Annotated in this window: 47 protein-coding genes (1 of these 47 running past the window's edge); 31 read left to right on the plus strand and 16 right to left on the minus strand. The window is 56.0% G+C overall.

What is annotated here, in order from left to right; all coding sequences use genetic code 11:
- Window positions 1-398: hypothetical protein (locus VNX88_24140; protein HWY71779.1), on the plus strand; the 398-nt coding region annotated here is incomplete at its 5' end.
- Between the two features lie 228 nt (window positions 399-626).
- Here the strand turns inward: VNX88_24140 and VNX88_24145 are convergent.
- Both VNX88_24145 and VNX88_24150 read right to left on the minus strand, forming a co-directional pair.
- Entirely contained in the window at window positions 627-1,448 is an 822-nt protein-coding gene (locus tag VNX88_24145) for a rhomboid family intramembrane serine protease (GenBank protein ID HWY71780.1), read from the minus strand.
- A 4-nt stretch (window positions 1,449-1,452) separates the two neighbouring features.
- Window positions 1,453-2,931, minus strand: coding sequence for a M28 family peptidase (locus tag VNX88_24150; protein HWY71781.1), 1,479 nt, complete (start codon window positions 2,929-2,931; stop codon window positions 1,453-1,455).
- Window positions 2,932-3,068: 137 nt separating this feature from the next.
- Between VNX88_24150 and VNX88_24155 the strand changes: the two genes are divergently transcribed.
- Window positions 3,069-3,266, plus strand: a complete 198-nt coding sequence (locus tag VNX88_24155; GenBank protein HWY71782.1) for a hypothetical protein — start codon at window positions 3,069-3,071, stop codon at window positions 3,264-3,266.
- A complete protein-coding gene (locus VNX88_24160) occupies window positions 3,263-3,649 on the plus strand; it encodes a hypothetical protein (GenBank protein HWY71783.1) in 387 nt (128 codons plus the stop codon). Before VNX88_24155 ends, VNX88_24160 begins: the two co-directional genes overlap by 4 nt.
- A 90-nt stretch (window positions 3,650-3,739) precedes the next feature.
- On the opposite strand, the gene VNX88_24165 is transcribed toward VNX88_24160, so the two are convergent.
- Both VNX88_24165 and VNX88_24170 read right to left on the minus strand, forming a co-directional pair.
- The gene (locus VNX88_24165) at window positions 3,740-3,892 is read right to left on the minus strand and encodes a hypothetical protein (protein ID HWY71784.1); all 153 of its coding nucleotides are present in this window, start codon (window positions 3,890-3,892) and stop codon (window positions 3,740-3,742) included.
- 277 nt (window positions 3,893-4,169) lie between these two features.
- Entirely contained in the window at window positions 4,170-6,893 is a 2,724-nt protein-coding gene (locus tag VNX88_24170; GenBank protein HWY71785.1) for a UvrD-helicase domain-containing protein, read from the minus strand.
- A gap of 245 nt (window positions 6,894-7,138) precedes the next feature.
- Between VNX88_24170 and VNX88_24175 the strand changes: the two genes are divergently transcribed.
- Window positions 7,139-7,672 (plus strand): GNAT family N-acetyltransferase, encoded by a 534-nt coding sequence (locus tag VNX88_24175; protein ID HWY71786.1) that lies wholly within the window; start codon window positions 7,139-7,141, stop codon window positions 7,670-7,672.
- 79 nt (window positions 7,673-7,751) lie between these two features.
- On the opposite strand, the gene VNX88_24180 is transcribed toward VNX88_24175, so the two are convergent.
- Complete coding sequence (locus tag VNX88_24180) at window positions 7,752-10,931, minus strand: hypothetical protein (GenBank protein ID HWY71787.1); 3,180 nt, start codon at window positions 10,929-10,931, stop codon at window positions 7,752-7,754.
- 193 nt (window positions 10,932-11,124) lie between these two features.
- On the opposite strand from VNX88_24180, the gene VNX88_24185 reads away from it, so the two are divergent.
- The 3 genes from VNX88_24185 to VNX88_24195 all read left to right on the plus strand — a co-directional run bounded on the left by VNX88_24185 (window position 11,125) and on the right by VNX88_24195 (window position 16,601).
- Complete coding sequence (locus VNX88_24185; protein ID HWY71788.1) at window positions 11,125-11,649, plus strand: hypothetical protein; 525 nt, start codon at window positions 11,125-11,127, stop codon at window positions 11,647-11,649.
- Window positions 11,650-11,961: 312 nt separating this feature from the next.
- Window positions 11,962-14,571 (plus strand): serine/threonine-protein kinase, encoded by a 2,610-nt coding sequence (locus VNX88_24190; GenBank protein HWY71789.1) that lies wholly within the window; start codon window positions 11,962-11,964, stop codon window positions 14,569-14,571.
- A 179-nt stretch (window positions 14,572-14,750) separates the two neighbouring features.
- Window positions 14,751-16,601 carry an ABC transporter ATP-binding protein gene (locus VNX88_24195; GenBank protein HWY71790.1) on the plus strand — a complete coding sequence of 617 codons (1,851 nt, stop codon included), beginning with the start codon at window positions 14,751-14,753 and terminating at the stop codon, window positions 16,599-16,601.
- Window positions 16,602-16,682: 81 nt separating this feature from the next.
- Here VNX88_24195 and VNX88_24200 read toward each other — a convergent pair whose 3' ends face one another.
- Entirely contained in the window at window positions 16,683-16,976 is a 294-nt protein-coding gene (locus VNX88_24200) for a hypothetical protein (protein HWY71791.1), read from the minus strand.
- Between the two features lie 201 nt (window positions 16,977-17,177).
- Between VNX88_24200 and VNX88_24205 the strand changes: the two genes are divergently transcribed.
- From VNX88_24205 to VNX88_24215, 3 genes are all read left to right on the plus strand, one after another.
- Window positions 17,178-17,591, plus strand: a complete 414-nt coding sequence (locus VNX88_24205) for a hypothetical protein (protein HWY71792.1) — start codon at window positions 17,178-17,180, stop codon at window positions 17,589-17,591.
- A gap of 109 nt (window positions 17,592-17,700) precedes the next feature.
- Complete coding sequence (locus VNX88_24210) at window positions 17,701-18,441, plus strand: PEGA domain-containing protein (GenBank protein ID HWY71793.1); 741 nt, start codon at window positions 17,701-17,703, stop codon at window positions 18,439-18,441.
- A 9-nt stretch (window positions 18,442-18,450) separates the two neighbouring features.
- Window positions 18,451-19,248 (plus strand): helix-turn-helix domain-containing protein, encoded by a 798-nt coding sequence (locus tag VNX88_24215; protein HWY71794.1) that lies wholly within the window; start codon window positions 18,451-18,453, stop codon window positions 19,246-19,248.
- 79 nt (window positions 19,249-19,327) lie between these two features.
- Here the strand turns inward: VNX88_24215 and VNX88_24220 are convergent, their stop codons facing one another.
- Window positions 19,328-20,080: a DUF3891 family protein gene (locus VNX88_24220; GenBank protein HWY71795.1), complete on the minus strand. Its 753-nt coding sequence runs from the start codon at window positions 20,078-20,080 to the stop codon at window positions 19,328-19,330.
- A 378-nt stretch (window positions 20,081-20,458) separates the two neighbouring features.
- Between VNX88_24220 and VNX88_24225 the strand changes: the two genes are divergently transcribed.
- From VNX88_24225 to VNX88_24245, 5 genes are all read left to right on the plus strand, one after another.
- Window positions 20,459-20,719, plus strand: a complete 261-nt coding sequence (locus tag VNX88_24225; protein HWY71796.1) for a cytochrome c — start codon at window positions 20,459-20,461, stop codon at window positions 20,717-20,719.
- A 290-nt stretch (window positions 20,720-21,009) separates the two neighbouring features.
- Window positions 21,010-21,939: a lipoyl synthase gene (lipA, locus tag VNX88_24230; protein ID HWY71797.1), complete on the plus strand. Its 930-nt coding sequence runs from the start codon at window positions 21,010-21,012 to the stop codon at window positions 21,937-21,939.
- A gap of 179 nt (window positions 21,940-22,118) precedes the next feature.
- On the plus strand, window positions 22,119-22,679 hold the full coding sequence (gene efp, locus VNX88_24235; GenBank protein ID HWY71798.1) for an elongation factor P: 561 nt from the start codon (window positions 22,119-22,121) through the stop codon (window positions 22,677-22,679).
- Between the two features lie 177 nt (window positions 22,680-22,856).
- Window positions 22,857-23,132 carry an acylphosphatase gene (locus VNX88_24240; GenBank protein HWY71799.1) on the plus strand — a complete coding sequence of 92 codons (276 nt, stop codon included), beginning with the start codon at window positions 22,857-22,859 and terminating at the stop codon, window positions 23,130-23,132.
- Window positions 23,132-23,701 carry an adenine phosphoribosyltransferase gene (locus VNX88_24245; GenBank protein ID HWY71800.1) on the plus strand — a complete coding sequence of 190 codons (570 nt, stop codon included), beginning with the start codon at window positions 23,132-23,134 and terminating at the stop codon, window positions 23,699-23,701. The genes VNX88_24240 and VNX88_24245 overlap by 1 nt, the downstream gene beginning before the upstream one ends.
- A gap of 154 nt (window positions 23,702-23,855) precedes the next feature.
- On the opposite strand, the gene VNX88_24250 is transcribed toward VNX88_24245, so the two are convergent.
- Window positions 23,856-25,916, minus strand: a complete 2,061-nt coding sequence (locus VNX88_24250; GenBank protein HWY71801.1) for a M13 family metallopeptidase — start codon at window positions 25,914-25,916, stop codon at window positions 23,856-23,858.
- 171 nt (window positions 25,917-26,087) lie between these two features.
- Between VNX88_24250 and VNX88_24255 the strand changes: the two genes are divergently transcribed.
- The 4 genes from VNX88_24255 (at window position 26,088) to VNX88_24270 (ending at window position 30,408) form a co-directional block, all read left to right on the plus strand.
- The gene (locus VNX88_24255) at window positions 26,088-26,312 is read left to right on the plus strand and encodes a DUF2905 domain-containing protein (protein HWY71802.1); all 225 of its coding nucleotides are present in this window, start codon (window positions 26,088-26,090) and stop codon (window positions 26,310-26,312) included.
- A 251-nt stretch (window positions 26,313-26,563) separates the two neighbouring features.
- Window positions 26,564-27,931, plus strand: coding sequence for an exodeoxyribonuclease VII large subunit (gene xseA / locus VNX88_24260; GenBank protein HWY71803.1), 1,368 nt, complete (start codon window positions 26,564-26,566; stop codon window positions 27,929-27,931).
- 213 nt (window positions 27,932-28,144) lie between these two features.
- Entirely contained in the window at window positions 28,145-29,311 is a 1,167-nt protein-coding gene (locus VNX88_24265) for an ABC transporter permease (protein HWY71804.1), read from the plus strand.
- A gap of 98 nt (window positions 29,312-29,409) precedes the next feature.
- Entirely contained in the window at window positions 29,410-30,408 is a 999-nt protein-coding gene (locus VNX88_24270) for a substrate-binding domain-containing protein (protein ID HWY71805.1), read from the plus strand.
- A gap of 13 nt (window positions 30,409-30,421) precedes the next feature.
- On the opposite strand, the gene VNX88_24275 is transcribed toward VNX88_24270, so the two are convergent.
- The 5 genes from VNX88_24275 to mfd all read right to left on the minus strand — a co-directional run bounded on the left by VNX88_24275 (window position 30,422) and on the right by mfd (window position 38,195).
- On the minus strand, window positions 30,422-30,799 hold the full coding sequence (locus tag VNX88_24275; protein ID HWY71806.1) for a PilZ domain-containing protein: 378 nt from the start codon (window positions 30,797-30,799) through the stop codon (window positions 30,422-30,424).
- A gap of 150 nt (window positions 30,800-30,949) precedes the next feature.
- Entirely contained in the window at window positions 30,950-32,299 is a 1,350-nt protein-coding gene (trmFO, locus tag VNX88_24280; protein HWY71807.1) for a methylenetetrahydrofolate--tRNA-(uracil(54)-C(5))-methyltransferase (FADH(2)-oxidizing) TrmFO, read from the minus strand.
- Window positions 32,300-32,644: 345 nt separating this feature from the next.
- Complete coding sequence (gene nadC / locus VNX88_24285; protein ID HWY71808.1) at window positions 32,645-33,529, minus strand: carboxylating nicotinate-nucleotide diphosphorylase; 885 nt, start codon at window positions 33,527-33,529, stop codon at window positions 32,645-32,647.
- A 111-nt stretch (window positions 33,530-33,640) separates the two neighbouring features.
- A complete protein-coding gene (gene galU / locus VNX88_24290) occupies window positions 33,641-34,516 on the minus strand; it encodes a UTP--glucose-1-phosphate uridylyltransferase GalU (protein HWY71809.1) in 876 nt (291 codons plus the stop codon).
- A gap of 115 nt (window positions 34,517-34,631) precedes the next feature.
- On the minus strand, window positions 34,632-38,195 hold the full coding sequence (gene mfd / locus VNX88_24295) for a transcription-repair coupling factor (GenBank protein ID HWY71810.1): 3,564 nt from the start codon (window positions 38,193-38,195) through the stop codon (window positions 34,632-34,634).
- A 71-nt stretch (window positions 38,196-38,266) separates the two neighbouring features.
- On the opposite strand from mfd, the gene nadD reads away from it, so the two are divergent.
- The 10 genes from nadD to VNX88_24345 all read left to right on the plus strand — a co-directional run bounded on the left by nadD (window position 38,267) and on the right by VNX88_24345 (window position 45,002).
- A complete protein-coding gene (gene nadD, locus VNX88_24300) occupies window positions 38,267-39,028 on the plus strand; it encodes a nicotinate-nucleotide adenylyltransferase (protein HWY71811.1) in 762 nt (253 codons plus the stop codon).
- A gap of 66 nt (window positions 39,029-39,094) precedes the next feature.
- Complete coding sequence (rsfS, locus tag VNX88_24305) at window positions 39,095-39,583, plus strand: ribosome silencing factor (GenBank protein ID HWY71812.1); 489 nt, start codon at window positions 39,095-39,097, stop codon at window positions 39,581-39,583.
- A complete protein-coding gene (locus VNX88_24310) occupies window positions 39,583-40,350 on the plus strand; it encodes a class I SAM-dependent methyltransferase (GenBank protein HWY71813.1) in 768 nt (255 codons plus the stop codon). The genes rsfS and VNX88_24310 overlap by 1 nt, the downstream gene beginning before the upstream one ends.
- Window positions 40,347-40,799, plus strand: coding sequence for a 23S rRNA (pseudouridine(1915)-N(3))-methyltransferase RlmH (locus tag VNX88_24315; GenBank protein ID HWY71814.1), 453 nt, complete (start codon window positions 40,347-40,349; stop codon window positions 40,797-40,799). Before VNX88_24310 ends, VNX88_24315 begins: the two co-directional genes overlap by 4 nt.
- On the plus strand, window positions 40,799-41,131 hold the full coding sequence (locus VNX88_24320) for a nucleotidyltransferase domain-containing protein (protein HWY71815.1): 333 nt from the start codon (window positions 40,799-40,801) through the stop codon (window positions 41,129-41,131). Before VNX88_24315 ends, VNX88_24320 begins: the two co-directional genes overlap by 1 nt.
- Window positions 41,118-41,510, plus strand: coding sequence for a HEPN domain-containing protein (locus VNX88_24325; GenBank protein ID HWY71816.1), 393 nt, complete (start codon window positions 41,118-41,120; stop codon window positions 41,508-41,510). The genes VNX88_24320 and VNX88_24325 overlap by 14 nt, the downstream gene beginning before the upstream one ends.
- Complete coding sequence (cobO, locus tag VNX88_24330) at window positions 41,507-42,043, plus strand: cob(I)yrinic acid a,c-diamide adenosyltransferase (protein ID HWY71817.1); 537 nt, start codon at window positions 41,507-41,509, stop codon at window positions 42,041-42,043. Before VNX88_24325 ends, cobO begins: the two co-directional genes overlap by 4 nt.
- Entirely contained in the window at window positions 42,043-42,885 is an 843-nt protein-coding gene (accD, locus tag VNX88_24335; GenBank protein ID HWY71818.1) for an acetyl-CoA carboxylase, carboxyltransferase subunit beta, read from the plus strand. The genes cobO and accD overlap by 1 nt, the downstream gene beginning before the upstream one ends.
- 179 nt (window positions 42,886-43,064) lie before the next feature.
- Complete coding sequence (locus VNX88_24340) at window positions 43,065-43,526, plus strand: response regulator (protein HWY71819.1); 462 nt, start codon at window positions 43,065-43,067, stop codon at window positions 43,524-43,526.
- A gap of 6 nt (window positions 43,527-43,532) precedes the next feature.
- Complete coding sequence (locus VNX88_24345) at window positions 43,533-45,002, plus strand: PAS domain S-box protein (GenBank protein ID HWY71820.1); 1,470 nt, start codon at window positions 43,533-43,535, stop codon at window positions 45,000-45,002.
- A gap of 103 nt (window positions 45,003-45,105) precedes the next feature.
- On the opposite strand, the gene VNX88_24350 is transcribed toward VNX88_24345, so the two are convergent.
- Entirely contained in the window at window positions 45,106-47,742 is a 2,637-nt protein-coding gene (locus VNX88_24350) for an ABC transporter permease (GenBank protein HWY71821.1), read from the minus strand.
- A 364-nt stretch (window positions 47,743-48,106) separates the two neighbouring features.
- Here VNX88_24350 and VNX88_24355 point away from each other — a divergent pair, with 364 nt between their 5' ends.
- Entirely contained in the window at window positions 48,107-51,709 is a 3,603-nt protein-coding gene (locus VNX88_24355; protein HWY71822.1) for a TonB-dependent receptor, read from the plus strand.
- A 222-nt stretch (window positions 51,710-51,931) separates the two neighbouring features.
- Window positions 51,932-54,460 carry a tetratricopeptide repeat protein gene (locus VNX88_24360; protein ID HWY71823.1) on the plus strand — a complete coding sequence of 843 codons (2,529 nt, stop codon included), beginning with the start codon at window positions 51,932-51,934 and terminating at the stop codon, window positions 54,458-54,460.
- A 29-nt stretch (window positions 54,461-54,489) separates the two neighbouring features.
- Here VNX88_24360 and VNX88_24365 read toward each other — a convergent pair whose 3' ends face one another.
- Window positions 54,490-56,202: a CRTAC1 family protein gene (locus VNX88_24365; protein HWY71824.1), complete on the minus strand. Its 1,713-nt coding sequence runs from the start codon at window positions 56,200-56,202 to the stop codon at window positions 54,490-54,492.
- Window positions 56,199-57,671, minus strand: the 3' portion of a protein-coding gene (locus VNX88_24370; protein ID HWY71825.1) for a hypothetical protein. The gene runs 642 nt beyond the window's last position; 1,473 of the gene's 2,115 nt are visible here — the last part of the coding sequence; its start codon lies off the right edge, out of view; it ends in the stop codon at window positions 56,199-56,201. The genes VNX88_24365 and VNX88_24370 overlap by 4 nt, the downstream gene beginning before the upstream one ends.

Here is a 57,671-nt window from a genome sequence, read left to right on the forward strand (position 1 = left end):
TTACGACCAAGAGCTCGGGCGAAAGGAGCCAACGTATGTTGATTATAGGTTGTGATTTTCATCCGAGTGGGCAACAGGTCTTTGGCATGGACAATGAGACCGGTGAAGTGTTTGCCGAGCAATGGCTGGACCACAGTGGGAAGGCGGTAGCGGAGTTTTATTCGTCGCTTCCGGCCGGAGCCGAGGTGGGAGTAGAGAGCACGGGCAATCTGTTGTGGTTCGAGCGGGTATTGGCCAAGTACGGACATCGGCTGCGGATCGGGGATGCGCTGCAGATCCAGAAGCAGGAGACGCGCAAGCAGAAGCACGATCGGCGGGCGGCGGAGCTGATCGCGCGGCGGCTGTACGAGAAGCGTTTTCCCGAGCTGCGCTGGGTGTATTGCACACTTCACAGATAGCCGACTAGCGGAAGCTGAAAACTGTCATCCTGAGCCCAGTCGTTGGGCGAAGGATCTCCCGCGATGCATGCTCCTGGAATGCACCATCCTGGCTCTTTGGCGAAAATCTTGGGCCGAAGAGCCGGGACGCGACGGTTTCACTTGAAGTATTCCGGGAGATCCTTCGCGCAAAACCGCGCTCAGGATGACAGGACTTAAGACAAATCACGAATCGATCGGATGCCGCCTTTAATTCACCCACCCACCACGCTCATCGTCGCGCTTGTCGTCGGGCGGCTTGTAGTTGCCGTACTCGTCGAAGTAGACGTTTCGGTCGTGCTTGCGCATGTACACCTGAAACTTCTTCGCTGCGCGACGACGTTTCCAACGGTAATAGGCATTGCGCAGTCCGTAGATGCGCTCGCTAAGCCCCACAGAGACTCCTCGCCTTAGAAACATCGTGTACCACAGATATCCGGCACCCAGCCCCAGTAAGACAACGCAGAACTGTAGGGCAAAGTGGTAGAGCAACAGATAAGCCGTCTCAATTGCGGCGATGCCGACTACAACCCACTTGATCGGGATCTGGAGAGGAATCGGAAACAGCATGATCGGCGCGCCGCGATTCATCAGATAAAAGACCATGAGGATCGCGTTCGCTGCAGCGCCCGAGCCTGCAGCAGGGCCCTGCGCGATGACGCCGGTCAACGACAGGCCGACGCCGACGGCGCCCGAAAGAATCAAGCTGCCGAAAAACAGTCCATAGAACCGCTGTGATCCAATTTGTCCCTCCACTGCGCTGCCGATGAAATAAATTCCAACCAGGGACAAGAGGAACTGGATGGGATCGGCATACATGAACGGATATGTGACTAGCTGCCACAGCCATCCATGCAACGCCTTGTCCGGCTGTAATGTGCCGATTGCGAACGCCGCCTGGCCGAGTGAAGGCGCGAACGCGACCATTAACAGCAGCGCGATGTAAACAGCGGTGCTAAAGAGAATGATCTGCCGAACTGCCCCGCGGAACGGCGGCAGTCCCATTTCAAATGATTGGTAACGAGGAGACATACGTTCACATCCCGGACGAAGAGGCTGCGGCTCTGCCGGGTACGTCGATTCTACCGCTCGGACGCGGCACAACGGGCAAGCTGGCGTGTCCTTTCGCATCGAGCGCGCGTATGGCGAAAATCACGTTGTCTTTCGAGATCGGCAGTGTGATCGACATCCCTCCGGCCGGAGCATTCATTGCGTGCTGCCAGTAAGGCTGATCGGCATCGCGCCACAGAATTTGATACTGCGTCGCCAGTCCCCCAGGAGAGGCCTCCCAGGTGAGAGTCGTGTCGTTCGTGAGTCCACGCGTATCGATGCGGACATTGGCTGGGGGAGCCGGCGCCAGGGCCAGCGATGCCAACGTGGCCGCGTTCATGCGAGCGACATTGCCTACGTAGGCGAAATCGACGAATTTCAGCATGTCGCCATATTCGATGCCATTCTCCGTGCGGACGTTTTGATGCTGATGATTAAAGTCCTCGCGATACTCAGTGAAGCGCACTCCGGCGAATCCTTCTTCATTGAATGCCGTGTGATCTCCACCGCGCAGGAAGCGGTCACGACGAAAGATCAGCGTGGGCTGAAATTTGGGAAGATACTCCTTTGCCGTGCTGCGGATGTAGCGAGCCAGTTCGCGCGACGGGGAATCGTTCTCCCCGCCGAGGTTGCGCATGCGCGTCACATCCTCCGGCTTCTCCGAGGCAGGTATGCCCTCCGAAAAAACGCGGACTGTGTCCTTACGCTGCAGTGTGTCAGCCGGCGTAGTGTTGCCGCCAACGATGTCGTTGTTGAGAACGCCTTGAATATCCCACCCTTCCTGGCGTGCCATTTGCGCGAAGTGCTTCGCGCCGTCGAGTCCTTGCTCCTCACCAGCCACGCTCAGAAAAATCAGTGTTGCGGGAAATTTGTATTTGCTAAGCACGCGGGCGCATTCCAGGCTTACAGCCGTTCCGCTGGCGTCGTCGTTAGCACCGGGAGCGGCGTCTTTCGTGTTCAGAGTGTCGGAGTTGCGGGAGTCGTAGTGCCCGGTGACGAGGTAGATGCGTTTCGCGCTCTCCGGATCGGAGCCTTGCAGTGCCGCATAGACATTCGTCAGAGGTGTAGGAGTGGGTATCCGCGCAGCCACCGGTTGGGTGAAAGAGTCGGTCTTCACCTGCAGACATCCCCCACACGCCTGCGCGTAGCGCTCGAACTCCTCTTGGATCCATTTGGCCGCGGCGGTCACGCCCAATCCTTGAGAGATCATTTCCTGATCGTTCGATGAGAGGGTGTTCCGGTTGTTGAATGTCACGAGCTTCTCGATGGTGGCTTGGACGCGCTCCGGGGAGATCTGCTTGAGAGCCTCGGCGATCTGCGGATCGGGATGAGAAGCATTCAGGTCTATTTCAGTTACCTTGACTGAAGCTGGCCTGGGCGGTTGAGGAGTCTGTTGAGCAACACTGAATGTGAGAGGGGACAGCAAAAACGCGAACCGCAAGGTTCGCAGTATGGAATTGGCCACCTGAATGTTCCTTTTCGTATCTGGCAGAGACTTGACGGCGAAAACTGTTAGATTCTAAAACTACGGAAGTGGCTATCACCACCCGGCACTCATTAAATCTTGTAATGTAGAAGCCCGCGACTAACGGAGGCAATGCAATGGTCCTGTGTCCCGAATGCGAGACCGATCTGGACATTGAAGAAGATGATGTGGAAGAAGGCGACGTAGTCTCCTGCGCTGAATGCGGCAGCGACTTCGAAGTCATTACCGCGAATCCGCTGGAACTCAAGAAAGTGGACGAAGAAGACGACGAAGAAGAAGAAGGGGACGAAGAGGAGGAGGAAGACGAAGAGTGATTAGGGATCGTCGCCACGCGGCAGCGTCCCTCGCTGTTGCCTTCATGCTCGCCACATCATGCCTGGCCATCGCGGGCGACCCACAAAAACGCGAACTCGAGCCTTATGCCTTGCTCTTCGGCACTCTGTACGGTCCCGACCAGCGTCCCGCATACGGCGTGAAAATCAAAATCCGCCGCGCCGATCAGAAGAAAGCAAAATGGGAACTCTACTCGAACCACCAGGGCGAATTCGCGCAGCGCGTGCCAGCGGGCAAAGCCGATTACATCATCACCGCCGACGTGAAAGGCAATCCCAAGCCTGAATTAACTGTGCATGTCGATAACGACGAGCGCAAGGATTTCGTTTTGCATATGAAAGGCAGCGAAAAACACAGCAATTAGCGATCAGCGATTAGCTAAAACCGAAGACAAACTAGAGGTCTAGGTCGGGTTTAGCTAATTGCTAATCGCTAATTGCTTACCGCTGCTCTTCTACCTCTTTGCAGTACCGCGCACCATCTTCTTCATCTTGCGTTTCGCGGAGCCGCGCGGAACTGTGCGCTTGGCCTTGGGAGTTGCTTTTTTGCGGGCTGTCCGCTTTGCCTTCTTACGATCTTCCTCACTGAGAGACTTTGTATTTGCCATTGAGTTCCTATCTGAATGATGTGTTCGTAAAAGTTGCCACTAGGATTGTAATGGCTTCAAGCAAGAATCACGTAAGCCCCTCACTCATGCGAGACCTACGACTCTCGAATGAACATTCGCACTATGATGGCCGCGACAATCATGACCAAACCAATCCACACTAGCACTCGGCCTGCCTGAAATGTGGCTGCACTCTGAGCGGCTCGGCCCAGAACGAAACCGATTAGGGCAATGCCCAGCCCGCCCCACCGCAGCAGATTTCTAAGCGCTTGCTTGCTCACACTCTCTCGAGTTGCGCGAACTTTTCGACCAACTTCTTGAGTCCGAACTGCGGGAATTGTACCGTAAGCTTGGCCTCGTCTCCGTCACCCTCGCGCTTGTAGACTGTGCCTTCTCCATACTTCGGATGACGAACGCGCTGGCCGGGACGAAATCCGCGTTTGCCCGTCGGCTCAGCGACTTCGACTTTCGGGCGCGAGAACTTCTTGCCACGTGAAGCAAAGAATTCGGCGATGTTGTCGATCGACTGATACGGCGAACTTCTGTCCCCGTTGCGCTTGGTCGAATAGGCTCTCTCCGATGCGAGCGAGCGTCCTATGCGTGCTCGGGCCGCGGCGCTCTGATCTTCGTCCTCATAGCTGTAATGGCGGCCTTCGTCGACTTCGCTAAAGGCCGCGGCGCTGAATGCTGCTTCTCGCGCGCTGCTGCGACGCGAGCCACCGATCTCCTCCATCAACTGAGGCGGAATTTCTTCGAGAAACCGCGAGGGCACGCTGGCCTCGGGCAGATCACTGCCGTAGCGGCGGCGATACCGCGCACGACTCACTACTAACGTATCCATCGCGCGCGTCATTCCGACATAACAGAGACGGCGTTCCTCCTCCATCTCTTCAGGATTAAGGAACGTGCGCGAATGAGGGAAAAGGCCTTCTTCCATTCCGACGAGGAATACGAGCGGGAACTCAAGGCCCTTGGCCGAGTGCAGTGTCATCAGCGTAATGCGCGAGCCTTCTTCATATTGATCCGTGTCGCTCACCAGTGCGGCATGATCGAGGAACTCGCCCAGAGTTTCACCGCGATCGGCCGAATCGCGCGCGGCATTTACGAGTTCCTGAAGGTTTTCAATTCGGGAAAACGACTCAGGCGAGGCTTCTTCTTCGAGGGCCTTCACATAGCCGGTGCGATCAATAAGGAACTTAATGACCTCTGGCAATGTTGCCGCGCTGCCCGGCGCACGGAAGCCCTCGACGGCCGTCTCGTCCGCCCATGCGGATGGCTCGCCCTGACCTTCAGGTAAAGATCCGTCTGAGGCGGACTGCGTCTCTACGATTCTGCGTGGGGCCTCAACAGGTTCTGGCTGTTCCCACGATCCAAACAACTCATGTTGATTGTTGGAACCAAAATCAAAGCTGATGCTTTCATCTTCGTTTGCCGCTTCGTCACCCATGACATCTTCGCCCACAGGTGAGGGCGCCGGTACCACAGGGTTCAGCTTGTTGCTCACTGCTAATTGCTTATCGCTCTGCGAAGCAGCGTCTGCGGCGAGGCGCTCCACAAAACTCCCGCCCAGCATCGCCCGCGCATCCTCGATGATCTGCTTGAAATCGGCGAGCGCCTGAACGGCGCGCCCGGGGAGCAGCTTCTCCTGAATCGTCTGCTCCATGGCGCTCCACATGCTCACTCCGGTTTCGAGTGAGAGTCTTTCCAGCGTCTCTAGTGTCGTCTTGCCGATACCACGCGGTGGCGTGTTGACCACACGCAGTAACGCAATCGAGTCGTCGGGGTTCTGCAGGAGCTTCAGGTACGAGATCATGTCCTTGATCTCGGCGCGCTCGTAGAAGGAAAAGCCGCCTACGACGTTATACGTCAGCCCATAACGACGCAGAGCCTCTTCGAACAACCGCGACTGTGAGTTGGTGCGATAGAGAATTGCGGCACGGCGAGGCTCATCGGTCTCGCTCGGTTCTTTCAAGAAGCGTGACATGTAATCAGCAGCGAAGAGCGCTTCATTCTCGCCATCGGGTGCTTCGTAGTAGTAAATCGGAGTCCCGCCGGTGCGATCGGTCCACAGCGTCTTGCCCTTGCGCTGCTTGTTGTTGCTCACCACCGCCGATGCGCCTTCGAGGATGTTCTGCGTCGAGCGGTAGTTCTGCTCGAGGCGAATGATTTTCACTTCGGGAAAGTCGCGCTCGAACTCGAGAATGTTGCGAATGTCGGCGCCACGCCAGGAATAGATCGACTGATCTTCATCCCCGACTACACAGATGTTGTGGTGTTCCCCCGCAAGCAGCTTCATCAGCTCATATTGCGGGCGGTTCGTGTCCTGATATTCGTCGATGAGGATGTATTCGTAGCGCTGGTTATAGCGGCGGCGCACCTCGCCCGAACTCTTCAGCAGACGCACGGCCTCGAGCAGGAGATCGTCGAAGTCCAAGGCATTGGCCTTGCGCAGCTCCTGGCGATAGATCTCGTAAACATGCGCGACGCGTTCGGTATTCGGATCGGCAGAGTTGAGATACACCTCCTGTGGATCGAGCATGTGATTCTTCGCCCAAGAGATGCGCCCAAGAACACTGCGCGGGGTGAGCTGCTTGTCGTCAATGCCGAGGCGACGAATAGCCGCTTTCACCAGCGACTGCTGATCCGCTTCGTCGTAGATGGCAAAAGATTTAGTCAGTCCCTGATCGCCAATGCGCAGCGCTTCGATGTCGCGCCGCAGCAAGCGTACGCAAAAGGAATGGAAGGTCGAGATTCGCGGCTGGGCGACGGAGAAGTGCCCGACGAGCCGGCTCACGCGTTCGCCCATCTCGGCCGCGGCCTTGTTGGTGAACGTGACCGCTAAGATCGAGTCGGGCGCTACGCCGTGGTCCTCGATCAGATGTGCGATCCGATGCGTAATGACGCGAGTCTTGCCCGATCCCGCTCCGGCCAGGATCAGCACCGGCCCGTTCACAGTCTCGGCGGCCTCCCGCTGTTGCGGATTGAGGGTACTGAGGTCCAAGTTCTCAGTTTAAAAGAAGACGCTAAGAATTGCCCTCTGCTCGGCCGCTCTGAGGGAAAGCGTTTCGAGTTTCAAGTTTCGAGGTTCGGCAAGACCCCGTTGTGTGCGTTCAGGCGAACCTAATCGATGAAGCCAGAGCCGCCGGCAGTTCAAACCTGCCCACAACACATCCATATTCAATAAGTACTAATTGCAACTAACAAGATATTGGACGTATTAATGGCGTAGAGCATAGATTTTTGTGTATGGAAACCTCAGCCCATTCACCGGTTCTGAACATGTTGATCTCAGACGCAATGACCGGGCACATGCCTGCGATCCATTTACGACCGTTCAAGCCCGGCGACGAAGCTGCATTCCGCAGTCTCAACGAAGCCTGGATCGCGAAGTATTTTGTGATCGAGCCGGCAGATCGCGTTGTCTTGGAGAACCCCGTGGCCAATATTCTTCGGCCAGGCGGACATATTTTCATGGCGCTCGCCGAGAACCGGCCGGTGGGCTGCTGTGCGTTGCTCCCCATGGGACCTGGAGAGTTCGAACTCGCCAAGATGGCTGTGTTGGAACAAGAGCGTGGTCGCGGCATTGGGCGGAAGGTACTCGAGTATGCGATCACGCAAGCAAAGAAGCTGGGTGCAGAGCGGCTATACCTCGAAACAAATCGCAAGCTCGCGAATGCGATTCATCTTTACGAATCAGTTGGCTTTCAGCACGTCTCTCCAGAGCAGGTAATCCCTTCGCCATACGCGCGCGCCAACGTGTTCATGGAGATGCAGATTTGACGTATTTCGGCGTGAGTGACGCCAACGAATGCCCTTGAGTCCCCCCAGTGGGCGGGACTGTACCTGCACCTGCCTCTCTTTACGGCTCGTCTCCGCCACCCTCGTCTTCAGGCTGCGCAGGTGCGATTTTTTTCAGATCGATGGCAGGCAAACCGCCGCTCTTCAACTGTTGATTAAGCGAAGTGACTCCAGCCTTGACTTCGTTCCAACGCGAGATCGCTGCAGTGAGTGCCTTCTCGAGATGATCGGCGGCAGCGACTGCTTGCGTTGTGGGAGCGGCATCGGCAAGACTTACAACCTCGTAGATGTGGGCCAGCGAGCCATTCAAGCGCGCCAAACTCTGGGCTTCTGGACCGCTTCGGTTCGCGCCGAATCCACTTCCGCTACCTTCGAGCGCTCCAGCCTGTTGATCGAGTTTGCTGATCGCGTCGGCCAGCCCGCCCTTCGCACGAGGCTTCAAGGTGCTCAACTGAGCGCGAAGACTGCGCAGCTCCTGCAGGTTGCTGTAATCCTCATGCAGCGCGTTGATCATTCTTTGCTCAAGGGCGTACTGCTCCTGAAGATCAGCATCAGACGCTTTCACCCGCGGATCGCCTTTTACGACGAGCGGCTGCATGAACTCGTGTCCGTTAACCGTCAAGCGCAAGACGTACTCGCCAGGTGGAGCAAGGATTCCCTGTGGGGCTAGCGGGGTGTCTTGATAGATGGCCGAAATGGGATAGTCGCGGCTGAGCACATCGGGCGGCGTGAAATGCAAGTCCCACACGAAGCGGTGCATACCTGCCTGCTTCGACAGCTCTTGCGGCGGCCGCACCCAGTATGTCGGTACATGCAGTTCTTTCGCGCTTGGCGCGGGCCGATCGTTGTTCGGAAAAGCACGGAGCACTTGGAAGGCGCCGTCAAGAACTTCAAGTTTCAAATCGTTCGCGCCAGACTTGAGGAAGTAATCGATGATCGCGCCATCAGGCGGGTTCTTGCCCGCGGGCTCTTCCGGCGGAAGTGGGGTGTCAGTCCAGGCGTCGCGCCGGTAGCGATATGTGTCGGCCGGTTTGAAGAGAAAGTCGGCGGAGAGTGTCTGAGGCCGCATCTGACGCAGCGCGGTGATGTCATCCAAGATCCAGAAAGAACGCCCATGGGTACCAACAACGATGTCGTCATCGTGCACGACGAGATCACGCACAGAAGTTGCGGGCAGGTTCTGCTGTAGCGATTGCCAGTGGTCGCCATCATCGAGTGAGACCCACACTGACGTCTCTGTTCCCGCAAAGAGCAAGCCTTTACGTCGATGATCTTCGCGGACGACGTTCACGGCCGCATTGTCAGGCAAGCCGTTGACGATCTTCTGCCAAGTCTTCCCCCCATCGTGCGTGCGGTAAATGTGCGGATGCAGATCGTCGAGGCGGAATCGGTTGACTGCGACATAGACGGTCTGCATATCGAAGTGGCTGGCATCAAGTTGCGCGACCTTGCTCCAGGGCGTGAGTTCCGGCGGAGTCACGTTTTCCCAGTTCTTACCGCCATCGCGTGTGACGTGGATGAGCCCATCGTCCGTGCCGGCCCAGATCAGATTTGCGTCCAGCGGTGAGGGAGCGATGCTGTAAATCACCCCGCGATGCTTGCCCTTCTGCGGATCGGAATCGGCGAAGACTCCAAGGTTGGCCGGAGTTCCCGGATCGGGACGCGTCAAGTCTTGAGAGATCTGTTCCCAGCTCTTGCCGCCGTTTATCGTCTTGAACATAACACTTAGGCCAAGCAGCAGTAGATGCGGATCCTTCTTCGAAAAGATCAGGGGCAGCGTGCGATTCGTGCGGAATTCGCCAAGGAGAAATGGCGTCACATCTTCAACTTGGCCGGTATCTCGGTGAAACCTCGAGACCTTGAAGCGCGGCCCAGCGTAAATGATGTTCGGATCAAGCGGATCGGGAGCCACATACGAATATTCATCGGCGCCGACGGGATGCCAATCGTGAGATGTGATCTGTCCGTCATTGCCTCGGCTGATCACTCCTGCCGAACCGCTCTCCTGCTGTCCGCCATAGACCCAATAGGGATGCTGATCATCGGTGATCACGTGATACAGCTGCGCGGTGGGCTGGTTGTACCAGGAACTCCAGGTGCGTCCGCCGTTGACAGTGATTGTTGCGCCCTGATCTACACCGAGAAGGATGATGTCGGGGTTCTTGGGATTGATCCAGATGGTGTGATAATCGTCTCCGCCGGGCGCGCCTTTCCACGCGACAAAGTTTTGACCGCCGTCGGTTGATTTGTAGCTTGAGGTGTTCGCGATATAGATGGTGTTGTCATCTTTTGGAGAGACGCGTACCCACGCGAAGTCGGAGCCGCGTCCCCACACGCGCTCTTCGTTGTTAACCCGTTTCCAGCTCGTGCCGGCATCGTCTGAGCGGTAAACGCCGCCTTTGGTTGGCGAGTCCACCATGGCATACATGCGCTTAGGATTGCCTGGAGCAATGCCGATGCCGATTCGTCCGAGTTTGTCATGTTCCCAATCTGGGAGCCCGCCAGTGAGCTGCTGCCAGTGGTCGCCGCCGTCGGTTGACTTGTACAGACCGCTTCCTGCCGCATTGTAGGAATCGCCAACACTCCACGGTGGACGGCGCGAAGCCCACATGTCGGCATAAATTGTCTGCGGATTCGTTGGATCGAAAGCTAAATCGATCGCGCCTGTGTTCTCGTCCTTATACAGGATCTTTTGAAAAGTCTGTCCTCCATCGGTTGATCGAAAGACTCCGCGCTCGTCATTGGGGCCGTAGGGATGCCCGAGGACGGCTACATAAAGGCGATTGGGATCGCGTGGGTCCACGAGGATTGATCCGATCTGCTGCCCATCGCGTAGACCAAGATGAGTCCAGCTCTTTCCGCCGTCGGTGGATTTGTAGATGCCATCGCCAGTAGAGAGGTCGGGACGTCGCAGTCCTTCACCACTGCCCACATAAATGATGTTCGGATCGGATGGCGCCAGAGCGAGTGCGCCGACGGAGCCGGTAGGCTGGCCGTCGAAGATAGGACTCCACGTGCGACCGAAGTCGTCGGTCTTCCAAACGCCTCCGTTGTTCGGAGCCATGAAGAAGACGTTGGGCTGGTCGGGGATTCCGGCTATGGCGACGGTGCGTCCGGCGCGGAAAGGCCCAATACACCGCCAGCGTAGTTCGTTGTAGGGAACAGAGGAATCTTGCTGTGCGAACATTGCGATGCTGCAGACACCAACCAGCAATGTGCACATGCGGCGGAGAAGCGACATTATGTTGTCCTCATTACGAAGTTACAGAGGATAAATGGTTGAGAGCACAAGCGGAAGTGCTGGCCTCGTGCGAATCGATGGCTTACTACGCCCGGCCTGGAAGGCGAAGAGCGTGCGTCTTTCACGAAGAACGACTACCATTTCCGAACTCATGAAAAGAACAGTTCTCGTATCTCTAGTAGCGTTCGCCTCCATGTCTTCCTCTCAATCTGTCTCAACGCAGTCGTCATCTTCAGCACCCGCGACTCTCTCCGCGCAGGCGAAGCCCGAAGATCTGAACTCCATCGATGCGGTTCTGGCCGCGACCTATGATGTAATCTCCGGTCCGGCGGGCAAGAAGCGTGACTGGGACCGCTTCCGTTCTCTTTTTTATCCAGGTGCTCGTCTGATCCCAACTGGCAAACCGCCGAATGAGTCGGAAATAAAGGCACGAGTTTTGTCTCCGGAGGATTACGTCGAGCGCTCTGCTCCGCGTCTCGAGAAAGAAGGCTTCTTCGAGCGCGGTGTTTCGAACAAGATTGAGCATTACGGAAACATCGCTCATGTCTTCAGCACCTACGAATCGCGGCACAAAGCCGAAGACGGGCAACCATTCCAGCGCGGCATCAACAGCTTTCAGTTGGTAAATGATGGTAAGCGCTGGTGGGTAATGACCATCCTCTGGCAAGGCGAAACGCCGGATAACAAAATACCGGACGAGTACCTGAAAGGAAGATAGCGAGCAATAAAGCCTTCGCCGCACAACTGATTCCGTGGTTCCGGCCGCCCACGGCCGGAGGGCTGCTTGGGATTCGTGATTGCGTGAGCTGCCATTTTCAAGTCAGGAAATCGCGAACTCAAAAATCAAAGGGCACGGCCGCCGGCGGCCGGAACCACGAAACCACATCTAACTGTCCTACCCGAGATCCTGAGGTAGAATCGCGCATCCATGCCCTACTGTCCTCATTGTGGGAGCGGTGTATTCGAATCAGCGCGGTTCTGCCCGGCGTGCGGGGCTCCGAGCGCTTCCACGTCCGAGGTTCAGGTCACGTTGGATCGCAGTCCCTCTTCGCCTGTTCCGCCATCTCCGCCGTCATCGTCTTCGAGCCGCAGTTCAGCTTCCCTGCGTGCTGAGAGCGGCCGCATCCTTCCCGGCACCCTGCTCGCGGACCGTTATCGCATCGTGGCTCTCATCGGTCGCGGAGGTATGGGCGAAGTCTATCGCGCGGAAGATCTCAAGCTCGATCAGGATGTCGCGCTGAAGTTCCTGCCGGAAAAGCTGGTGCAGGATGGAGTTGCGCTGGCACGCTTCCACCGCGAAGTTCGCATTGCACGTGAGATCTCGCATCCCAACGTGTGTCGCGTCTTCGATATAGGTGAAGCGAACGGCGTGCCCTTCATCAGCATGGAGTATGTCGACGGAGAAGATCTCTCAACACTTCTTCGCCGTATCGGCCGTCTGCCGCAAGACAAAGCCATCGACATCTCGCGCCAGTTATGTGCGGGCCTGGCAATTGCCCATGATCACGGCGTGTTGCATCGCGACCTGAAACCAGCAAATGTGATGCTCGACGATCGCGGCAAGGTCCGCATCATGGACTTCGGCCTTGCCGGTGTTGCCACTGACATTCAAGGGCAGGAAATCAGCTCAGGAACCCCAGCGTACATGGCGCCTGAGCAGCTCACGGGAAAAGAAGTCACGATTCTGAGCGATATCTATTCGCTTGGCCTCGTGCTCTACGAGGTGTTCACCGGCAAGCGAGCGTTTGAAGCCAGCAATCTGAACGACCTGCTGCGGTTGCGGGAGCACAGCTCCGTCACTAATCCAAGTCATGTGGTGCATGATCTCGATCCGCTAGTCGAGCGAGTCATTCTGCGTTGCCTGGAAGCGGATTCGGTGAAGCGCCCTAAAACGGCACTCCAGGTCGCCGCCGCGCTTCCTGGAGGCGATCCACTGGCAGCGGCACTCGCAGCCGGGGAGACTCCATCTCCGCAAATGGTAGCTGCAGCCGGCGGAGAGAATGCATTGGCGCCCCGAGTTGCGTGGTCCTTCTTAGCGCTCGCGTTAATCGGTTTCATCGCAGTGCTTTGGGTCGCTCGCTATTCCACCGACCTTGCCTTGTATCCAGTAGAGAAGAGTCCCGAAGTGCTCGAAGATCACGCACGCGAGATTGCGGTGAAGGCAGGGTACACACAGGCGCGCGACCATGCTTTCGGATTCAAGCGCAACTATGCCTATTTGCTCTACCGAAATGCGCGAAAAATGTCATCGCCGCATGGTGAGCCGATTTCCGGATCGAACCCCGGAGCGCTAGCCTTCAACTATCGGCAAAGCCCAGAAGTCTTGATTCCTCACAATGCCGGTTCTCAGGTGCAACTTGACGATCCTCCGTACGAGACCTCGGGAATGGTGCTCGTCTCTCTGGATTCGCTCGGTAGATTGCGCTTCTTTCGTGCTGTACCTTCACAGGACGAGTCTTTATCTTCAGCGCTCGAGCCGAACTGGCAGGAAATGTTCCAGCAGGCCGGGCTCGATCTGAATCGGTTCGCGAGCGCGCCGGCAAAATGGCTTCCTGACGAACCTTTCGATAGGCAGCGAGATTGGGAAGGGACTTATGAAGGTGATAACACGCCCATCCACGTTAGTGCTGCGTCGTACCACGGCAAGCCAGTCCATTTTCAGGTGATCACACCCTGGACGAAGGCGGCCGATTGGACGCCGCAACGCAGCACAAGTCGGACTGGCACCATCGCTGTGCTGACCGTTGCCACCGGCGGCGTTTTCCTGATTTTGGCTGCTGTGATTTTTGCGCGAAAGAATGTACGCCTGGGGCGAGGAGATCGTAAGGGGGCCTTTCGGCTGGCAGCCTTCTACTTCCTGGCAAGTTGCACCGCGCGAATTCTGCTCGCCCACCATGTTGCAGATACCAACGCAGAACTGAGTCTATTAGTTGTTCCCGGAGCGTTGGCCCTGCTGGTCGCAGTAATGATTTGGGGGTATTACATTGCGCTGGAGCCGTATGTTCGCCGGCGCTGGCCGGAGTATCTGATCTCCTGGACGCGCTTGCTGGGCGGCAATTATCGCGATGCCATGGTTGGACGCGATCTGCTCGCCGGATGTTTGATCGGATGCTGTCTCGCCCTCGTCGAGCACGTGATCAATGCTTTACCCGCCTGGTTTAACCTCGCCGGACAAACGCCGATCAATGGCGACGGTGCCATTTTAGGAACGACGGCAAAGTTTCTTGGAATGCTTCTGTTTGCCGGGATCGGTGGAATCTTCTTTAGCCTCACCATCCTGTTCTTGTTTTTCCTTGTACGAGCTGTAACACGAAACTACTGGGGATCAATTCTGGTAATCGGCCTCCTTCTCACTCTTATCAATCTAGGCCGCGAGAACGTGATCGCGGAGACGCTCGGGGCAGTGCTGCTCGCCGTCCTGGGATTGCTGGCGCTTCTTCGCTTTGGATTACTCGCCTTGATTGCAGCGGTTAGCGTGCAAAACATGCTTCAAGTATTTCCCGTCGCGCTCGACCCTTCGCGCTGGTACTTCGCGCGCGGGTTTGTGCCGGCAATGATTGTGTTAGCGCTGACGATCTACGGCTTCCGGACCTCCTTGGGCGGACGTCCCGTATTCCGCGTCCTGACCGACGATCAATAGCTGCGAGCCGCTTTCATAGTAGCGTTGAACCCTACGGCTGAACCTACGGTTCCCTAGACCGTCCGATGAACTCACTTACCCGTGCTCTTTCCTGGAGTTCCAAAGCTGCATCTAATCAGAGCAGCAGTGAACGATTCAGAGAAGCCTCTGCCGTTGCCCGGGGAGGTATGAGAATTTGTGTGTCTACAACTGAACTCGTACAGGAAGAGAAGTTGTTGCGGAAGCCGCTGTCGCCAAAGCGGCTGACGATTCGCACACTCCTGCGCCCACATACTGGCGCACTTCTTTTGGGTTTGCTGGCTGTTGTCGGAGAGTCAGCCGCGAATCTGCTCGAACCATGGCCGCTGAAAATCGTGTTGGATAACGTTCTGCACAGCAAGGCCTCCAATGGCTGGCTGAACGGATTTATTCATCAAGTCGCAGGTTACGATCCGCTCGCAATCTTGAAATTCGCGTGTGTCGCGGTCGTCTGTGTCGCGATTCTCGATGCAATCTCGTCCTATGCGGAGAAGTACCTAACTACCAGCGTGGGACAATGGGTAACCCACGATCTGCGACACGCTCTCTATTCCCACCTGCAGCGCCTGTCGCTCGCTTATCACGATCAGAAGCGCACTGGCGACTTGATCAGCACCGTTACGAGTGACATCGACTCAATACAAAGCTTCATTACCTCCGGGCTGCTGGGCGTATTCATCAACATGATCACGCTTGTCGGCATGGTCGTGGTGATGTTCTACCTCAACTGGCGATTCACCCTGATCGCGCTCTCAATAGCCCCGGTGCTGTTCGCGATTGTTTACACATACACACGCCGCATCAAGAAAGCCTCGCGCGAGGTACGCAAGAAGGAAAGTGAGATCGTATCGGTCATCGAAGAGGTGTTGGGATCGATCCGCGTGGTAAAGGCTTTCGCACGCGAAGACTACGAGTCAAAGCGGCTCGAAGAAGAGAGTCTCGAGGGTGTCGAAGTCGCGCTGCGGGCGCGCGGCTTAAAAGCCAAGCTCGCGCCGATTGTGCAGATCATCGTCGCTGTCGGTACGTTTCTTGTTCTGTGGTTCGGCGGGCGCATGGTTCTCGCCGGAGCCATCACCGCAGGCTCGCTAGTTGTTTTCATTCAGTACCTCAGCAAGATGTACAAGCCGATGCAGGAGCTCTCGAAGATGACAGACTCATACTCGAAAGCTCTCGTGGGCTACGAACGGATCCAGGAAATCCTCGAAACCGAGCGCGAGGTGAAAGACCTGCCCAAAGCGAAAACCGCGCCGCGATTCAAGGGCAAGATCGAATTCGATCAAGTAAACTTCTCCTATTCACCGGAGTCGCCGATCCTGGAGGACTTGAGCCTGACGATCGAGCCCGGACAGGTCGCCGCCTTCGTTGGGCCCACCGGCGCAGGCAAGACGACCATCATCAGCCTCATCCCACGCTTCTACGATCCAACATCGGGAATCATTAAGATCGATGGTGTCGACGTGCGCCGCTTCAAGCAGCGATCTTTGCGGCAACAGATCAGCTTCGTTCTCCAGGAAACCGTTCTCTTCCACGGGCCGGTGTGGCAGAACATCGCCTATGGAAAACCGGAGGCGACACGCAGCGAGATCATTCGCGCCGCCGAACTCGCGAACGCCGCGGAGTTCATCGACCGCATGCCCGAGGGCTATAACACGATTGTCGGCGAGCGTGGCATGACACTCTCCGGCGGACAGCGCCAGCGCATAGCCATAGCGCGCGCCATCATTCGCAACACACCCATACTCATTCTCGACGAACCTACTTCAGACCTCGATGCCGGTTCGGAGAAGCTGGTGTACGAGGCGCTCGATCGGCTTATGGCGGGAAAGACGGTCATCACTATTGCACATCGCCTATCTACCATCCGCTCGGCGGATGTAATTTTCGTGATCAAGGACGGAAGGCGGGCAGAGCAGGGTACCCACGATGAACTAGTGCGAGATGGAGGCGTCTATGCCGAGTTGGAACGTTTGCAGATGGGACAAGAACAACCAGCGGAAAAGCTCGCCAGCTGAGGGATAGGTCGCCGAATGATTCCAACAATGAAAAAGGCGGGCTTTTCGGCCCGCCTTATCATTATCTTTTGTAACAGGTTTTCAGGCTGCAGGCTGCCGGTTCCCGACGCGTGAAACAGAATCGTGCCGCACCCCAAAATGTTCGTAGGAATGAACGCCGTCGCGAATCGCGAGCAGGCTGGCATTCGACCGGTTCAATACCATCGCCAGATACTTTTCGGCAACGGCTCGATCGTCGGGACGAACCATCTTCCACCAGCGCTGGATTGACTCCTGCACTTCGGCTTCGTTTTTTTCGCCTTCGACCAAGGCGTCAATGAGCTTGTAGATCTTCGACTTGACTGCCCTGTACGAGATGGAAATCTCCTGGTTCATGCTCCTCCCTTTGCCGCGAGAGGAGCAACTAAATGGCCAGCCGCATCTTTAACAAAACATTACGTTTTGTATGCTAAAAATTCCGGATTCTTGGAGAGATCGAGAATCGCCCTATGGAAATCGGTAGAGGGCCTGTTCATACCGGTATCGTCCTACAATACTGATTCCGATAGTCGATTAACTTCCCGGATAATAGCTGCCATGTCTTTGAGCAAGGTTCAAGCAAGCCGTAAGGCGCTGGTCAGTGCGGTGTTGGCACTTATTTCGTTTGGTTTTGGAATTCTGGTGGAAACCCTGGAACGCCAGCAGAGCATTACGGGCTGGACACTCTGGATCGACAACATCGCGGCTGCCTTCTTGCTTGGGTTGGTCGTGTTCTTCTACGAACGTCGGCGCGAGAGGGAACTTGTCAAAAAGCTCCAGGTCATCGAGCTGATGAATCATCACGTGCGCAACGCGCTGCAGCCCATCATGTACGTTCCTTACTCCCAGGATCAGCAGCAACAGCTAACTGCCATTCAGGATGCTGTCCGCCGTATCGATTGGGCGTTGCGCGAGATTCTTCCGGGAGATCGAGAGGCAGCAGCTCAGCCTCAGCGCGAGAGCGCTGCCTGAGGACTCGAGTCGCGTCGAATCCGAACACGACGAAACAAATCCTTCCCGATCGTGTTACGCGCTCTTAGGGGTAGTGCGTCTCAAAATTCAATCCGTGCGAGGAAAGCTCATGAGATTCAGATTTCTCGTTCCAGCCGTAGTCGTCGCCGCAACGTGCTCACAACTTTCTGCCGCCGAACCGAGAGCGGAACAGGAATCTGCAAAGTACCGTGCAGCCCGTGTGTTCGTGACCGACAGCCAGTCATGGGAGGTCGGTGCTGCAGCCGGAGGTTCCGCAGATGGCTTCGGCGCCACCGGGAATGGCGGTGCCCGTCCGCAGACGGCAGAAGTTATCAAAACTTTCGGAGAGCGCTGCAATCAGGTAGTGATGAACAACAAGAAAGAAGCTGCAGACTACGTCGTGGTTCTCGATCACGAGGGCGGCAAATCCTTCGTTTTACGCAAGAACAAAGTCGCGGTGTTCGACCGCCGTTCGGGAGACGTGGTTGTCAGCCGCTCCACTCGTTCGCTGGGCAATTCCGTGCAGGACGCATGCGAAGCAATCAACAAGCATTGGCAGGAACACGGAGCCGAAATGCGCTCTGCTGATCTGCGCTTGGAAAGCGCCCCCGCCAATGGTCGTGCCAAATTGAACATTGCTTCGAATCCAGACGGAGCCGAGATCGAAGTTGATGGTGCTTTCATGGGCAACGCACCCGCGGTGCTCGAACTCGAGCCCGGCGATCACACAGTCACGTTGAGGAAGGCAGGTTATCGCCTGTGGCAGCGAAAAATGCGAGTCAGCGGCGGCCAGGCAAGACTCAACGGAGCTCTTGAACCTGTCGATCTGGCGGCTTCTGCGGCGCAGTAAAATAACTGCGTGAATGCCGCTAGCGCCATGGTGCAGGGAGCCGAATTGCGAACGCGACGCCCGGCTCCTGCTTTAGCTCAGCTTCTCGGATGCTATTGGTGGGTCGACATCGTACAAGGGACGCGCCTGCGTACTTTTCCTGATGCCTGCACCACCATATCAATCGTAGTCCGACCGGACGCAGCTCCGGAATCCTACTTCATAGGCCCGCGGCTCGTACCGCGTGAGAGTAGTCCTGCGATCGGGCATTCCGTGTTTGGTGTACGCCTCAGACCTGGCGCGGCATTTCTTTTCACGAGCACTCCTGTCTGCCGTTTCGTCGGGGAGCGAAAGCTCCTCGCGGAGGTCGCTCCCGCGGATGCTGCACGATTTGAAGAACGTGTTGCCGGAGCGTCCACCGTCGACCAGCATTTCGATGCTCTTGAGGAACTCATGCTTTTCCGTCTTGCCGGGTGCTCTGTTCATCCCTGCGTGCGGAAGGCAATTGACATCGTGGAACAAAGCGGTGGGCAGGTACGAATCGCCGAACTCGCGCGCTGCTGTGAAGTGAGCACTCGGCGCCTCGGACATCTGCTGAACACGTGGGTAGGCCTTTCGCCGAAGACGTTAGCGCGTGTCACTCGCTTCCAAAAGTTTCTGGAACAGATGGAGCACGAACCGAATGAATCTGCTGCGGCCCGTGCCGTCGATCTCGGCTACTTCGACCAGGCGCATCTCACTAAAGAGGTCGCCCAATTCTTTGGCGCGACTCCGGGGCGAATGTCTCCGCACCAAGTAGCCGATCTTTCAAAAACCCGCTGTGGGTAACCTACTTGAGCGCATAGGACGATACTGATCCGCTAGCGTCAGTGGTATGACATCTTGCCCGTCTGACCCAAATCCGCAATTACAGATTGATATAGAACGTAGCACCCGACTGTCCTTTCTTACCGCTCGATACGGGGTGCCGCAGCGCTGAAAAGCTGAATTGCTTCGCTTCCCGAAATGGAGATGGGTCCAGACGATACTCATCTCCTTTGCGGCTGAGCGTGATTGCTGGTTTCTCGAATTTCACTGTTCGCGACGATCCGCAACACAGATACAGTGAGAGAACGTCACAGAATTGGAGTGCGTCCACCAGCCGCTCCAACGCAGTGTCGTCTCGATTTAGGCTTTTCTTCAGCTTCTGCTGCCGTTCCTTTTCCCGCTTACGAAACGCTTCGACTTTAGCCGCGCTTTTCTCATCGGCCCAGAGCGACAGTCGCTCGAAGTGGCGGCTCACAAGATATCCCCCGATCGGAGCGAACTTGGCGGCGGTCTCGATGGATCCGGTCCAAGCCTGGAGAAAGCTGTCAGTGGATGCGTCGAGAAAACTCGAAGGCTTTTGTTTCGACTGGCTGCGCAAACGCTGAATCTGCTCGGCGTCATCCATGCTCCAGCCCGCATCGTGCAGGGCGATGCATCGCGCCACGGTCTGATCGATTGCACCAAATAAGTTCTCGCGTAGCGCGGCCGCCAGGTCACCAGCAAGCGCCGCATGCGAAGGCTGCGTGACCAGCCAATACTCTGCAGCAGTTTGCTTCAGACGCTCTTCAATCGCGGTCCACGCGAGCACTGGAGCGACCGAGTGTGCTTCTTCCGTAATGGGAAAGATGATCATAGGGAACTATCGAGGGACCTGAGCACTGTCATCCTGAGCCCGCTTTCAGGCGAAGGATCTGCCGGAATGTAATGGATTTCTTTGGTGTTGCGCGGCATTTTGGCAAAGGGACTCAGGCGTTGTCGTGCAAAGAGCCACGCTGCCGCAATTGCATCCGAAATATCGCAGGAGGTCCTTCGCCCAAAAAAGAGGGCTCAGAATGACAGACGTTGAATGCGGCAGACGGACTTGTCCACCTTCCTCGATGGCCCGATCACGCCATTCGTTGATAATAGATTGTTGAGACCCTGCCACCAACTACTCCTAGCCATTTCAGTTTGCCTCGTCACACTCTGTATTACGGCATGCAATTCGTCATCCTCGGCATCTCGTCGCCCTTTGAGTATTGAGGAGCAGCACGGACGTGAAGTCTACGAGACGAGTTGCGCCATCTGCCACAACGCCTACAAGAAAGAGCCCTTGCAAGGTCCTGCGCTCATTGGCATGTTCCGAAAGCAGGCCCTCCCAAGCGGAATGCCTGCAACCGACGAGCACGTCCGCGACACTATTCTGACAGGACGCCGCAACATGCCGCCGTTCAACGTGGTTCTCGACGAGAGGCAGCTCAACGACTTGATGGCCTTCCTGCATACGCTTTAAGGCTTCCGCGAGAACGGCAAAAGGCAAAACCAAATACTCACGCAGATGCACGCAGATTTACGGATTCACGCAGATTTTTTCTGGAGATGTGGACGCGAGTTGCTTGGAATTTCCACACACCAACCGTGCGAGGTTCACATCGAAAGATTGAGTTGGAAACTTCAAACCTCAACACCTCGCTATCTGCGTTCATCCCTAAATCTGCGTTTATCCGCGTGAGTAGTTGGGGTTGCGGTTGCAGTTACCCCAAACGCCTCCGAAGGAAGCCCCGGGTACAATAGAAACAGCTAATGTCTGCCACGTCTCAGCTGATCCAGATCGACTTGGCGCCGCGCGTTCCAAAACCCAAGCCTCAGTGGCTGAAGGCACGGGCGCCGATGGGCGATAACTATCACGAGCTCAAGAAGCTCGCGCGCAAGCTCGACCTGCATACTGTTTGCGAATCAGCACAGTGCCCTAACATCGGCGAATGCTGGAACCATCGCACGGCGACGTTTATGCTTCTGGGAAACCTTTGCACGCGACGCTGCGGATTCTGCGCTGTTCCAAAAGGAAAGCCTTCGGCGATTGATTTCGACGAGCCGCGACGAGTCGCTGAAGCTGTTGCCGCCTTGGGATTGAAGCACGCGGTCATTACCAGCGTGAATCGTGATGATGACAACATCGGGGCGGCCCAGGTCTTCGCCGACACGATTCGTGAAGTCAGACAGCAGGCCCCGGAGTGCCAAGTGGAAGTCCTAATTCCGGATTTTCAAGGTCGCGAAGACGCTCTGAAGATCGTCCTGGGAGCTCGTCCTGAGGTTCTCAATCACAATACCGAGACTGTGCCGCGCCTTTATCGCGCAGTGCGCTCGGGCGCGCGTTATCAGCGTACGCTGAAGTTGCTGGAGAACGTGAAGAAATTCGCTCCTGGCATGGTGTCGAAGACAGGAGTGATGGTCGGCATCGGTGAGAGCACGGACGAGTTACTCGAAGTCTTCCGCGACCTCGCGGCGGTGAAGGTGGATATCCTCACCATCGGCCAATATCTGAGGCCGTCGCGCGATCACCTGCCGATGACTCGCTACTACCATCCCGACGAATTCCGCTTCATGAAAGAAGAAGCCCTGAAGATGGGCTTCCGCCACGTAGAATCCGGCCCACTGGTACGCTCCAGCTATCACGCGCACGAACAGGCGGAGTCGACTGGTCTAGTCGCTCTGAGTTCATTGACTCAGTAACATCGGCAACAGACAGTGGTCAGAAGAGCGCACCACAAACGCTGAAGACACATTTGACCTGCTAAAATATTCTGTTTGCCGCGCGATTCCGAAACGCACGGGCGAGGCGCCCTGCGCTCCGACTGCCAGCGGCTTCCAGCCCGCCTCGGCAGGCATTCACCACTTCAGGAGATTTTTGCATGGCGATTCCAGCCACACAGTTGCGTCCGGGAATGATCATTAAGCACAACAATGATCTGCACTCGGTGTTCAGCGTTGAGCACCGCACTCCGGGCAATCTGCGCGCGTTTATCCAGGCCAAGCTGCGCAATCTGCGTACCGGCGCGATGTTCGAGCATCGTTTTCGCTCGCCTGATCCGATCGACAAGATCGTGGTTGATGAAGTCGACATGGAGTTCCTCTATAGCGACGGTGACGATTACTACTTCATGAATACCGAGTCCTACGAGCAGACTCATCTCAAGCGCGATACGCTCGGGGACGCCGTTGAGTATCTGACGCCGAACCTGCAGATCAAGGTCGAGTTCTACGACAACAAGCCCGTGGGAATCGAACTGCCGCAGACGGTGGAGCTGATGGTCGTCGAGACCGAACCGGGACTGAAGAGCGCTACGGCAAGCAGCGTGACTAAGCCCGCTAAGCTCGAAACCGGACTCGTTGTGCAGGTGCCGCCGTTCATCAACGAAGGTGAGAAGATCCGCGTGGATACGGCGGAAGGCGCGTATTTGTCGAGGGCTTAGCTGCTCGCGACTGGCTTCTGTATAACACCAACACCCAACGCCAACACCGCAACACGGATTGGACGGATGTTACGGATCGACGGATGAAACAGGATTGCGCTCCTCGTATTGCTCACTGATTCGAGCCCGTCGAATAGGTTTCGCTAGCAGCCAGTGGCCAGCAGCTAGCAGCTTGTTATGACTCGTCGTTACATCGTTACCGGACGCGTGCAGGGAGTTGGGTTCCGCTGGTTTGTGGAACGCGAAGCTAGCGCGTTGGGTGTTGGCGGATGGGTGCGCAACAACGACGATGGCGCTGTCGAAGTGTTGGCTACCGGCACTGCCGATCAGCTCGCGCGATTGCGAAGAGCTCTTGAGAGGGGGCCTCGGGCGTCGCGCGTAGACGAAGTACAGGAATTCGAAGAAGAGCGGCAAACTAGCGAGACATCATTCCGTATTGAAGGAGCCTGGTAGTGAGTGCATCCCGTGCAGTCCCGACGAAGTCGAACAATGCGATTAATTGCGATCACCTTAAGAAGCTTATCCGCGAAGTTCCCGACTTTCCCAAACCGGGCATCCTTTTCTACGACATTACGACGCTACTGAAAGATAAGGTCGGCTTCGCTACGTTGATCGATGCCCTTTCTGCGCACTACATGGAGAAGGACATCGATCTAGTGCTCGGTATCGAGGCCCGGGGATTCATCTTCGGCCCTGCTCTGGCATATCGCCTGAATGCAGGTTTTGTTCCTGTGCGTAAGCCGAAAAAGCTTCCTGCCGAGACTGCCAAGGTCACGTATCAGCTGGAATACGGCAGCGATTCGCTGGAGATGCACAAGGATGCAGTGAAGCCAGGACAGCGAGTCATCATCGTCGACGATCTCCTTGCGACCGGTGGCACCTGCGCTGCGACGGTGCAATTGACGAAGTCACTTGGTGGACAAATCGCCGGGCTCGCCTTTGTGGTGGAACTGGATTTCTTGAATGGGCGAGAAAAGCTGAAAGAGTACGACGTTTTCTCGTTGCTGCACTATGACAAGTAGCTGGTAAGTTGCTCAGCTTCTAAGCGCTTAAGCAAAAACAGACCAAAGTGGCACAGGCGCCCTCGCCTGTGTTGACGTTGGGCGGAGCCACAGCCGAGGGCGGCTGTGTCACGACTAGCCTGGAGGCTCAGCAGCTTAGCCGCTCAGAAGCTCTTTACCATACGCTGCAGGTCTTCTCCGGAGCCATCGGAGTGCCAGTCTTACAGGCGAATGTCTTCCTGAATTCAGGGAGGTTCACTATAACGCCATTTACTCGGTACTTGACCGGAGAGTGCGGATTCGTCTGCGCGATCATGCGCAAGACTTCAGGCGTGTAGTTTTCGCACCAGCCTTGTCCGTAGCCAACGAAGAAGCGTTGCTCGGGTGTAAGGCCGTCGACTGGTTGCGGCTTCTGATCGAGCCCGGAGGCATGCGCGAGATAAGCCATCCATGCCAGTTTGAGTCCGCCGAGATCGGCCACGTTCTCGCCGAGCGTGAGTTTGCCGTTCACGTGTACGTCTTCGGTAGCGATGAAGCCGTTGTATTCATCGACTACGCATGAGACCCGCTCCTCAAACTGCTTCGCATCCTGCGGAGTCCACCAGTCTTCGAGATTGCCTTTCGCGTCGAATTGACGGCCTTCATCGTCAAAGCCGTGTGTAAGCTCGTGGCCGATCACGCCGCCGGCATCGCCGTAGTTCACCGCGTCGTCCATATTGTTGTCGTAGAACGGAGGCTGCAGGATGCCGGCAGGGAAATTGATGTCGTTCATCTGGGGGTTGTAGTATGCGTTCACCGTTGGAGGAGTCATTCCCCATTCGGTACGATCTACCGGCTTGCCGATCTTGTCGATCTGGCGATGCGATTCGAATTCTGCGCCGCGAACGAAGTTGCCGAGCGCATCTCCCCGGACGACTTTGTATTTCGTGTAGTCGCGCCATTTGTCGGGATAGCCGATCTTGTTGACCACGGTGTGCAGTTTCTCCAGAGCGCGCTGCTTGGTCTGCGGCGTCATCCAGTCGAGCTGCTCGATGTCCTTTTGCATCGCGCCTTCGATGTCGTGAACCATCGTTAACGTGCGCGTTTTACCTTCCGCGCCGAAGGTGCGGTCGACGTAGGCTTGTCCCAGGGCTTCCCCGAGCACGCGATCGGTTGAGCGGACGCACCGCTTCCAGCGCGGCTGCAGTTCCTTTGCACCTGCGAGCGTGTGATTGTAGAAATTGAAGTTCTCATTCACGAACGCTGTCGGCAGCGTAGGAGCGAGGGCGTGGACGGTCTGCCAGCGCAGATACGTCTTGATGTCATCCAAGCTGCGCTGTCCCAGTACGGTGTTCAGGCTCTTGAAGAACTGAGGAACCGCAACGTTGAGAGAATCCACCGGAGGAGTGCCTACCGCACGCATGTAGTTGGCCCAGTTGAATGACGGAGCCATGTCTTCAAGATCCCTCACGGGCAGCTTGTGATACAGATTCGAAGGTTCGCGACGGTCGACTACAGTCAGCGAGCCATTTGCCAGCGCAATTTCGATCTGCATTACGGTTTGCGCGTCAGCCGCTGCCTGCGATTGCGACTCACCCAGCAGCTTGAACATCTTGGTCACATGTTCGATGTACTGTTTGCGGATCTCCTCGTCCTTGGCTCCCGTCCGCGTGTAGTAGTCGCGTTCAGGTAGTCCGAGCCCGCCCTGGTCTGCCTCGGCGATCACTGAATTCGCATCCTTAAAGTCCTGATCGGAGCCATAGTCGAACAGCGCATCGACGTTGATGAGATGAAGACGAGCGACCGTGAGCGCGAGATCAGCTTTGTCCTTGATGGCAGCGATCCGGTCTAGCTCTGGCTTTAGCGGCGAGGTCCCCTTCTTCTCGATCGCATTCTCATCCATGCAAGATGAGTAGTAATCGCCTATCTTCTGATTCACCACGCTGCGCTTCGGATCGTTGGTCGAGGCCTTCTCGAGGATGTCGCGGAGGATGAGACGATTGCGTTCTGCAAGTTCAGTATCACGTCCATAGGAGCTCTGGTCTGCTGGAACCGGATTCTGCTTGAGCCAGCCGCCGCAGGAGTACTGGTAGAAGTCCACGCAAGGATCGACGCTCTTGTCCATTAGATTGGGATCGAGGCCCTTGAGTTGAAGAACGTGACTTTCGGGCGAAGTTGACCCAGTCGGTTGTGGAGCCGTTTGTGAGAGCACCACAGTCGCGAATAAAGCGACAACGAGCAGCAGATGAATTCTCATGAGTTCTCCTGGAGCAATGAAGAAATCAGAGTGTAGCAGCTTGAATACAGTCGTTGGACGATGCAAAACGCGTAGAGTGGGGACGAGAGCGGCATCTCTTGGCAGAAATCTCCGCTTCTTGGACCAGGGACCAATTGAATGTTGCCTCATCAATCTCGATAAAATCGAAGCATGAGTTCCTTCGGCAAGCTGCTGATCGGCGTTGGCGGGCTGCTGATCGTCATCGGCTTGTGCGTTCTCCTTGCCACTCGTGCCGGCATTCCGCTCGGACGTCTGCCTGGCGATATCAACTACCGCGGCAAGAACACAGTTGTTTTCTTTCCCATTACGACCTGCATTGTTCTGAGCATCGTGTTCAGCCTGGTTATGTGGATCGTGAATCGGTTCTTTCGATAAGGGGAAGCCTTTGTCATTCCGAACCGCCGGTTTGTGGCGGTGAGGAATCCCTATGGACTTCGACACGTGGATTCAATTCGAGAACCGCGAATAATTCTCGACTGTCTTTCGGCAAAGTAGATTGAAGAAATCGGGAAGCCTCGCATCAGACCGGCAGGGTGGCAGTCCATAGGGATTCCTCACCGCCACAAACCGGCGGTTCGGAATGACAACAACAGAGGGAGACGTGGTGAATTAGACTCTTCTCGCTGATGTCTACTCTCGAACAGCTTGGCTTCAGCTTTCAGCCGCAGCGGCGCATCTTCACTGTGCGCGATCTGGTGGGCATGGTGCGAACCGCGGTTGAACGCGAGTACACCGACATTTGGATCGGTGGCGAGATCTCGAACTATCGCCCTGCCGAATCAGGACATCTTTACTTCACGCTGAAAGATGGCGAGGCTCAGCTTCGGGTGGTGATGTTTCGCATGCAGGCGCGCCTGCTGCGATTTCGTCCGGACAACGGCATGGAGGTTCTTGTTCGCGGACGAGTGACGGTTTACGAAAGCCGCGGCGAGCTTCAGCTTATCGCGGAGTACCTTGAGCCAAAAGGTGCTGGTGCGCTGCAGATTGCATTCGAGCAGCTCAAGGCGAAGCTCGCAACGGAAGGATTGTTCGACCAGGCGCGTAAGAAGCCGATTCCGACCCTACCGCGATGCATCGGCGTGGTGACGTCGCCGCGTGGAGCTGCGATTCACGACATGCTGAATGTTTTGCGGAGAAGGCATGCATCTGCCCGGCTGTTGATTTATCCCGCGCAAGTGCAGGGAGAAGCCGCGCCGAGCGAAGTTGCGTCGGGCATCCGTTACTTCAATAAGTCGCGCAAGGTTGATGTGATCGTCGTTGCGCGCGGTGGCGGCTCGCTCGAGGATCTTGCGGCGTTTAACGATGAAGGGCTCGCGCGCGTAATCGCCTCGTCTGAGCTGCCTGTTATTTCCGCGATTGGTCACGAGACCGACTTCACGATTGCTGATTTTGTCGCTGATTTGCGGGCCGCAACACCCTCCGCGGCAGCAGAACTGGTGATTTCTGCAAGGCAGCACCTCGAAGAGCAGATCGGCTCTCTATCCCTCCGCCTGGAGCATGGAATTCGTTATCGGCTGAATCTCGATCGCCGCCGGTTCCACGAGTTGGGTGAACATCGCGCTCTTCTGCGCGTTACCGATGCGATCCGTCGCCGTGAGCAGCGATTGGATGAATGGTCCGCGCGCCTAGTCGGGTCAGAAAGCAGTCTTCTGCGAGGCTATCGTCGCCGATTGGATCTCGCCGCCATTCGCGTCCGGCATCACGACCTGCGACGTCTATTTCTGGGAATGCAGAGGAACTTGCAGGCAATCCACTCCCAGCTTCCACGGGCCATGCGCTCAGTGTTGTTTAGCCGCCGTGCGCGATGGGAACAATTGACTGCGCGTCTCGATTCTCTTTCGCCGCTCAAAATCCTCGATCGAGGTTATGCGGTTGTATTCGCTCCGTCCGGCAAGCCTGTCGTTGACTCCACAACCGTTGCGCCTGGAGACGAATTGGAAGTGCGGCTGGCGAAGGGGAGTCTGGACGCGCAGGTGCTGAGAACGTTCAAGTAGAGTTTTTGTGGCACAGCCGCCCTCGGCTGTCGCTTTGCCCAAATCCGAGAGCAGTCAGGGCGCTTGCGATGTGAGGCGGTTTTATTCATTCGTTAAATTACTCCTCATGCCTCTGGATGGAACTCAAGAGAAGCAACGCTCACTGGCATCCTAAGTCTATGCCGAAGAAAGCTGAGTTTGGGCGGAGCCACAGCCGTGGGCGGCTGTGCCACGATGCCTAGACACTCAGCCATCCTTCGTCTGTCCCACGCGCACGCCTATTACAATGCTTTCATGAACAAGATGATCGTCTCCAACCTCGTGCACCGGCCGATTCGGTCGCTCATCAGCATCTTTGCGATTGCGATCGAGGTGACGCTCATGCTTGTGATCGTGGGCTTGATGTTTGGCATGATGAATGACACCAAGGAGCGCCAGGCTGGAATCGGGGCGGACGCGATGGTTCGCCCACGCGGATCCTCGGTGATTCTGAGCGCCAGCGGAGCGCCGCTTTCGATCAAAGTTGCGGATGTGCTGCGCAGGCTCGGGCACGTTACGGCCGTGTCCCCTGTCCTTCTTCAAGGCACCACTGCAGGAACGGTAGAGACCATTTATGGCATTGATCTCACAAGCTGGGACGCTATGGGTTCACCATTCCAGTATCTTTCTGGCGGGCCCTATCAAGGTCCAAATGACATCATCGTTGACGATTATTTTGCCAACTCCGCGCACGCGAAGGTGGGCCAGGAGATAACGGTACTGAATCACCAGTTCAGGATTTGTGGGATTGTTGCTCATGGGAAGGGTGGACGCAAATTCCTGCAGATTGCTACGCTGCAAGACCTGACAGGCGCTCAAGGCAAAGCCTCCATCTTCTATGTGAAGCTCGATGACCCGAAAAATTTCGACGCCTTCAAAGCGGAAGTGGTGAAACTGCCGGGAATCAGTCCGGATCAGGTGGAGTCAGTGAAAGAGTGGCTTACTCTCATCACGCCAGAGGCACTGCCGGGATTCTCAATTACCGTGAAAATCGTGATTGGCATTTCAGTGTGCATCGGCTTCATTGTCATTTTTCAGTCGATGTACACGGCAGTCATGGAGCGCACTCGCGAGATCGGGATTCTTAAGTCGCTGGGGGCATCGAAGACTTACATTGTCAATGTGATGCTTCGTGAGACCGCAATTCTCGCGATTGCAGGTATCATTCTGGGAATCGCAATCAGCTATACGACGCAATCAGCCCTATTCGCGAAATTCCCCACAATTCGCGTGCAGGTAGGTGCGGAACATTGGGTATGGAAGTCTGCGGTGATTGCCGTTATCGGCGCGGTGGTCGGTGCTTTATATCCTGCTTTCAAAGCTGCACAGAAAGATCCCATCGATGCGCTGGCCTACGAATAGCTGTTTGACGGCTCAATTCGTGAGCAAGCCAGCGACCAGCCGCGCTTCTGCTACAATCCCCTCCGCTTTCCAATGGCATCTTCCCGCGGAGGTTTCCTATGCAGATGCTTGCCAGGTTGGCTGTCGGTTGTCTTCTCCTCTCGTCGCTGCTCTCGGTCACCGGGTGCGGTTATCACAGCGACAAAGAGAAGTACTATCTAGTTTCTGTCAACATTCAATTGCCTTATTGGCAGGCTGCTGCAGCGGGCATTCGCCGAGCTGCGCACGAGATGCAGGTGCAGAGTCAATTCTCTGGTCCTGACAGCTATGACGCGCAGGCTGAGGTACAGGCCTTCCGCCAGGCTGTAGCGGCTAAGCCCGGCGGTATCCTCGTGTCTCCGGCGGATCCCAAGCTCATGACTCCAGAGATTGATCGAGCCATCGAACAAGGCATCGCCGTCATCACGGTAGATTCAGATGCACCGCTCAGCAAGCGCCTCTTCTACGTTGGCACCAACAACATAGCCGCTGGCGAGTTGGGTGCCCGCGTTGCGATCAGGAAGACGAACGGAAAAGGAAACTTCATTGCCTTCACTATGCCAGGACAGGCGAATCTCGATGAGCGGCTTGAGGGCTATCGCAAAGCCTTTGCCGCTCATCCGGAGATGAAGATCGTTCAGGTCGTCGATATCCACGGCCAGCCGACGGCCGCCTTCGACGCTGCTGAGGCCTCTCTCGCAAAAAAGGGTGCTGACAAGATCGATGGGTATTTGTGCCTGGAAGCTTCCGCTGGAAAGGAAGTTGCCGAGGTTATGCGTCGATACAAGGCCAAAGACCGTGTCATTGTGGCCTTCGACACTGATCAGGAAACGCTGGATGCCGTCCGTGATGGCACCATTGCGGCCACGATCGCGCAGAAACCCGCAACCATGACCTACATCGGCACAATGATGCTCGACAGCCTGCATCACAACTTGAAGGAATCGATCAACCGTTATTGGGTTAATGATCCTTATGCTCCGGTTCCTGCATTCGTGGATACCGGAGCCACGCTCATTGACCAGAGCAATTTGGACGATTTCGTCAAGGCACGCGATGCCGCTGCCAGCAATAAGTGAGAAGTCTTAAGGATTAAGAAAGGTCGGCGGGAAGCATGTTGCACTGATCGAATTCGACTGCTATGCCGGTCGCTGCGCCGCGAGGGAAGCGTTCGACCCGAACGATAACTCCGTCACATTCCATGCGGATGTTCTTTCCGAATGCGGCCAGCACAAATTGGAGCGAGATTTTCGATCCTTCCAACGCATCGATTTCGGCGTAGAAGAATGCCCCTGAGGTGCTGAGGTCACGCATGATCGCAAGCTTCTCGTGACAACCTATTGACGGGCAGCTTATTGAGGCAGGGACGGTGAGGTGCACGCGCGATACCCTTCGTGCTTCGTCAATCATCGAGCGCATAATGTCGATTGCTCGCTGACTGCGCTCGACCACCGGTCCCTCCACGATCATGGCCGATCTAAATGCATTTACTGGGCCAGCCAGTAAGTTGCTGATTTTATTGAGGGAGTGTGAGGATATTTACTGGCAATGTGAGAAGTTTTTGCTTACCTGGGCCCTAATTAAGGTGAAATCTTCCTCGTTGCTGAAGCGCAAACACTTTCACACTGTGGATATTTTCTCGGAGATTCGGGCCCACCAATCTTCGAATGATTCAAGCGCCCGCCGACATTGCAGGCGATGACGTTCCTTTTTGTCCCGAATTTGACGTCGTGTGGCGTCGTCACATTTAGGAAGCAGATCGAATGTGATGTTTGCCGGCTGAAAGTTTTTGGCCTCGGCATTACAGATGTAGTGAATCAGCGATCCGAGTGCCGTGTCACGAGGTGGCGGGATCGGCTCATCTTCACTAACGAGTGCTGCAGCATGAATTCCGGCTAGTAGTCCAGCGGCGATCGACTCGGTATATCCCTCCACGCCGCATATCTGTCCCGCGAACAAGACGTTCGGATGAAGTTTCATTTGCAGAGTCTCGCGGAGGAGCGTAGGAGCATTCAGGTAAGTGTTGCGATGAATCTGGCCGTAGCGCAGAAACTTTGCATTCTCCAGTCCCGGAATCAGACGAAGAATGCGAGCCTGCTCTCCGAATTTGAGGTGATTCTGAAAGCCGACGAGGTTGTAGGAGTCATTGCGGAGATTCTCGCTGCGAAGCTGTACCACCGCATATGGCATCTTGCCTGTGCGTGGATCTCGAAGTCCGACTGGCTTCATCGGACCGAAGCGCAACGTGTCACGACCACGGCGCGCAATCTCTTCAATCGGAAGACAGCCTTCGAAGTAGTTCAGTTTTTCCCATTCTGGGCCGTCGACTGATTGGGCCTCGATCAGCGCATCGTAGAAGCGGTCATATTCTTCCTTTGTGAATGGACAATTGATGTAATCTGCGGTTCCTTTGTCGTAGCGGGCTGCAAGGTAGACGCGTGAGTGGTCGATTGAATCTGTTTCTACTACCGGGCTGATCGAGTCGTAGAAATAGAGATGTGAGCTTCCGGTGAGCCGCGCAATATCTTCGGAAAGGGCGTCAGAGGTGAGCGGCCCAGTGGCTACAATCGTGATTCCGTATGTTTCGTCGACGCTGGTGACCTCTTCGCGTACGACGTTGATCACAGGCTCAGCAGCGATTGCCTCCATAATCCGCCGAGAGAACTCCTGCCGATCGACGGCCAAGGCATGTCCGGCGGGGACGGCGCTGGCATCCGCGCATTGCAGCAGTACGGACCCGGCGCGCCGCATCTCCTGCTTCAGCAACCATGGAGCCGTGTTCTCGCTTTCACTCTTAAGCGAGTTCGAGCAAACCAACTCGCCGAAATCTGCAGTCCGGTGAGCCGGAGTGGTTCGCACAGGACGCATCTCGCAAAGCGTCACTGCCACTCCCCGCCGGGCACATTGCCATGCTGCTTCACACCCCGCCAGGCCACCGCCAATAATGGTCACACGACTATGCATCTGCATGAATTCTATTGAAAGTGTGCCGTCGTCGCTGCGCCGTTTGTTCTTGTCTGCTCCACGCTTTTCGTGATACCAGACTGCTATGGGCCGAATAACCAGTGCGGGTTGAGCCGAGAAGAGTGGCCAGCAGGATAATTCCCTGCTGTTTCTCTCAGAATTCCCTGGTCAGTTGCGAATCGCCAGTATTTACGCGGCTCTCGTGTGGATATTTTTTCTACGGGAATTATTTCCCTGCCGCTTTCCCTGAAGCAGGGAAAGCACCCATATCCGGCCAAATGCGAAGCCACGATGACTTGTCCCCTAGGCATACTAGAAAGCGCCTCCCGGGCTGAATACCGAGTTCGCCTTTCAAAACAGCGCCGGCGTGATTTTCATGCTCATATCTACGGCTTGCGGCGAGTGCGTGAGAGCACCAACGGAGATGTAATCCACACCTGTCTCGGCATAGCTGCGGACATTCTGCAGATTCATTCCACCAGAGGCTTCGAGAGGGATGCGGCGAGTGTGGCTGGCAACGCGCTCGACGGCTTTGCGAACCGTCGCCGGATCCATGTTGTCGAGAAGAATGGCCTCCGCTCCGTTTGCCAGCGCTTCTTCGAGCTCGTCCAGCGTACGCACCTCAATTTCGATGGGCTGCGAGCCCACGCGCGCCTCATGCGCACGCTTCAGGACCCGTTCAATCCCGCCACCGAGCGAGATGTGATTGTTCTTGATGAGCACGCCATCGGAGAGGTCCAGTCGATGATTGTGTCCTCCGCCACAGCGTACGCCGTACTTGTCTAGCAGGCGCAATCCCGGAACCGTCTTCCGTGTGTCAAGAATGCGAGCTCTCGTTCCAGCGATGGCATCGACATAACGTCGCGTCGTCGTCGCGATACCACTCATGCGCTGCAGCAAATTCAAGATCACGCGTTCGCAAGAGAGGATGACGCGTGCATTGTGTCGAATCACCGCAATCGCCTGCCGATCGTGCAGGCGAACACCGTCGAAGATCTCCGGATGACTGATGACTTCATGGTGCCCTACAACGGATTTGTCAAGGCTGCTGAAGATCTCAAGAATTCGATTCACGGCCCCCAAGCCGGAGAGAATGCAATCCTGTTTGGCGTGAATGGTCGCGGTGGCTCGCATGCGCGGATCGATGCAAGCCTGAGTTGTGGCATCGCGAGTGGCACGATCTTCTAGGAGGGCTCGCTCGAGAATTTCAGTGATGCGCCGACTGTGCCAATCCAATGTGTGGTCTCAGGGGAAAAGAGTAGGCGCGTAGCGCCAACAGATTTTACAGTACGACCAGTGGCCGAATGAGTCAACGCCGGAGAATCGAGCACATTCCAACGGCGATGACTATAGCTCCAGACTCTTTAGATAGTCGCGGAATGCGGGATTCAATTCAGGACGTTTCAGCGCGAATTCTACAGTCGCTTGGAGGAACCCAAGTTTGTCGCCCGCATCGTGCCGCCTGCCTTCATAGCGATAGCCAAAGACTTTTTGCTGCTTCAGCAACAGGCGCAGGGCATCCGTCAGCTGTAGTTCTCCTCCGGCTCCCAGCGGAGTGTTGTCGAGAACCTCGAATATCGCGGGTGTCAGAATATAGCGGCCAATGATGGCCAGGTTGGAAGGAGCGTCGGCGAGCTTTGGCTTCTCGACCATGTCACGAACCTCAAAGAGGCGATCATTGCCCTTGACAGGAGTCGCGTCAATCACGCCGTAGGAGGAGATCGCGGGCCCATCCACTTGTTGTGTGGCGATGATGCTGGACTGCGTCTGGTTGAACTGGTCGATCATCTGCCTCAGGCATGGCGGATTGGCATCGATCACGTCATCCGCCAGCAGCACTGCAAAAGGTTCGTCGCCGACCAGTTCGCGCGCCATCAATACGGCATGTCCCAGTCCCAGCGCTTCCTTTTGACGCACGTACGCGACGTGAATCATGTCAGAAATCTGGCGCACGATGGTCAGAAGATCGGTCTTCTTGCGCTCCTCGAGCATCTTCTCGAGTTCGTAGCTGACATCGAAGTGGTCTTCGATAGCACTCTTGCCCCGGCCCGTCACAATGATGATCTGATCGCATCCCGCCGCCAAGGCCTCTTCTACCCCATACTGGATGATGGGCTTGTCGACAATGGGCAGCATCTCTTTGGGCTGAGCCTTCGTCGCGGGCAAAAATCGAGTGCCCAAACCTGCAGCGGGAAATACTGCCTTGCGTACCCTCATTGCCATTTGTGATCTTCCTGTGCGCAGGCGGCGCGATAAAAGTTTGATGCGGAGTGAAGCGACTGGCGAATCGATTCGGGGCTTAGACGGAACTCTGAATTATAGATGAACTGTCGTAGGACTACGCGACTCTGACTGGTTCGCCTGCAAGCTCCTGCAGCAGGGAGGTGATCTGGAAGAGTGCGAGTTCGGCGTCGGTCGACTTCAGCGTGAATTGCAAGAGCCCTCCAGGCGAAAACTTCGCTCCCTTGGTCGAAGCCACGAACTGCGCGAGTCGGGCCGGATCGACGTTGGCTTGCTCGGAGAACCGAACTTGCACTGCGTCACGCTTGCGGTCGATCCCGATCACCCCAATGCGCTCGCTCAGTAGCTTCAACGCAGCAGCATCGAGCAAATTGCTGACCGGCCCTGGCAGCGGCCCATAACGATCCTCGAGTTCAGCGCGAACGTCGGCGAGCTGATCTTCGTTCTCGACCCCTGCAATCCGCTTGTACATGCGTAGCCGCTGATTCTCTTCCTGAATGTATTCGTTCGGAAGCCGCAGGTTGAGAGCAAGGTTCAGTTGCGTGCTGACACGCTCGGGTAAGTCCTCGCCCTTGAGCTCACGAACGGTGCGCTCCAGAAGAGTGGTGTACATTTCGAAGCCTACGGCTTCGATTTGACCACTCTGCTCCCCGCCCAGCAGATTGCCGGCACCGCGCAGTTCAAGATCGAGCGCGGCGATCTTGAATCCTGCGCCCAGATCGGAGAATTCCTTCAAGGCCGCGAGACGACGGCGTGCAATCGGCGTAAGCTCCTGCTCCGCTGGAATCAAGAGATAGGCATAAGCGCGGCGATTCGAGCGTCCCACGCGACCACGCAACTGATAAAGCTCCGACAGCCCGTGACGATCGGCTCGATTGATGAGAATCGTGTTGCAGAGTGGGATATCAAGGCCGTTTTCGATAATCGTCGTGGCCACAAGCACGTCAGCTCCGTGCCGCATGAAGCTGAGCATTACCTTCTCCAGCTCGCCCTCAGACATCTGTCCATGTCCAACAATCACACGGGCGCGCGGTACGAGCTCCTGAATCTTCGAGGCGATCTCATAAATACTCTCCACGCGATTGTGAACGAAGTACACCTGACCTCCACGCTCGAGTTCGTGCTCGATCGCCGACCGGATCAGCTTTTCGTCGAACTGCGCGACCACGGTTTGGATCGCCATGCGATCCTTCGGCGGAGTTTCGATCACGCTCATATCGCGCAGCCCCACCAGCGACATATGCAGCGTGCGCGGAATCGGTGTAGCCGACATGGTCAGGACATCCACTTCTTTCTTGAGCTGTTTGAGCCTTTCTTTATGACGGACCCCAAAGCGCTGCTCTTCGTCCACAACGAGAAGGCCTAAATCAGGAAACTTGATGTCCTGCGAGAGAATGCGATGCGTGCCGATAAGGATGTCGATCTTTCCTTGCTCGACTTTCTCGACGATTTCCTTCTGCTGCTTCGCCGTGCGGAAGCGGCTAAGCATCTCGATGGTGATGGGAAAAGCCCCGAAGCGACTTTTGAAGGTTTCGAAATGCTGGAAGGCAAGGACAGTCGTTGGCGCAAGGACCGCGACTTGCCGGTTATCCTGAACAGCCTTGAAGGCTGCACGCATAGCAACTTCCGTCTTGCCGTAGCCAACGTCTCCGCAGAGTAGGCGGTCCATCGGCATGGTGGACTCCATATCCTGCTTGATGTCGGCGATCGCGGAAACTTGATCGTCAGTCTCGTTGTAATCGAAGGTATCCTCGAACTCGCGCTGCCATTGAGTATCCACAGGGTAGCTGTGGCCCTGTGCCATCTTGCGCTGCGCGTACAGTTTGAGCAGTTCGTCGGCCATGTCGCGCATGGCCTTTTTTACCCGGGCCTTTGTCTTTGCCCACTGTGTGCCGCCCAGTCGGCTAAGTGGAGGGCGTGCGCCCTCAGTCGAACGGTACTTTTGAATGAGGTCGAGTCGCGTGAGAGGCACATACAACTTGGCTGCTTCAGCGAACTCCAGCAGCATGAACTCACCCGTGGTATCGCCCTGGGCGAGTTCTTTTAATCCCTGATACTGCGCGATGCCGTGTTCGACGTGCACGACGTAATCGCCGACGACGAGGTCGCGAAAGTCCGAGAGGAAGGCTGAAACCTTCGACTTCTGGCGCAGCGGCTGCGAGACGACTAAGTCAGAATCGTCAAAAAGATCACGTGACCCGAAAAGCACCAGATTGGCATCCGTAATCTCCACACCTTCCGGCAATGCTGCCTTCACAATCGTGGTCGTGCTCATCTCTCCGGCGAAGAACGATGTCTCATCGAGATAGCTTTCGCTCCCTGGCGAAGGTGCGCGACTGCCCATGCGGAATGGCAGAGAATATTCCGTGAAAACGTCCGCAAGCCGTTCAACTTCTCCCATATTGGGAGCGGCAAAGATCACGCGTCGTCCTTCTCCTGTAAGTCTCTTGGCTTCCTCCACCATGGCCGGGATTGAACCGTGAAAGCGCGTGGTTGGACGCGAGTGGAAGGTGAACTCTTCATTCGCGATGTTCTCCCCGGCCGCAGTATCGGCAATGCCGAGCCGCTCCATGTCGATGCCAGGTGTACTCAGCAGCCTTTCGCGCCATTGGTCAGGAGGAAAATAGATCTCTTCGGGTCGCACCAGTGATCCCACGCCGCTGCGATCGTGGCGGTCGTTAACTCTGTTCCACCACTCCTCTTGCTTGGCCCACACTGCCGAGGGTTCATCGACGATCACCAGAGCGTTGGGCAGCAAATCGAAGAGGTGTTGCCCTGAACCGGCGACGGGAGCATAGAACTCCCAGCCGGGAAACACGGTCACTCCAGTTGCGGCGATCGCCTGTTCGACCTCAAACTCGCTTCCGCTCAGGCGCCTGCCGGAAAGCCGAGAGTGAATGACTCCGAGAACGCGCTCGTTGACAGGAGTTTCCGTGAGAGGCAGCAAGATCACTTCATCCACTGGCGCCGCAGATCGTTGTGTGCCCGGGTCAAACTTGCGGATAGTCTCAACTTCGTCGCCAAAGAACTCAATCCGCAACGGACGATCCGCTTCCGGTGGATACACATCGAGGATGCCGCCACGCAGGGCGAACTCTCCAGGCATGTCGACTGCATCGGCAGAGTTATAGCCAATTGTGCGGAGGTGCTCGAGCAGCGGATCGATGTCGATGGTCTCAGCGCGCCGCACAATCCGCGCTAAATCCGCGTAATACTCGGCCGTATTCAGACGCATCGACGCCGCCTCGAGCGGCACTAGCACGATCGACGCCGCCCCGGTTGCAATTTTCCAGAGCACTGAGGCGCGTTCTTCCTGGATCTCCGGATGAGGAGAAAGCTTCTCAAATGGGAGAACGTCGTGTGCCGGCAGCTTGAGAATTGCCTTAGGACTTACAGAGCCCGTGAGCTCCGCCATCGATTGCAGAGCCGGCAACATCTCCTCGGCTGCTCGATTGTTTTCAACGATGACGACCAGCGGAGCACCAGCAGCTGCGGAGAGCAAAGGAAGGTGCAGAGCTTTGGCAGAATTGGTGAGTCCGGAGACACCTCGCCGCCCCGCACGGCTCTTGAGATGGGAGACCGTACGCCGAAGGGCTTGAGACTTCTCGACGTCCGCAAGCAACTCGCGGACAAAAGGCAAGACCATGGGGGCAGAGTCCATTTTAACAGTCAGCGGCCCCGATTCCTCTGGCCCGATTAGCCAAGCGGCAGGGGACGTATAAACTGTCTCCCGTGAACCTCGCCTTTTTCGGCGGTACCTTCGATCCAGTTCATCGCGGACACATCGCCGTCGCCGAGAGCGCGACGAAGCACTTTGAGCTTGGCAAAGTGTTGTTCGTCCCGGCGGAGTTGCCGCCGCACAAACAAGATCATGCGCTTACTCCCTTTGCGCATCGCTTCGCAATGGTCGCGCTGGCAACGCAAGGTCATCCGACATTCATTCCCTCCGACTTTGAGGCCCGGCTCTACGCAGAAACTGGCAAACCTAACTTTTCGCTGGAGACGATCCGCCGGCTCAAGAGCACGCTGAAGAAAGCAGACAAGCTCTACTTTCTCGTCGGCATTGACGCGTTTCTCGACATAGCGAATTGGCATCGGGCAGTGGAGCTGCTCAAGGAATGCGAGTTCATCGTCGCGAGTCGTCCTGGATACTCTTTAGGAGACATCGCAGGTGCTCTTCCGGAGCGGCTCCGACCCAAAGCCGAGGTGCTGAAGGCAGCGAGCAAAGCAGGCGGTGGGCTGGCGCCTTCAGGTTCGGTGATGGCGTTTTCCGGCGTCACTCTTCACCTGCTGGAAGATGTCTCTGAGCGCGTCTCCTCCACACAATTGCGCGCTGCTGCTGCTTCCTCCGGCAGGCGACTCGAGGGATATGTTGGAGACCCCGTTGCCGAGTACATCCGCAAGACTCGGCTCTATCGTTCAGCTGCCAGTTCTGACAGTCCGACCACAGCGCCGCCCGTCGCCCCCAGTGTCAAAAAGAAATCACGGCGCTGAAATCTTCCACAGACTAGAATCAAATACAAGAAAACCTCGACAACGGAGAAGAATCCAACCACAAGAATGAATGCCCAGATCCGAAGCCAGGTAGTCTCTGCCGTTCAGGCTTGCGAAGAAAAAAAAGGCGAGGACATCAGCATCCTCGAATTGGATAAGAACTCATCGGCATTCACCGACTACTTCCTCATCTGTACCGGAAAGAATCCCCGTCAGATTCAGGCCATTGCCGACGAAGTAGAGCTGCGCCTCAAGAAGGCCGGTTCTCCTGCCAACCAGATGGAGGGTTACAACCAGGCCGACTGGATCCTGATCGACTATGTGGACTTTGTCGTCCACGTGTTTTCGGAAGCTTCGCGCAAGTTCTACGACCTGGAACGGCTCTGGAAGTCGGCACGCAAGGTAACCGTCGGCGATCTGAAAAAGCCTGCGGTTAGCCCGCGTGCTCTTAAATCTGCACGCACGAAAGCTCCAGCCAAGGTAGCATCGCGGACACGCAACTCAGTCGCTCGAAAGCCTGCCCGAGTCACTGCACACCGCCGCAAGTCTTCTTGATGAAACCAGCGAACGTACTCACGCGCTTCTCCGATCGCGTGGATGACTACATAAAGTATCGCCCGGGATACCCGCCTGGAGTAGTTCAGCTCCTCAAGGATCGTTGTGGGCTGAGTCCCAATTCGGTAATCGCCGACATCGGCTCAGGACCAGGGAACCTCGCGCGCCTGTTCCTCGACAACGGCAATGAAGTGTTTGCCGTGGAACCAAACGCCGAAATGCGCAATGCCGGCCAACAGCTCCTTGGACATTACCGCCAATATCACAGTATCGAGGGCTCGGCAGAAGATACGCATCTCGCTGGCAGTTCGGTCGACTTCATTACTGCAGCGCAGTCATTTCACTGGTTCGATTGGCCACGAGCTAATGCCGAGTTTAAGAGAATTCTGCGGCCTCACGGGTGGGTTGTGCTGCTGTGGAATGACCGGCGGCTAGAGTCGAGTCCTTTTCAGCGAGAGTATGAGCAGCTGCTTCTTCAATATGGAACTGATTACGCTGAAGTAAAAACTCAGGGACGAGCTGCCGTTGACGGGATTGCCGAATTCTTCTCAGGCCGCTTCGTGAAAGTCTCTCTGGACAATTCGCAATTTTTCGACTTCGCGGGTCTTAAGGGCCGCGTACTCTCCGCCTCGTACGCTCCGAAACCGGATCATCCGAATCATGCTCTTATGCTGGCCGAGCTGGAAAGACTCTTCCGCAAGTGCGCAAATGGCGACGAGGTAGCGTTCGAGTACGACACGAACATGTACTTCGGACAGCTCAAATGAAGCTGCGCGTCGTCTGGATCGCGCCGAAATCACGCAGCAGAGAGCCAGCTTACGATGCGCTCACTCGGGAATACATAAGTCGCATATCCAGGTATCAATCCATTGAAGCGTCCGACTTGCCCCATGAAAGCGCTCTACTCAAACTGCTCGAACAATCCGCCGGCCGCACCAAGCCATTGCTTGTGCTGCTCGATAGTCGCGGTAAGGACATGACTTCAGAGCAGTTTGCGGAGTTCATCGAAGCTCAGCATTCAGCAGATGTGCAGCAATTGATGTTCGCCGTCGGTCCAGCAGACGGATTCAGCGACGCAGCCCACAAGGTAGCAAACAAGATCGTCTCACTCGGCAAGATGACACTTCCTCACGAACTTGCGCGGGTCGTTCTCCTCGAGCAAATCTACCGGGCATTTACAATAATCAGGAAACATCCGTACCACTGCGGGCATTAATGTTCACTCAGGAACCTATTACCGAAGAGCTGGTGCAAGAGGTTGCTCGAAGGATCGTCAAAGAGGTTCATCCTCGGCGAATTATCGCCTTTGGGAGCTACGCCCGGGGAGAGCAAAAACCCGACAGCGACCTTGATCTCATTGTGGAGATGGAAACCGATAAGCCGTTCTATGAGCGCGGTATGGCCATAGCCGCCCTCTTTCGTAATCGACGGTGGGCAATGGATCTCCTGGTTTACACGCCTGAGGAATTCGCCGAGCAGAGGGGCGTATTAGGCTCACTACTTTCTATGGTGGAGCGAGAGGGAAAAGTCATCTATGAGCGCTCCTGAGCGCGATCCACTTCAGTGGTTGCTGAGGGCTCAAAGCGATCTGTTAAACATCGATAACAATCTCACTTCGCTCACAATTCCCTGGGACACAATGGTCTTTCATGCGCAGCAGGTCTGCGAGAAGCTGCTGAAAGCGGTTGTCGTTCAGAAGGGCAACGTGCCGCCACGTTCCCATGATCTTGTGCTCCTGTTGAACATGTGCCCTGAGGTTACCGCTCGGGACACTTCTCTGCCGCAAGATATGGACAAACTGATGCTGCTCTTCGGCTCTCGATATCCAGACACAAAGTGGCCTTCCGAGACAGAGGGAAGAAACTCTGTTGCGATAGCTCGCAGACTCGCAAACATTATTGTCCCGATGATCAAGACAAAACCGTGACTGACGTTCGCCGCGGTCTCATTATCGTTAACACCGGTCCCGGAAAGGGAAAGACGACTGCCGCGATGGGGACGGCCCTTCGCGCCGTCGGCAATGGCATGAAAGTTCTCATGCTGCAGTTCCTGAAAGGATCGTGGCATTACGGTGAACTCGACGCGGTGAAGGCCTTCGGCGAGAATTTCGTAATGAAGCAACTCGGACGCGGCTTCGTAAAAGTCGGCGGCGCTGAGACCGATCCGGAAGACATCCGAATGGTCGAAGAGGCGTGGCAGGAGAGTCGAGCGGAGATTCTTTCTGGAAAGTGGGATTTAGTCATTCTCGACGAAATTAATTACGCCATCAGCTACGGCATGTTGGATCCCGAGAAGGTTGTCGAAACGCTGAAGCAAAAGCCCGAAATGGTGCACGTAATCTTGACCGGACGCAGCGCACATCCGAAAATCGTTGAAGTTGCCGATACAGTCACCGAGATGCGCCAGGTGAAGCATGCCTACGAAGCCGGTATTCTGGCGCAAAGAGGAATCGAGTACTAATGACGTGGTTTAAGCGGGAAAGCTCCGAATTGGACCCTTCGGGCGAGAAGCGCGTTCGCACTGAAGGTCTTTGGGAAAAATGTGAAGGCTGCCGTCAGATCATCTGGAAGAAGGATCTCGACGCGAATCTCAACGTCTGCCCCAAATGCGACCAGCATTTCCGCCTCGACGCACGCGCCCGCCTCGCCATGCTGCTCGACAACAGCGAGTGGGAAGAAACCGAAACCAATCTCAGCTCCACCGATCCACTCAAATTCGTCGATACCAAAGCTTACAAGGACAGGTTGGCGAAAGCCCAAAAAGAGACCGAGATCTCCGATGCGATCATCAACGCCGAGGGCCTGCTCGACGGCAAGCAGGTAATCGCCAGCGCCATGGAGTATCGCTTCATCGGCGGAAGCATGGGAGCGGTAGTCGGCGAAGCCATCACGCGGGCCATCGAGCGGGCCATTCAAAAGCGCAAGCCGCTCATCATCATTTCGGCCTCTGGCGGTGCCCGCATGATGGAAGGCGTCGGCTCCCTTATGCAGATGGCAAAAATTTCGGCCGCACTCGCCAAGCTGGACGACGCCAGCCTGCCTTTCGTCTCCGTCCTCACCGATCCCACTACGGGAGGCGTAACCGCCTCATACGCAATGCTTGGCGACCTTAACATCGCCGAGCCAGGCGCGCTGATCGGCTTCGCCGGCCCGCGCGTGATCGAGCAGACCATCAGGCAAAAATTGCCGGAAGGATTTCAACGCAGCGAATTCCTGCTCGAACACGGAATGCTCGACGCCGTAGTCCACCGCAAAGACCTGAAGCCGTACCTGTCACGCGCCCTGTCCTTCATGGCTGCCTGAGCTGAGATCAAGCCAACCTAACCACAGAGGATACGGAGGAGCGGTCGGAGTCCTGCCGAAATGCAAGTCATTTGTTTGCCCTACATACAACCAAGTGGTCCAGATTCTCTTCCTAGAGAGCGACGAACCTGCGACGGTCTGGCCGATGGAATTGAGAAGCCTCTCTGGATGGAGGCCCCTTGGGCACAGTCCTCACAACTCCTGAAACGCTCTTTCACGGCGCTTCTCACTCGCCGGAACGAAGGCATCCGCTCAAGCGGGCAGACTCTTCGACCGCAAAGAGCAAGCCTAAAGTGCTGATCGTGGATGACGAGCACCTGATTGCGGACACGCTCGCGGAAATCCTCAATGACAAGGGGTTTGAAGTCACTGCCGTGTATGACGGTCGAAGCGCACTTGAACACATTCAGGACTTCGATCCGGACATCCTCATCACGGATGTCGTGATGCCGGGTATGAGCGGAATAGAACTCGCAACCATTGTTCGGAGCACTTGCCCAACCACGCGAATCGTTCTTCTCTCGGGCCAGGCGGGAACAGCGGAACTGGTCGATCGGGCCAGACGCCAGGGCCATTCCTTTGAGCTGCTGTCGAAGCCGATTGCTCCGGAGGCTTTGCTGGAACGATTGCGAGAGAAGTGACCTTCGATGACGAACGCGCAGGGGAAGCGCACTTCGATATTCAAACGGGACTTGGGGCAGCGCCATTGGCTAGTACGGTACGGCTGCGCAACATTCTTCGTCGTCCTCGCGCTACTTCTCAATTCCATTCCTCCAGCCCAGTCCCTGCCCTTTCTCTTCTTTTTTGCAGCGGTCGCCCTTAGTGCAAGTGTCTGTGGTTTTGGTCCAGCACTGCTGGCTACGGGTCTATCGGCAATCGCTGCCGATTACTTCTTCCTAGGAATAGAGTTCTCATTCTCACACTCGCTGAGTGACCTTCTGCGGGTGAGCTTCTTTCTCCTGGTCGCTCTCCTGATAAGCAGCACTGCCAGACAGAAATCGAAAGCCGAAAAGCTCGCCGAGCAAAGTCGAGCGAAGCTTGCTGCGATTATCGAGTCTTCAGACGACTCCATCCTCACGAAAACACTTGACGGTACGATCACCACCTGGAACAAGGGAGCTGAAAGGCTCTATGGTTATAAGGCGGAAGAGATCGTGGGCAAGAACGTCGCGCAACTCGCGCCTCCGGAAAAGCAAGGCGAGATGACCGCCATCATGGAGAAGCTCAGACGAGGCGAGAGAATCGATCATTACGAGACGGTTAGGGTGACGAAAGATGGATCCAGAATCGATATCTCTCTTTCGGTGTCGCCTCTATTCGAGGATGGAAAGATATTTGGCGCGTCGTCGATTGCTCGCGATATCACTGCCAAGAAGCTCAACGAAGAGGCATTGCGAAGGGCCGAAAAGCTGGCTGCCGCGGGCCGTTTATCTGCGACCATCGCGCATGAGCTCAACAATCCCCTGGAAGCCATCATCAACCTCATTTACCTGGTCCGCAGTAGTCAGGGGTTAGACGAGAAGGCACGGCGGCGCCTGGATCTAGCCGACCAGGAGTTGGCCCGGGTGGCCCATATGACAAGGCAGACGCTAGGTTTTTATCGAGACAGCTCGTCTGCCACGCGACTTGACGTGACCAAGATCATGGACGAAGTGCTCGCGTTGTATATGCGTAAATTCGAATCCAAGGGCATAGGAGTCCAAAAGCAATATTGCGATCCGATGGCAGTGACGGCCTTCGCTGGCGAAATTCGTCAGGTCTTCTCAAACCTGGTCGCGAACGCTATCGACGCAATGACCGATTCGGGCTGCGTCACGATAAAGATAGCGAACTCTCGCGAGTGGAAAAATGCCAACCTGCCGGGCGTGCGCGTCACCGTCGCAGACTCCGGTTCCGGGATCAGTCCTGCAACTAAGCCGCGACTGTTTGAACCGTTCTACACGACAAAAAGGGACGTCGGAACCGGACTTGGCCTATGGCTCTCCAAGGAGATCGTCGAGAAACACGGCGGCTCTATTTCAGTGCGCAGCAGTATTCAACCCGGCCGCACGGGCACAGCATTCTCAGTTTTTCTTCCAATCGGTCCACCCGCAAAAACCCAGACTCAGGCAGCATAGGCTGCGTTCTGCTCCATCTCAGGTCGCGAAATCGGGGACTCTGCAGACAACGCTCGCGCCTTAATAGAAACGGCCACTTTCGCTTTCACCCTATCTCACTCACTTACTCGTACCTCAACGCCACCATCGGATCCACGCGCATCGCCTTCCGCGCTGGAACGTAACAGGCCAGGAGGGCAATAGCGCATAGCAGCACAGCGACGATCGCGAACGTGAATGGGTCAGTTGATTTGACTCCGAACAGCATTCCGGACATGAGGCGCGTCAGCGCGAGCGCTGCAGCCACCCCGATGCCGATACCTAACAGCGTCATGCGCGCGCCGTCGCCCAGGATCATCTTCAGAACATCGAAACGTTGTGCTCCCAGGGCCATGCGGACTCCAATCTCTTGTGTTCTGCTGCCCACCAGGTATGAGAGCACGCCGTAAATGCCTACACTCGCGAGCAAGAGAGCGAGTGCAGCGAAGCAGCTTAGCAGGATCATCACGAAGCGCTTGGTCGCAATCGAGGCGGCTACGCTTGCGTCCATCGTTTCAGCTCCGAATGCCACGATCTCGCTGTTGCTTCGCGCTAGCGAATTGCGGATCGCCTGGAACAGATCGGATGGCGCACTTTCCGATCTGACGAGCACACCCATTCCACCAACCATTTGGCCGATCGTCTCCTCCGGAAGTTGGAAGAGTGGCCGATATAGTTGTGTGCGCAGAGGCCCGACAGCATCCCGATCGATTCCCCACTGATTGACGTGGCCCACTATTCCAACGATCTCCACTGAGTTCTTCTCGCCAAAATACAGACGCTTGTCGATGGGATCCGAATTGGGAAAGAACTTGTGCGCGAAGACATCGTCGATCACGGCTACGTGAACCGAGCTCTCGTTCTCGCTCTCGGTGAAGAAGCGGCCACGCAGCAAAGGAATGCCCATAGCGTTCAGATAGTCGGCACCTACGAGATAGTTCAACGCCCAACTCTTCTCGTTATCGCTGGTTGGCTTCGGCTGTCCTTCAATCCAGAAGGGCGTCTCATCGTCGCTTTGAAGCGGTATTGAGCCCCAGGTAAACGAACTTGCTTGTATGCCAGGCGTGGAGTTGATTTGACGCTCGGCTTCGCGAAATGCGGCCCGAATCTTGGCAGGGCTCGCATCGTTGAAAGATGGCGGAAGCGAGATGCCAAACGAGAGCACATGATGAGGATCGAAGCCGGGATCGACATTCCATAAGCCCACGAGCGTTCGGACCATCAGTCCGGCTCCCACGAGCAGCACCAGCGCTGTAGCCATCTCGATCACTACGAAAGCTTTCTGTGTGTGCGCGCGCGAACCGCTGAAACCGCGAGCATTGTCCTTGAGCGTGTCGAAGAGATTTCCCGCCGAGATCCTCAACGCTGGCGCGAGCCCGAACAGAATTCCAGCAACAAGCGAGATCAAAAACGTAAATGCCAGGACGCGCCCATCGAGTCCGATGCCGGATGCGCGCGGAAGCGCACTTGGAAGAGTCGCCAGCGCAGCGTGAGTTCCCCACTTCGCGACCAACAGACCGAGCACCCCGCCGGAGACGGCCAGCATTGTGCTTTCGGTAAGAAGTTGACGAATTACCCTCCCCTGCGCTGCGCCCAGTGCAAAGCGAACAGCAAACTCGCGGCTGCGGGCCTTCGACCGCGCCAGCAGAAGATTCGCGACATTCACGCATGCGATCAGCAGAACGAATCCGACGGCGCCAAGCAAGACCCACAGCACAGACTGGCTGCTCCGCACCATGTCTTGCTTGAGTGGGAACATCGTAGCGGCGATTCCCTTGTTAACGTCCGGATAGGCCGCCGCGAGATTACGACTCACGGAAAGCATGTCCGCGCGCGCCTGCTCGACAGTCACGCCCGGCTTCAAGCGGCCGATTCCGTGAATGCCGAGGCCGGAGCCGCGATGCAGGAGGAGATTGTTGGTCCATTGCCCAATAGGGACGTAGACCGCTGCAGAACGAAAAGAGGCCAGCAACAGGTCCCGTTGGTCCGGAAGTACGCCGATGATCGAATAAGACTTGCCATCAAGCGTAATACCCTGTCCCACAACGTTCGGATCAGAACCGAATTTCTCACGCCACAACGACTCACTTAGAAGTGCCATCGGCACCACGCCAACTTCGTCCTCCCCAGGACGGAGCATTCGTCCAGCCAGCGGCTTGATGCCCAGAAGGGGAAAGAAGTCCGAGGAGACGAATACGCCGCGAATTTGCTCCGGTTGCCCGTGCCCTCCGAGAATGAACGTCGTAATCCGGCTGATGGCCATTGCAGAAAAAGTGTGGTTGTTCTTCTGCCAGTCGCGGAAGTTGGGATAAGAGATCGAGCCATTGTCGAAATTCGGCTTGCTCTCGTGCAGAGTGACCAACTGCTCAGGATGCGGGTACGGCAGAGGATTCAGCAAAACCCCGTTCACGATGGAAAATACTGCAGTATTGGCGCCAATGCCCAGAGCAAGAGTCGATATTGCGATCAGGGCAAAAGCTGGAGACTTGACCAGCATGCGCAGGCCGTAGCGCACGTCTTGCAGAAAGGCCTCCAAGGAAGCTCCCGACCACATATCGTGCGTGACCTCTTTAATAAGGCCCACATTGCCAAATTCACGCTGGGCCGCATCCTGAGCTTCGCGCAAACTCTGGCCATCGCGCACGCGTTCGCGGGCCGCCATCTCAAGGTGGCTGCGAATTTCGGCTTCGAGATCAGCGTCCCTTTTGTCTCGTTTGGACATGAGACCCCCCTCCAGGCTGGAGCGACCTGAGACGCCGTTGCGGGATGGACAGCGTCAAGGTTTATGGCTGTAGACGGTCTACATCCTAAATAGTTAGCAGAAGCCTGAGTTCATGCTAACGGGCGGCGCTGCACCGGTTGAGATTGATTCCTCTGATGATCCGTCTCTTTACACTCGGACAGCTTTAACATGAGCGATTTCTATAGCGTATTTCATTATATGAATTATAGATTTTTTATCTTGAATTCATCAGTTGTTCTTAGGTATGTTCTGCCACTGTCACAGCTCTGCGCATTCTTGGCATCGTGTCGCGGGGCGAAGTCTGGGACGCAGCAGCCAAAGAGATCTTCTGGAGGGAGCCGCAATGACGTGCCGCCTTTCCGCAAAGTCCTACCTCAGGACCCTTTTCAGCCTGATTTTTTCCGCAGCATTTTCGCTACTGCTCACCGGGGGAGTCGTTCAAGCCCAAATCGCAACTGCGTCGCTGAACGGCACAATTACCGATCCCTCGGGAGCGTTGATTCCCGGCGCGACAGTAAGCTTGAAGAACGTGGCCACCAATGTGGAGCGAACCACCACGACGAATAGCGCCGGTCACTACGTGCTGGTCAACATCAATCCCGGCGGTTACACGCTTACTGTGCATAAGGACGGCTTTAGCACGGTATTGCAGCCGGAATTCGCGCTCGAGGTGAATCAGACTTCGACGCTGGATTTCAGCTTGCATGTTGGGTCGGCTGTAGAGAGCATTACAGTCGAGGCGGCGGAGACCGGCTTGCAAACCTCCACTTCCGAATTGGGAACCGTGATCGACAGACGCGCGGTGAACGACCTGCCTTTGAACGGCAGAAACTTTACACAACTGCTGAATCTGACGCCCGGGGTAAGCGCGGTGAACACTTCTCAGAACAGCAGCAATCAACAGTTCGCCGGAAACACCGTCGGCTCATTCTCCTTCCCATCCATCAATGGTCAGACCAATCGCAGTAATCTTTTCCTTCTGGACGGAGTAAACAACCAGGAAAGCTTTGCAAGCACATATTCAGTCCCGCCGATCCTCGACGATATTCAGGAGTTCAAAGTCGATTCGCATAACGATCAAGCTCAATTCGGAGGTGTCCTGGGTGGTGTAATCAACGTGGTTACCAAATCGGGAACTAACCAGTTTCACGGAACAGCGTGGGAGTTCTTCCGCAACAGCGCGCTTGATGCTAAGAACCCGATCACCGGCATCAACGAACTCCACTTGAACCAGTTCGGGGCAAATATCGGTGGTCCTGTACTTCTGCCTCACTACAACGGGCGCAACCGGACGTTCTTCTTCGGCAGCTATGAAGGAATACGACGCCATGAGGGCAACGCGAATCTCGTGTTCATTCCAACTCCGGCGGAGATTGCCGGCGATTTTCGTCTGGATCCAAATGGCAAAGCACTCGCCCAAATCTACAATCCCTACAGCACAACGTCTGCTGGTGCTCGGACACCTTTTCTGTGCAACGCTGGAACCACAACACCAGCGCCGTTGATGGCCGGCACGAAGCTCCAGGCTCCGGCGGGAACTACTACACCTCCCGCGGGAACTTCTGCATGCAACATCATTCCAACGGGTTTGATCGACGCGAACATGCAGAAAGTCGCGCAACTACTCTACGGTCCACTGACGCCAAACTCGACTAGTTCCGCGGGGAACTATGGGCAAACGCTGCTGAACACACAAGAACCTAACAGCTACAACATTCGCATCGATGAGCAGCTTGGCGAAAAGAATGCGATTTTTGGTCGTTTCAGCCACATCAATTCCCCGCGCAGCATTCCGGGGATTTTTGGGCAAACAAATTTCAACAACTATTGGGCTCACCAACTGGGCATTGGTTGGAATCACACCTTCGGTCCAACGGCGGTTCTCTCAGTTCAGTTCGGGAGGAACTACGGCTACTCAGTAAATCCTGTCCTGCTTCCTGAGAGTCTGTCGCAGCAGTTAATACAGGCTGGCGGTTATGACCAGAGCTTTGCTTGTGGGTACACACTCGGGCCGAGGAAGTGCTACTTCAACGCGCTCCGCTTCGCCGACGGGGGTTTTAGTAGCGGAAACTCCGCTCCTGAGGAAGGCACGAGTCCCGCAGTGGTTGCCGACATATATCAGTGGCGCGGTAATTTCACCAAAACGCACGGCAAGCACACGTTCAGCGCGGGAGCGGAGTTCAACACGAACGGCTTTCAGCAGACGTTCAACCAGAACCACCTCGACTTCAGTGCAACGCAAACGGCCAGCGCTACTTCATCGGGGAAAGGCGGATTCAGTGCTGCATCGTTCCTGCTTGGCATTCCCAGCGGTGACACCTACCGAAATGAATTCGAGACGGAACATGGCGGTTGGGTAGATGGCTTTTACTTCCAGGATCAATGGAGGGTGACCGACAAACTGACGTTGAACCTCGGCGCACGCTACGATGTGACCTACGTTCCCGTTTACGGAAGTATCAAGGACGGCAACGCTCCGATCGGTAACCTCAACCTACGTACAGGAAATTATGAATTGCAGTTCGTTCCTCCAAGCTGTGCGACGACTGGTAACAAGCCTCCGTGCATTCCGACACCAGACGGATCTTTACCGTCCCACGTGATCGTTTCTCCGCTGGGCGGACACTTCTGGCCGAATGCCTACGACAATATCCAGCCACGAGTTGGATTTGCATACAGGCTGCGAAATTCCACGGCTCTTCGAGCCGGATACGGGCGCTTCTATGACAACTGGGCAGCGGTGATCCAGATGGCACAGAATCAGCAAGGGACCTGGCCTCGAACCGATCAGCTCATCGTTTCGCCGAACCAAACCGGAGTGCCGACTGTCTTTGCTGAGAATCCATTGCAGGGTGCGAACACGACTCCTGCTCCCACGCCGTTCGAGCAAAACAATTGGTTCGTCGATCCGAACCTCAAGAATCCATACTCCGATCAGTGGAATCTCGGAGTTCAGCAAGCCCTGCCATCGAATACGACTGTGACGGTAAATTATGTCGGCTCGCGGGGTCACAGACTCGATGTAAACATCAATGGCAATCAGGCACTAACGCCTGGGCCGGGACAGATTCCTTCGTCAAGTTGCTTGCGAACCCCAAGCTGTCAGGCGACGCTTGTCGCCCAGGCGCGCTTCCCACTGCCTTACTCTGTCGTCACCCACTATGACACCAGCGTCGGCAAATCGTGGTACGACTCACTACAGGTATCGGTCGACAAGAAAACGTCGCACGGATTGAGTTTCCTGCTCTCCTATACCTGGTCTAAGACGCTCAGTATTGGATCTGATGAGTGGTTCAGCGCCGGAACTAACGGTACATCGATTCAGAATCCCTACAACCTCGCTGCGGAAAAGGCGCTTGCCGGATTCGACTTACCGCAGATATTCAATGCGCACGTCGTGTACGAGCTTCCATTCGGAGCCGGAAAACCCCTGGCAAGCGGTAATCGCGTGATTGACGCGGTCATCGGAGGTTGGCAGATCAATGGCATCGCTAATCTCAATTCGGGAACGCTTTATAATGTTCTCGCAAATAACAGTATTCCCAATGTGGGCGCTGTCAATGGTGGTTCTGAACGAGCAAACCTGATGGGTGATCCCAGTTCCGGCACCTGCCCGAACGGAGCCGCGGTAGGAACTCGCAGCTGCTGGTTCAATACGTCCGCTTTCGCCATACCTGCAGCGAACACCTTCGGCACTTTCGGTCGCAATATTTTGCGATCGGACGGCCGAGCCAACTTTGACTTCTCTGTCTTCCGCAACTTCCCAATCACGGAAAGAACGCGGATTGAGTTCCGGTCGGAGGCTTTCAACGTCACAAATTCACCGATTTGGGGCATACCAAGGGCCAACATCAGCACCGATGGAGCCAACTTCGGAGTGGTGAATTCCACCGCGTCGGGTTATGCTCCGCGGCAACTGCAGTTTGCGCTGAAGCTTTACTATTGACGCTCCAGTTTGAGGTCTGGATTCAAGTGGCATCGCGAAGCGCGATGCCACTTTTGTCTAAAGGATAATATCTTCGACTGCCGAGCAAGCAGTTAAGGTCATGATTTGGAGCGCGGACTCACACATCGTCTTGTCTTTTTCTTGCTGCTCACGTTGAGCGTGGCTCCGTTCTCAACAGCGCAGAACGGGGAGGGTTCTCCTCCTTCCAAAGCAACTCCTGACGTGCCGCGACTTCCCGATGAATGTAAGTCTGTCGATCGCGCGTCCGCAGAAATCCTTCAAAGGCTCGCTGTGCAGCCTGACGCAGCGCTCTATCGCCAGCTTGGAATGGAATTTGGGCGAGGTGGCGACTATAAGTGTGCCCTAGCCTCCTTTGAGGCGGCGGTAGCTGTCGAACCCGCGGCGGTCGGGGCCTACTACGATCTCGCCTTGGCGCTCATTCAGAGCCAGCAGCCTCAGCGGGCCGTTCAGGAGTTGCGAACTGTTATCCAGCAGCAACCAAACTCGTTTGCCGCTCACAACGCACTGGGGCTAGCGCTGCAGGATTTGCGCAACCCTGAGGCGGCCGGGCAGGAATTCAAGAACGCAATCGCCATCAATCCGCGCTTTGCGCTCGCTTACTACGATCTGGCCCAATTATTAGCCTCGCAAGGAAGCTACAAGGCGGCGACGTATTACATTGAGCAGGGACTTGCTGCTTCGCCCGCTACGCAATTGTCGTTGCAGATGAAAACAACGCTCGCCGTGGCGCGTGCTCAACTCGGCGACTACGCTGGGGCTATTCCTCTCCTTCAGGAGGTCGTGGCTGCGAGCCCAAACTCACCAGATCTGCACTACGATCTTGGCACCGCTTACGCTCATCGCGAGAACTACCGCGAGGCAGTGAAGGAATACAAAGAAGTCCTGCGGCTCGATCCTAACCGCGCAGACACTCAACTTCTGCTCGCGAAGGCGTTCTTGAATCAGAGCGCGGTTGAGGAGGCGATTCCCTATCTTCAGGAGTACACACGTCGCAATCCAACGAACCTTGAGGGACTCGAAATACTTGGTGACGCGCTGAAAGATTCCAGCCATCCCGACGACGCGATTGCCGTATTGAATCGCGTTCTCCAGGCGAATCCTTCGAGCTACAAGGCTCACTACGATCTGGGAGTTGTTCTGGGGCGCGCTGGCCGCATAGACGAGGGTATTCGCGAACTGCAAACGGCAGTGAAGCTCAAGCCGGATAGCTCGGAGGCGCGATACCAGCTCGCCCGCCTGCTGGCACGGAACAAGCAGGAGGCGGCGGCGAAGGAGCAGTTTGCCGCCTTCGAACAAATCAAGCAGAAAGAGGAACGGCAGACTAAGGCCGCCTTTCTCAGCAATCAGGCGAATGATTCGCTCAAGCAGGGACGTGTAAAAGAAGCAGTTGAGGGCTATCGCAAAGCCGTATCGCTCGATTCGAACGACGCCAAGCTGCACTACAACCTCGCCGTTGCTCTTTCCCAAATTGGAGATGAGACGGCAGAGCAGCTCGAACTTCGACAGGCGATATTCCTCGATCCCAAGTTTGCTCCGGCCCACAATCAACTCGGCTCGCTGATGATGTCGAAGGGACGATTCTCCGATGCCGAGCGTGAATTCACCACAGCACTCGACATCGATCCTCAGTCGGCCGAGGCGCTCAACAATTTAGGCACAGCGCTTGGGCGGCAAGGGAGGAACGAAGAGGCCGAGCGGCTGTTTCGACGAGCGATCGATATCGATCCTGAATCTCCGTTGGGCTATGTGAATCTCGGACTCACGCTTGCTTCGGCAGGTAAGTACAGCGATGCCGAACAGCAATTCCGAACTGCTCTGCAACTTCAACCTGACAACATGAACGCGCTCACTGCTCTCGGCATGTTCCAGGGGAAGACTGGGCGTCACGCCGAGTCGGTAGAAACCTTTCGAAAATTAGCCGCAGTCAATTCTTCCTCTCCCGATGCCCACATCAATCTGGGCATCGCATTGGGCGATGTCAACGACCTTGAGGGTGCGTTAGCGGAATTCTCGGCGGCCGCTCGTCTGGCTCCGAGTTCCGCGATGGCCCACTACAACCGCGGCAGGGTCCTCTACGCACTTCATCGGAATGAGGAGGCTCGCAGGGCACTCGAGACGGCCGCAAAACTCTCGCCTAACTACATTGATGCCCTGCTCTTGCTGGGAGTCATCGAGCACTCCTCGCCGTATGCTACCCAACTTTTTCAGCGTGTAGTCGATCTCGATCCCTACAATGCTCAGGCGCGCTTTTACCTTGGTCGCAATCTGCTTCAGGAGGGCAAGAAAGACGAAGCGATTGCACAGTGGAAGAAGGCAGTCGAGAGCGATCCGGACAATCTCTCTGCGTTGTCGAGCCTTACCCGCGTGCTCGGTCAGACGCAAAGTCCCGAATCGGGAGCTTATGCGGTCCGCCTCCAGACACTGCAGGAAAAGCACGAGACTACTGAGCGGGTGAAAGAACTCAACAACTTCGCTCTGCGCTCCGCAGAAGAACTGCGGTGGGACCGGGCAGTGGCCCAATTGCAGGAGGCCATCACTTTGTGCGGGCACTGTGTCCAGCTCGGCGTCCTGCGGAAAAACATGGGCCTAATCTATGCTCGTAAAGGTGATGCAGAACACGCACGGCAGGAACTCCAGATGGCGCTGAAACTGCTGCCCAATGGACCGGATTTGATCGCTACAGAACAGGCCCTGCAGCAGCTCCGGCAATCCTCACCTTCTGCGCACTGATTGCCGATCAATCGCACCTCTGGTTGTCGTTAAGGACCTGTTCCACGGGAGGGTTCGTCGATTTTCAGAATCCGATCGCCTCGAACGTGCTCCAGCTTTTGCACAATCCCACTCGGCCACTTGATTTCGATGCTCTCGGCCTCGCTGGCTGAACCCAGTCCGAAGTGCACGCGCTTGTCGCTGGAAGAGAGATAGCTGCTGGCGGTACTTACAATCGCGAACTGCGGGCCTGCTTTCGTGACAAGTTTCACTTCGGCACCGATCGCGTCGCGATTGCTTGTATGGCCAACAAGTTCGAGCATCAACCAATGGTTTTGCGGAGCCGTTGTGTTCAGGAGAATGTGTACTGGGCCGTCGTTCGTCGTCACGACCGCGTCCACGCGACCATCATTGTTAATGTCGCCGATGGCCATACCGCGTCCGACCCAAGGCTCCTGCAACGCAGGTCCGGAGAGTACCGAGACGTCTTCAAAGCCCTGCCCAGTGTTGCGAGCGAGTAGCATCGGCTCGCGATAATGAAGGTTGGGATAGGACAATTCAATTGTGTCCAAATCATGTCCCTGAGCTACTAGAAGGTCCTTCCAGCCATCGTTGTCATAATCGAGGAAGCGCACTCCCCATCCCGAGTGGAGTGCCGTCATATGTCCGATTCCCGAACTGAGACTCGCATAGGCAAAGGTGGAGTCGCCTCTGTTTTGATAGAGCGCATACCGCTGGTTGGCAAGATCGGTGACGACGAGATCCGGGAATCCATCGTTGTTGTAGTCCGCGAAATCGACGCCCATGCCGGCATACGTATGACCGTCTCCGTCGACCGCTGCCTCCGACAACAATCCGACTTCTTCGAAGGTGCCATCCCCCTTATTGCGATAAAGGAATTCACGCATGGAATCGTTGGCGACAAAGAGATCGATATGTCCATCGCGGTCGTAATCGGCCAAAGCAATGCCCAGCCCCTTGCCCTCCTTGGAGATTCCGCTCTTCCCTGAAACCTCGGTGAAGTGACCGTTGCCATCGTTGTGGTAAACCAATGGAGCAATCGCGTGGAACACGTCTGGCTGGCAGTACGCACGATATCCTTCCTTCCTCTCACCGCACCAGATATCTGCAAAATCCCATTCGACATAGCGCAACACCACCAGATCGAGCCGGCCATCGTTGTCCAGATCCACCCACGCGGCGCTTGTAGACCAGCCCCTGCCACGAACTCCGGCCTTCTCCGTAACATCCGTAAACGTGCCGTTGCCGTTGTTGTGATAAAGCCGATTGCCGCCATAGGCAGTAACAAACAAGTCTTCGTAACCGTCGTTGTCGTAGTCGCCGACCGCGACTCCCATCCCGTAGCCCGCGCCTTGCAGACCAGCTCTCTCGGTTACGTCTTCGAACTTGCCGTCTGCCTTCTGGTGATACAAACGATTCCAGTATTTCGGACCTGTCTTCTGCGGAATTTCGCCCTTGGGCGTGGGATCTGTTAACGGCGCACCGTTGACAAAAAAGAGATCGAGGCGGCCATCGTTGTCATAGTCGAAGAGGGCCCCACCCGCGCCCATCGTCTCAAGCAAGTATTTCTTGGACGTGTGCGACGCCAGGTATTCGAAGTTCACACCACTTGATCGGGTCACATCGACGAAATTGCCAGTGATTCGGTCTTTAGTGGGTGGGACCGTCTGCTTTGTGGTTTGAGCGCTCCCCCACCCGCCGAGGAGCACGCAAAAGACTAGTGCTTTTTTGAAATGAATCACGACGCGCGGTGACTACCGTTTTCTCGCCATCCTGGCAACAAAGCGTTCGCGCGGTAGTTCGATTCGTTGTAGTGTGGATTGCGGCTCGGCGCGTAAATCCGCTTTCCCGTAAAGGGATGGTCCTGAGTGTAAATCCACACGCTGTTCTGATCCCAGAGAATGACTTCATCCCGCGCGCCGCCGCTCAGGTCGGCGACGGCAGCGCACAGATCGGGATGCCCGTCATCCGGGAACATCACAATCCGCTGCATCTGCGCATCAATCATTCCACCTTCCCGAACGTTACCTGAGAGTAGAACAAAGTCCTGCCCATCGCCACGCCAGTTGACTGGGAGCATTGAGCTGGCTGAGTGAATGGGTTCATCCTGGAGCAGAATGTTTCCGTCATGGTCGAACAAAGTCACGATCCCTGGATTTTTCCAGAAATTTACAGTCATGTATTGCAGGCCGGGCAGATCGGGACGGAACTTGCCGATCGTTCCGCTTTGCGCGTGACCGACTCGCACATGATTGAGAATGGCACCCCGTTTATCGAAGATGACGAGACCTTCGTCGCTGCCACTCACATAGGCACGTGGCTCCGCATTCGCATCGCCGCTCAGATTGCCCATGAATACTGCATCGGCGTGATCCTGTAGCTCTTCATCATGGCTCCAGAGCTGGCGGCCGTTGTGGTCCCACAGCGAATATCCGATCAGGAGCTCATCGAGACCGTCGCCATCTACGTCGAACGGATATGGGAAATGTCCGGTTTGTCCTTTTCCGCGCCATATGAGTTCTAAATTGTTGTTGAAGATCCAAAAACTCTTGTAACGATCCTTTACCAGGATGTCGTGCCGCCCCTTGTTGCCTGAGACGTTCAGGAGCGCGATCGAATCGCCATTTTCAAATTGATAAGGCGCACGGGCGCCGCTCGCAGCAGGCTCTTCTGCGGGCATCCATGCCCAGCGTTTTACCTTTCCCGTTTTTCCTTCAAGGATCTGCAGCTTGAAATCGCGGACTGTGATTACTTCGTTCTGTCCATCTCCATCGACGTCGTGAATCTGCAGTGGCAAATCGTTGGTGAGAAGAATGTTGCGAGGATCGGGACGTCCAGACTGCCACAGAATCTTGCCGTCGAGTGTGACAGCAGTGAGACAGCTGATTTGATCGTGCGCATCGCCTTGCACTCGCGGGACGTTCTGAGCGATTAGGATGTCGACTTGACCGTCGCCGTCCAGATCGCCGAACCGAGCGCTGCGGCCCGCTCCGAATCGTGGAGTTGAGAATTTCTTCCACAACTTCGGCTGAGGATTTTCTCTTCGCAGTCGTTCTGTTTCCGTATCGCGGGTGCGGATTTGGTTTGCGAGTTTGGTCTTCGCCTCTGGAGAGGCACTTACGCGGAAGTCTTGAAAGCGGGCGGGAATATTCGCCGTGATCCCTGCTTTGCCCTTCGTAAGCTCCTCGTCGGTCGCCGCAAGAACCTTCTG

The sequence above is a fragment of the Terriglobales bacterium genome (assembly GCA_035567895.1).
GTDB lineage: Bacteria > Acidobacteriota > Terriglobia > Terriglobales > Acidobacteriaceae > Gp1-AA112.

Excerpts from the sequence above, each read along its gene's own strand:
- VNX88_24275 (HWY71806.1), bottom strand. The coding sequence starts at position 30,799 with ATGATCGTGGAGGGACCGGTGGTCGAGCGCAGTCAGCGAGCAATCGAC.
- VNX88_24205 (HWY71792.1), top strand. The coding sequence starts at position 17,178 with ATGTCTTTGAGCAAGGTTCAAGCAAGCCGTAAGGCGCTGGTCAGTGCG.
- VNX88_24265 (HWY71804.1), top strand. The coding sequence starts at position 28,145 with ATGCCTAGACACTCAGCCATCCTTCGTCTGTCCCACGCGCACGCCTAT.
- galU (HWY71809.1), bottom strand. The coding sequence starts at position 34,516 with ATGGCAATGAGGGTACGCAAGGCAGTATTTCCCGCTGCAGGTTTGGGC.
- VNX88_24155 (HWY71782.1), top strand. The coding sequence starts at position 3,069 with ATGGTCCTGTGTCCCGAATGCGAGACCGATCTGGACATTGAAGAAGAT.
- VNX88_24240 (HWY71799.1), top strand. The coding sequence starts at position 22,857 with ATGACTCGTCGTTACATCGTTACCGGACGCGTGCAGGGAGTTGGGTTC.
- xseA (HWY71803.1), top strand. The coding sequence starts at position 26,564 with ATGTCTACTCTCGAACAGCTTGGCTTCAGCTTTCAGCCGCAGCGGCGC.
- VNX88_24185 (HWY71788.1), top strand. The coding sequence starts at position 11,125 with ATGTCTTCCTCTCAATCTGTCTCAACGCAGTCGTCATCTTCAGCACCC.
- VNX88_24200 (HWY71791.1), bottom strand. The coding sequence starts at position 16,976 with ATGAACCAGGAGATTTCCATCTCGTACAGGGCAGTCAAGTCGAAGATC.
- mfd (HWY71810.1), bottom strand. The coding sequence starts at position 38,195 with ATGGACTCTGCCCCCATGGTCTTGCCTTTTGTCCGCGAGTTGCTTGCG.
- rsfS (HWY71812.1), top strand. The coding sequence starts at position 39,095 with ATGAATGCCCAGATCCGAAGCCAGGTAGTCTCTGCCGTTCAGGCTTGC.
- accD (HWY71818.1), top strand. The coding sequence starts at position 42,043 with ATGACGTGGTTTAAGCGGGAAAGCTCCGAATTGGACCCTTCGGGCGAG.
- VNX88_24355 (HWY71822.1), top strand. The coding sequence starts at position 48,107 with ATGACGTGCCGCCTTTCCGCAAAGTCCTACCTCAGGACCCTTTTCAGC.
- VNX88_24310 (HWY71813.1), top strand. The coding sequence starts at position 39,583 with ATGAAACCAGCGAACGTACTCACGCGCTTCTCCGATCGCGTGGATGAC.
- trmFO (HWY71807.1), bottom strand. The coding sequence starts at position 32,299 with ATGCAGATGCATAGTCGTGTGACCATTATTGGCGGTGGCCTGGCGGGG.
- VNX88_24165 (HWY71784.1), bottom strand. The coding sequence starts at position 3,892 with ATGGCAAATACAAAGTCTCTCAGTGAGGAAGATCGTAAGAAGGCAAAG.
- VNX88_24315 (HWY71814.1), top strand. The coding sequence starts at position 40,347 with ATGAAGCTGCGCGTCGTCTGGATCGCGCCGAAATCACGCAGCAGAGAG.
- VNX88_24255 (HWY71802.1), top strand. The coding sequence starts at position 26,088 with ATGAGTTCCTTCGGCAAGCTGCTGATCGGCGTTGGCGGGCTGCTGATC.
- efp (HWY71798.1), top strand. The coding sequence starts at position 22,119 with ATGGCGATTCCAGCCACACAGTTGCGTCCGGGAATGATCATTAAGCAC.
- VNX88_24270 (HWY71805.1), top strand. The coding sequence starts at position 29,410 with ATGCAGATGCTTGCCAGGTTGGCTGTCGGTTGTCTTCTCCTCTCGTCG.
- VNX88_24325 (HWY71816.1), top strand. The coding sequence starts at position 41,118 with ATGAGCGCTCCTGAGCGCGATCCACTTCAGTGGTTGCTGAGGGCTCAA.
- VNX88_24180 (HWY71787.1), bottom strand. The coding sequence starts at position 10,931 with ATGTCGCTTCTCCGCCGCATGTGCACATTGCTGGTTGGTGTCTGCAGC.
- VNX88_24210 (HWY71793.1), top strand. The coding sequence starts at position 17,701 with ATGAGATTCAGATTTCTCGTTCCAGCCGTAGTCGTCGCCGCAACGTGC.
- VNX88_24145 (HWY71780.1), bottom strand. The coding sequence starts at position 1,448 with ATGTCTCCTCGTTACCAATCATTTGAAATGGGACTGCCGCCGTTCCGC.
- lipA (HWY71797.1), top strand. The coding sequence starts at position 21,010 with ATGTCTGCCACGTCTCAGCTGATCCAGATCGACTTGGCGCCGCGCGTT.
- VNX88_24350 (HWY71821.1), bottom strand. The coding sequence starts at position 47,742 with ATGTCCAAACGAGACAAAAGGGACGCTGATCTCGAAGCCGAAATTCGC.
- VNX88_24320 (HWY71815.1), top strand. The coding sequence starts at position 40,799 with ATGTTCACTCAGGAACCTATTACCGAAGAGCTGGTGCAAGAGGTTGCT.
- VNX88_24220 (HWY71795.1), bottom strand. The coding sequence starts at position 20,080 with ATGATCATCTTTCCCATTACGGAAGAAGCACACTCGGTCGCTCCAGTG.
- VNX88_24175 (HWY71786.1), top strand. The coding sequence starts at position 7,139 with ATGGAAACCTCAGCCCATTCACCGGTTCTGAACATGTTGATCTCAGAC.
- VNX88_24345 (HWY71820.1), top strand. The coding sequence starts at position 43,533 with ATGACGAACGCGCAGGGGAAGCGCACTTCGATATTCAAACGGGACTTG.
- VNX88_24250 (HWY71801.1), bottom strand. The coding sequence starts at position 25,916 with ATGAGAATTCATCTGCTGCTCGTTGTCGCTTTATTCGCGACTGTGGTG.